The sequence below is a fragment of the Myxococcales bacterium genome (assembly GCA_016703425.1).
Classification (GTDB): Bacteria; Myxococcota_A; Polyangia; order Polyangiales; family Polyangiaceae; genus JADJCA01.
This window is the reverse complement of the sequence record JADJCA010000029.1, coordinates 630,423-688,093: the sequence shown is the minus strand read 5'-3', so window position 1 is coordinate 688,093 and position 57,671 is coordinate 630,423. Positions and strand designations below refer to the sequence as shown.

The 57,671-nt window shown below is 68.7% G+C and carries 45 protein-coding genes (2 of these 45 cut by a window edge); 14 read left to right on the top strand and 31 right to left on the bottom strand.

The genetic code is table 11. From position 1 onward, the window contains the following. A protein-coding gene (locus IPG50_36385; GenBank protein ID MBK6697624.1) for a hypothetical protein crosses the window boundary here: on the top strand, nucleotides 1-983 show its 3' portion. The gene continues 142 nt to the left of window position 1, outside the view; the window shows 983 of its 1,125 coding nt (coding positions 143-1,125); its start codon lies beyond the left edge, outside the window; its stop codon occupies nucleotides 981-983. 19 nt (nucleotides 984-1,002) lie between these two features. Here the strand turns inward: IPG50_36385 and IPG50_36380 are convergent, their stop codons facing one another. Both IPG50_36380 and IPG50_36375 read right to left on the bottom strand, forming a co-directional pair. Further along, nucleotides 1,003-1,722: a carbon-nitrogen hydrolase family protein gene (locus IPG50_36380; GenBank protein ID MBK6697623.1), complete on the bottom strand. Its 720-nt coding sequence runs from the start codon at nucleotides 1,720-1,722 to the stop codon at nucleotides 1,003-1,005. Next, nucleotides 1,719-2,582, bottom strand: a complete 864-nt coding sequence (locus IPG50_36375) for an alpha/beta hydrolase (GenBank protein MBK6697622.1) — start codon at nucleotides 2,580-2,582, stop codon at nucleotides 1,719-1,721. Before IPG50_36375 ends, IPG50_36380 begins: the two co-directional genes overlap by 4 nt. A 486-nt stretch (nucleotides 2,583-3,068) precedes the next feature. Between IPG50_36375 and IPG50_36370 the strand changes: the two genes are divergently transcribed. Next, nucleotides 3,069-5,363 carry an NADP-dependent malic enzyme gene (locus tag IPG50_36370; GenBank protein ID MBK6697621.1) on the top strand — a complete coding sequence of 765 codons (2,295 nt, stop codon included), beginning with the start codon at nucleotides 3,069-3,071 and terminating at the stop codon, nucleotides 5,361-5,363. Here IPG50_36370 and IPG50_36365 read toward each other — a convergent pair. Then, nucleotides 5,341-6,321 carry a transposase gene (locus IPG50_36365; GenBank protein MBK6697620.1) on the bottom strand — a complete coding sequence of 327 codons (981 nt, stop codon included), beginning with the start codon at nucleotides 6,319-6,321 and terminating at the stop codon, nucleotides 5,341-5,343. The genes IPG50_36370 and IPG50_36365 overlap by 23 nt on opposite strands. Nucleotides 6,322-6,550: 229 nt before the next feature. On the opposite strand from IPG50_36365, the gene IPG50_36360 reads away from it, so the two are divergent. After that, complete coding sequence (locus IPG50_36360; GenBank protein ID MBK6697619.1) at nucleotides 6,551-7,450, top strand: LysR family transcriptional regulator; 900 nt, start codon at nucleotides 6,551-6,553, stop codon at nucleotides 7,448-7,450. A 324-nt stretch (nucleotides 7,451-7,774) separates the two neighbouring features. Beyond that, the gene (locus IPG50_36355) at nucleotides 7,775-9,079 is read left to right on the top strand and encodes a peptidylglycine alpha-amidating monooxygenase (GenBank protein MBK6697618.1); all 1,305 of its coding nucleotides are present in this window, start codon (nucleotides 7,775-7,777) and stop codon (nucleotides 9,077-9,079) included. Between the two features lie 87 nt (nucleotides 9,080-9,166). Here the strand turns inward: IPG50_36355 and IPG50_36350 are convergent, their stop codons facing one another. The 3 genes from IPG50_36350 to IPG50_36340 form a co-directional block, all read right to left on the bottom strand. Then, nucleotides 9,167-10,459 (bottom strand): hypothetical protein, encoded by a 1,293-nt coding sequence (locus IPG50_36350; protein MBK6697617.1) that lies wholly within the window; start codon nucleotides 10,457-10,459, stop codon nucleotides 9,167-9,169. 90 nt (nucleotides 10,460-10,549) lie between these two features. Next, entirely contained in the window at nucleotides 10,550-15,346 is a 4,797-nt protein-coding gene (locus IPG50_36345) for a protein kinase (GenBank protein ID MBK6697616.1), read from the bottom strand. 18 nt (nucleotides 15,347-15,364) lie between these two features. After that, nucleotides 15,365-16,228: a hypothetical protein gene (locus IPG50_36340; protein MBK6697615.1), complete on the bottom strand. Its 864-nt coding sequence runs from the start codon at nucleotides 16,226-16,228 to the stop codon at nucleotides 15,365-15,367. 401 nt (nucleotides 16,229-16,629) lie between these two features. On the opposite strand from IPG50_36340, the gene IPG50_36335 reads away from it, so the two are divergent. Further along, nucleotides 16,630-17,802 carry a class I SAM-dependent methyltransferase gene (locus tag IPG50_36335; GenBank protein MBK6697614.1) on the top strand — a complete coding sequence of 391 codons (1,173 nt, stop codon included), beginning with the start codon at nucleotides 16,630-16,632 and terminating at the stop codon, nucleotides 17,800-17,802. A 286-nt stretch (nucleotides 17,803-18,088) separates the two neighbouring features. Here IPG50_36335 and IPG50_36330 read toward each other — a convergent pair whose 3' ends face one another. Continuing rightward, the gene (locus IPG50_36330; GenBank protein MBK6697613.1) at nucleotides 18,089-18,700 is read right to left on the bottom strand and encodes a transglycosylase SLT domain-containing protein; all 612 of its coding nucleotides are present in this window, start codon (nucleotides 18,698-18,700) and stop codon (nucleotides 18,089-18,091) included. Nucleotides 18,701-18,956: 256 nt separating this feature from the next. On the opposite strand from IPG50_36330, the gene IPG50_36325 reads away from it, so the two are divergent. Next, nucleotides 18,957-19,961 carry a phosphatidylinositol transfer protein gene (locus IPG50_36325; protein MBK6697612.1) on the top strand — a complete coding sequence of 335 codons (1,005 nt, stop codon included), beginning with the start codon at nucleotides 18,957-18,959 and terminating at the stop codon, nucleotides 19,959-19,961. Between the two features lie 45 nt (nucleotides 19,962-20,006). Here IPG50_36325 and IPG50_36320 read toward each other — a convergent pair whose 3' ends face one another. Beyond that, the gene (locus tag IPG50_36320) at nucleotides 20,007-21,446 is read right to left on the bottom strand and encodes a DUF2330 domain-containing protein (protein MBK6697611.1); all 1,440 of its coding nucleotides are present in this window, start codon (nucleotides 21,444-21,446) and stop codon (nucleotides 20,007-20,009) included. Nucleotides 21,447-21,663: 217 nt separating this feature from the next. On the opposite strand from IPG50_36320, the gene IPG50_36315 reads away from it, so the two are divergent. Beyond that, a complete protein-coding gene (locus IPG50_36315) occupies nucleotides 21,664-22,710 on the top strand; it encodes a hypothetical protein (GenBank protein ID MBK6697610.1) in 1,047 nt (348 codons plus the stop codon). Between the two features lie 7 nt (nucleotides 22,711-22,717). Here IPG50_36315 and IPG50_36310 read toward each other — a convergent pair whose 3' ends face one another. From IPG50_36310 to IPG50_36300, 3 genes are all read right to left on the bottom strand, one after another. Continuing rightward, nucleotides 22,718-26,740 (bottom strand): protein kinase, encoded by a 4,023-nt coding sequence (locus IPG50_36310; GenBank protein ID MBK6697609.1) that lies wholly within the window; start codon nucleotides 26,738-26,740, stop codon nucleotides 22,718-22,720. 176 nt (nucleotides 26,741-26,916) lie between these two features. Beyond that, complete coding sequence (locus IPG50_36305; protein ID MBK6697608.1) at nucleotides 26,917-27,633, bottom strand: hypothetical protein; 717 nt, start codon at nucleotides 27,631-27,633, stop codon at nucleotides 26,917-26,919. Between the two features lie 232 nt (nucleotides 27,634-27,865). Next, the gene (locus tag IPG50_36300) at nucleotides 27,866-28,222 is read right to left on the bottom strand and encodes an RNA-binding protein (protein ID MBK6697607.1); all 357 of its coding nucleotides are present in this window, start codon (nucleotides 28,220-28,222) and stop codon (nucleotides 27,866-27,868) included. A 494-nt stretch (nucleotides 28,223-28,716) separates the two neighbouring features. On the opposite strand from IPG50_36300, the gene IPG50_36295 reads away from it, so the two are divergent. The 3 genes from IPG50_36295 (at nucleotide 28,717) to IPG50_36285 (ending at nucleotide 31,047) form a co-directional block, all read left to right on the top strand. Next, entirely contained in the window at nucleotides 28,717-28,911 is a 195-nt protein-coding gene (locus IPG50_36295; protein ID MBK6697606.1) for a hypothetical protein, read from the top strand. 122 nt (nucleotides 28,912-29,033) lie between these two features. Beyond that, on the top strand, nucleotides 29,034-29,855 hold the full coding sequence (locus IPG50_36290) for a hypothetical protein (protein MBK6697605.1): 822 nt from the start codon (nucleotides 29,034-29,036) through the stop codon (nucleotides 29,853-29,855). Nucleotides 29,856-29,964: 109 nt separating this feature from the next. Beyond that, nucleotides 29,965-31,047: a hypothetical protein gene (locus IPG50_36285; GenBank protein ID MBK6697604.1), complete on the top strand. Its 1,083-nt coding sequence runs from the start codon at nucleotides 29,965-29,967 to the stop codon at nucleotides 31,045-31,047. Between the two features lie 56 nt (nucleotides 31,048-31,103). Here IPG50_36285 and IPG50_36280 read toward each other — a convergent pair whose 3' ends face one another. The 8 genes from IPG50_36280 to IPG50_36245 all read right to left on the bottom strand — a co-directional run bounded on the left by IPG50_36280 (nucleotide 31,104) and on the right by IPG50_36245 (nucleotide 41,676). Next, on the bottom strand, nucleotides 31,104-31,913 hold the full coding sequence (locus IPG50_36280; GenBank protein ID MBK6697603.1) for a hypothetical protein: 810 nt from the start codon (nucleotides 31,911-31,913) through the stop codon (nucleotides 31,104-31,106). Beyond that, nucleotides 31,882-32,973, bottom strand: a complete 1,092-nt coding sequence (locus IPG50_36275; protein MBK6697602.1) for a hypothetical protein — start codon at nucleotides 32,971-32,973, stop codon at nucleotides 31,882-31,884. Before IPG50_36275 ends, IPG50_36280 begins: the two co-directional genes overlap by 32 nt. A 187-nt stretch (nucleotides 32,974-33,160) precedes the next feature. Further along, nucleotides 33,161-35,443, bottom strand: coding sequence for a CehA/McbA family metallohydrolase (locus IPG50_36270; protein ID MBK6697601.1), 2,283 nt, complete (start codon nucleotides 35,441-35,443; stop codon nucleotides 33,161-33,163). Nucleotides 35,444-35,571: 128 nt separating this feature from the next. Continuing rightward, complete coding sequence (locus IPG50_36265) at nucleotides 35,572-37,008, bottom strand: PQQ-binding-like beta-propeller repeat protein (protein ID MBK6697600.1); 1,437 nt, start codon at nucleotides 37,006-37,008, stop codon at nucleotides 35,572-35,574. 68 nt (nucleotides 37,009-37,076) lie between these two features. Continuing rightward, entirely contained in the window at nucleotides 37,077-37,553 is a 477-nt protein-coding gene (gene tsaE / locus IPG50_36260) for a tRNA (adenosine(37)-N6)-threonylcarbamoyltransferase complex ATPase subunit type 1 TsaE (protein ID MBK6697599.1), read from the bottom strand. Beyond that, nucleotides 37,538-38,593, bottom strand: coding sequence for a hypothetical protein (locus IPG50_36255; GenBank protein MBK6697598.1), 1,056 nt, complete (start codon nucleotides 38,591-38,593; stop codon nucleotides 37,538-37,540). Before IPG50_36255 ends, tsaE begins: the two co-directional genes overlap by 16 nt. A gap of 60 nt (nucleotides 38,594-38,653) precedes the next feature. Further along, on the bottom strand, nucleotides 38,654-39,445 hold the full coding sequence (locus IPG50_36250; GenBank protein MBK6697597.1) for a hypothetical protein: 792 nt from the start codon (nucleotides 39,443-39,445) through the stop codon (nucleotides 38,654-38,656). Further along, nucleotides 39,442-41,676: a TonB-dependent receptor plug domain-containing protein gene (locus IPG50_36245; GenBank protein ID MBK6697596.1), complete on the bottom strand. Its 2,235-nt coding sequence runs from the start codon at nucleotides 41,674-41,676 to the stop codon at nucleotides 39,442-39,444. The genes IPG50_36250 and IPG50_36245 overlap by 4 nt, the downstream gene beginning before the upstream one ends. Before the next feature lie 161 nt (nucleotides 41,677-41,837). On the opposite strand from IPG50_36245, the gene IPG50_36240 reads away from it, so the two are divergent. Together IPG50_36240 and IPG50_36235 are read left to right on the top strand one after the other, a co-directional pair. After that, entirely contained in the window at nucleotides 41,838-42,941 is a 1,104-nt protein-coding gene (locus IPG50_36240) for a hypothetical protein (GenBank protein MBK6697595.1), read from the top strand. Between the two features lie 143 nt (nucleotides 42,942-43,084). Continuing rightward, nucleotides 43,085-43,594: a sigma-70 family RNA polymerase sigma factor gene (locus IPG50_36235; GenBank protein MBK6697594.1), complete on the top strand. Its 510-nt coding sequence runs from the start codon at nucleotides 43,085-43,087 to the stop codon at nucleotides 43,592-43,594. A 549-nt stretch (nucleotides 43,595-44,143) separates the two neighbouring features. On the opposite strand, the gene IPG50_36230 is transcribed toward IPG50_36235, so the two are convergent. Continuing rightward, complete coding sequence (locus tag IPG50_36230; GenBank protein MBK6697593.1) at nucleotides 44,144-44,296, bottom strand: hypothetical protein; 153 nt, start codon at nucleotides 44,294-44,296, stop codon at nucleotides 44,144-44,146. Nucleotides 44,297-44,435: 139 nt separating this feature from the next. Between IPG50_36230 and IPG50_36225 the strand changes: the two genes are divergently transcribed. After that, the gene (locus IPG50_36225; GenBank protein MBK6697592.1) at nucleotides 44,436-45,317 is read left to right on the top strand and encodes a hypothetical protein; all 882 of its coding nucleotides are present in this window, start codon (nucleotides 44,436-44,438) and stop codon (nucleotides 45,315-45,317) included. Between the two features lie 22 nt (nucleotides 45,318-45,339). Here IPG50_36225 and IPG50_36220 read toward each other — a convergent pair whose 3' ends face one another. Next, nucleotides 45,340-46,401, bottom strand: coding sequence for an alpha/beta fold hydrolase (locus IPG50_36220; GenBank protein ID MBK6697591.1), 1,062 nt, complete (start codon nucleotides 46,399-46,401; stop codon nucleotides 45,340-45,342). A gap of 90 nt (nucleotides 46,402-46,491) precedes the next feature. On the opposite strand from IPG50_36220, the gene IPG50_36215 reads away from it, so the two are divergent. Continuing rightward, the gene (locus IPG50_36215) at nucleotides 46,492-47,193 is read left to right on the top strand and encodes a crotonase/enoyl-CoA hydratase family protein (protein ID MBK6697590.1); all 702 of its coding nucleotides are present in this window, start codon (nucleotides 46,492-46,494) and stop codon (nucleotides 47,191-47,193) included. 27 nt (nucleotides 47,194-47,220) lie between these two features. On the opposite strand, the gene IPG50_36210 is transcribed toward IPG50_36215, so the two are convergent. The 10 genes from IPG50_36210 to IPG50_36165 all read right to left on the bottom strand — a co-directional run. Continuing rightward, the gene (locus IPG50_36210) at nucleotides 47,221-47,865 is read right to left on the bottom strand and encodes a hypothetical protein (GenBank protein MBK6697589.1); all 645 of its coding nucleotides are present in this window, start codon (nucleotides 47,863-47,865) and stop codon (nucleotides 47,221-47,223) included. A gap of 12 nt (nucleotides 47,866-47,877) precedes the next feature. After that, nucleotides 47,878-49,383 carry a metallophosphoesterase gene (locus IPG50_36205; GenBank protein MBK6697588.1) on the bottom strand — a complete coding sequence of 502 codons (1,506 nt, stop codon included), beginning with the start codon at nucleotides 49,381-49,383 and terminating at the stop codon, nucleotides 47,878-47,880. A 205-nt stretch (nucleotides 49,384-49,588) separates the two neighbouring features. After that, nucleotides 49,589-50,668, bottom strand: a complete 1,080-nt coding sequence (locus IPG50_36200) for a hypothetical protein (GenBank protein ID MBK6697587.1) — start codon at nucleotides 50,666-50,668, stop codon at nucleotides 49,589-49,591. Nucleotides 50,669-50,711: 43 nt separating this feature from the next. Further along, complete coding sequence (locus IPG50_36195; GenBank protein ID MBK6697586.1) at nucleotides 50,712-51,407, bottom strand: hypothetical protein; 696 nt, start codon at nucleotides 51,405-51,407, stop codon at nucleotides 50,712-50,714. A 306-nt stretch (nucleotides 51,408-51,713) separates the two neighbouring features. Then, the gene (locus IPG50_36190) at nucleotides 51,714-52,847 is read right to left on the bottom strand and encodes a trypsin-like serine protease (protein ID MBK6697585.1); all 1,134 of its coding nucleotides are present in this window, start codon (nucleotides 52,845-52,847) and stop codon (nucleotides 51,714-51,716) included. Between the two features lie 221 nt (nucleotides 52,848-53,068). Then, complete coding sequence (locus IPG50_36185; GenBank protein ID MBK6697584.1) at nucleotides 53,069-54,403, bottom strand: sigma 54-dependent Fis family transcriptional regulator; 1,335 nt, start codon at nucleotides 54,401-54,403, stop codon at nucleotides 53,069-53,071. Nucleotides 54,404-54,455: 52 nt separating this feature from the next. Then, nucleotides 54,456-55,349, bottom strand: coding sequence for a hypothetical protein (locus IPG50_36180; GenBank protein ID MBK6697583.1), 894 nt, complete (start codon nucleotides 55,347-55,349; stop codon nucleotides 54,456-54,458). Beyond that, nucleotides 55,349-56,308 carry a hypothetical protein gene (locus IPG50_36175; protein MBK6697582.1) on the bottom strand — a complete coding sequence of 320 codons (960 nt, stop codon included), beginning with the start codon at nucleotides 56,306-56,308 and terminating at the stop codon, nucleotides 55,349-55,351. The genes IPG50_36180 and IPG50_36175 overlap by 1 nt, the downstream gene beginning before the upstream one ends. Continuing rightward, entirely contained in the window at nucleotides 56,305-57,570 is a 1,266-nt protein-coding gene (locus tag IPG50_36170; GenBank protein MBK6697581.1) for a serine/threonine protein kinase, read from the bottom strand. The genes IPG50_36175 and IPG50_36170 overlap by 4 nt, the downstream gene beginning before the upstream one ends. A gap of 58 nt (nucleotides 57,571-57,628) precedes the next feature. Next, on the bottom strand, nucleotides 57,629-57,671 hold the 3' end of the coding sequence (locus IPG50_36165; protein ID MBK6697580.1) for a hypothetical protein. Its footprint extends 3,323 nt past the window's final position; only the last 43 of its 3,366 coding nucleotides appear in the window; its start codon lies off the right edge, out of view — the gene reads right to left on this strand; its stop codon occupies nucleotides 57,629-57,631.

Genomic DNA, 57,671 nt, shown 5'->3' with positions numbered 1-57,671 from the left:
GCGGCTACCCCACCGATGAGGGCGGCTCGTATGGCGACTTTGGGGGCGACTTCGGAAGCGGGGAGCTCAACGGGGAGCTCAATGTCGGAGGCGACACGATGAGCCAGTCCGGCGGGGACATGGGTGCGCCCGACGGCTTTCGTTACGACATCGCAACAGGCGACCCCTACGACGCAGACGCAGCCATCGAGGCGATGCTGCCACCCGCGGAATACGACGAGACTCCGATCGAGATCGACGCGACCGACGTTGAGCCCCGCGAACTATCCGCGGAGGAGCAGTTCGCGATCCAGGTCGACCTTCTGCAGCACCATCAAGATCTCGCGAGCCCTGCCCTGCTTAACCAAGGGCAGATCGGCGACTGCTTCGTGGTCTCGACGCTCAACACCATCGCCCACACGCCGGAGGGCATGGCCTACTTGAATTCATTGGTCACGCCGCAAGGCGACGGCGCCTATCACGTCACGCTCTTCGGGGCGGACGGCCAACCAACAACAGTCCTCGTGGCCATGGACCCGAACGGCCCGTATGGCAGCGGCGCGTCGGGCGATCCGACATTGGCGATCCTCGAACGCGCGATCGGAACGATGCACGGACCTTTCGACAGCATGGGCGCCTACGACAGCATCGCAAACGGCGGACGGCCTTATGAGGCGATGAATGACTTGGGTCTCTTCGCTCAACCGCTCGAGGCGAGCGCCGCACTTGGCTACACGCCTGACGGCGTAGACGTTCTTGTCGTCGGCACGAGGCCCGACGCCCCCGGCCTCGCCGACTTCGGCCTCGTAGGCTCCCACGCATACTCCGTCGTCGGGAGCCTTTCCGATCCGTCAACCGGCGAAATGATGCTCATCCTGCAGAACCCTTGGGGTGGCGAGCACCCGTCGCCGATTCCCGCAAGCCAGGTGGATTCGCTCTTCGGGTACGCGTCGCATGGCATGCTTCCGAGCGGTGCGGGCACGGGCGGAACTTCCGGCGGCTGACGCAAGACCGACTTGAATTTCAAGGGAGGCTGGCGTCGACGCGTTGCTCGTCTAGCCCCGCCTTCACTGCCACGGTACCGTCGCGGAGGATCGCGCCGGAGCGCCCCTGCCCTCGGACGGAGACGTCGCCACGTGCCCAGTTTGCGGCGATCACATCGACGGAAAAGCGCCGCGCAAGATCCTGGAGGAGCGGCGTTCGAGTGTCCTCATCGTCGCCGTCAGAGTCTTCCACCCAGGCGGAAGGAAAAATGAGCGCGTCCGCCTCGGCAAGCACACCAGATGCCTCCTTCGCGAGGAAGTGCACGTCGAAACAGGTCGCGAGCGCGATCCGGCGCCCCTCCAGCTCGAAGATGGGGTGAGCGCCTTCGCCCGGAGACGCCCACCTCTCCGGGTACCACGGGTGACGCTTGCGGTAGCGAACCACGAGGTCCCCGAGTCGGTTGAAGACGAGGGTCGTGTTGTAGCAACGCGCGCCATCCCGCTCGACTAAAGGCGCTACGAGGAAAATGCGCTTGTCCGCGGCAAGCGATGCGAGCGACGTCGCGGTCGTGCCGTTCAAAGACTCGGCAAAGGGAGTCAGGTCGAAGTCTCCTCGGGCGGAGACGTAGCCGGTAAGCGCCGCCTCCGGCAAGACGGCAATGTCGGAGCGGGGCCCGGCCAAGAGCTCCCGGGTGCGGGCGAGCCGCCCAGCAACGTTCCCAAAAGACGCCGCCAGCTGGACGATGGCGACGTCGATCACACGGCGCCGACGTGCGCTTTGGTGACCTGGCTTTCTGGGATGAGCCACATGCGGATCAGCATCTCGAGGAGCTCAGGGCCATGGGTAATCGGGAGAAAGTGTGTCGCGGCCGGCACAACATGGACGACGGCTCCGCTCACGTGACCGAGGCGGCTCATGATGCGACTCGCGCAAGCGGTGCTGCGTTCGCCGCCAACAAGCAGGAGTGGCTTCGGCAGGGCCGAGTAGCGCGCGAAGGGTTGCACATCGAGGGCGGCCTCCCGAACCTCGCAGAACGCCTTCTGGGAGCCCTCCAGCTGAAGCTCCTTTTGCCGCGGCGTCAGCAGCGCGAAGGCGCCCTTGCCAGTCCAGTAGTCGTAGAGGCGCGCGGCCCACGCCTCCGTGGCGCCGAAGGCCGGATCGAGCATCTTCCCATCGCCGAAGAGCGACTCGAGTTCCCCCACGCAATCCGCGGGGCGTTCGGCGCGGAGCGGGCCAAAGAGCGCGGGCTCCACGAGCGCGAGTGACCGAACAAGGGCCCTATCCTGGAGCGCTAGCTTGGCTGCGAGAACGGCACCGTAGGAATGGCCGACGAGGTGCACCGGCGCACCGGACGACTCGCGTTCAATGACTTGCTTGAGCAGAGCGAGATCGAAAGAGTCGTCGACGACCTCGCCGTGGCGGACGGCCTGAGAGCGACCGTAACCAAGGAGATCGACCATGACCGAGCGGACGCGCGCCTCGAGGGCTCGGGCGAAGGGCATCCACATGGCCCCCGAAAAGCCGGAGCCATGAATGAAGAGGACCACGTCCCCGCGCCCTGCGGCTTCGTAGGTGAACGACTTCCCCATCACTTGGAGCTTCGCGATCGAAGTTTCCATCTTGTGCCAAGCCGCCCTTTTTCAGCGTGGATCGGATGCGCTCGGCGCGCCCGGGCGGGCCGCCACCGAAATCGCGAAGCGCCGGATCAGAGCACGCCGATGGGGCGGCGAGGAGCGGAATGAACAGCATGGCAACTGGCCACAGCTGCCTACATGGCAACGCGCGCGAGTGCCCAACGGGCAAGATGTTGCCGGCGGCGCCCGCTAACGAGTTGAAATGCTGACGGAGCCGGGCGGCACGCGCGCTGCATTACGGGACGGTATGGACCACCCCGGCTTCCGATCCGAAGAAGTCCGGCAACCGGAGGCACGATACGCGAGCCTCCTCGGTGCCGGCAGCATCGAGGTTGAGTGGGGCCCCGCACCCGAAGCGACGCGCGAGTCGACGCCCCCAAGCGAGCAAGGCGCGGGCTGAGCCGCAGGGTTCCTAGCCTTGGCCAATGTCGGAGCAAGCCGCCGACCGCCAGTTGCGGTAAGGCTGCGCACATGAGCTCGGTCCGGAAACAAGACGCGCTCGATTACCACGCGCAAGGTCGCCCTGGAAAAATCGAAGTCGTCCCTACGAAGCCCTCTGCCACGCAACGCGATCTCTCGCTGGCGTACTCACCGGGCGTCGCGGAGCCATGTCGAGCCATCGCTGAACAGCCGCATCTCGTGGATGTGTACACGGCACGAAAGAACCTCGTTGGCGTGATCACCAACGGTACGGCGGTGCTGGGGCTTGGGAATATCGGTCCCTACGCGGCGAAGCCGGTGATGGAGGGCAAGGCGATGCTCTTCAAACGCTTCGCCGACATTGACGTCTTCGACATCGAAGTTGCGGAGACGGACCCTGCCAAGTTCATTGAAACGGTCGTCCGCCTCGAACCGACATTCGGGGCCATCAACCTCGAGGACATTCGCGCACCAGACTGCTTCGCCATCGAGGAAGAACTCCGCCGACGCATGCGGATCCCTGTTTTCCACGACGACCAACATGGCACGGCCATCATTGTCGGGGCGGGCCTCCTGAATGCATGCGAGTTGGTTCGGAAGAGCCTTTCCGACGTAAAGGTGGCCTGGCTTGGCGCCGGTGCGGCCGCCGTTCGTTGCATGGAGCTCCTCGTCTCGCTTGGGGCGAGGCGCGAAAACATCGTGATGTTCGACAAGGTCGGCGTCGTCACTGTCGGGCGCACCGAGGAGATGGACCCCTACAAGGGAGCGTTCGCGACGAACGAACCGCTCCGCTCGCTCGCGGACGTGATTCGCGGCCGCGACGTCCTGGTGGGACTCTCAACGGGCAACATCGTCACGTCAGAAATGCTGACGACCATGAACCCCAACCCCATCATCTTCGCGCTCGCAAACCCGGACCCGGAGATCGCCTACGAAGCGGCGCGCGCGGCGCGGCCCGACGCCATTCTCGCCACCGGCCGCAGCGACTACCCGAACCAGGTCAACAACGTCCTTGGTTATCCCTACGTATTTCGGGGAGCCCTCGACGTCGGAGCCACAACGATCAACGAAGAGATGAAGCTCGCCGCGGTGCGCGCCCTCGCGGCCCTCGCTCGAGAGGGTGTGCCCGACCGCGTGATGGAGGCGTATGGCCTGAAGTCCCTTCGCTTCGGTCGCAACTACATCATCCCAAAGCCGTTCGATGAACGCGTCCTTTCGTGGGTGTCGCCGGCCGTGGCCGCGGCAGCCATCGCGACGGGCGTGGCGCGGCAGCCAGTCGATATCGGGGCGTACAAGGACCTCCTCACGACGCGCCTGTCTCCGCATCGGGGGACGCTGCAGCGTATCGTCGCCATCGCGCGGAGCGCGCCTCCGCGTCTCGTCTTTCCAGAGGGCGAGCACGAGAAGATCATCCGCGCGGCGACCATCGTCCTCGACGACCTCATCGGTCGACCAATCTTGTTGGGCAACCCGGAGGTCATCCAAGAGCGCGCCCGCGAACTCGATGTCGACCTCTCCGGCATTGAGATTGTTCTTCCTCACAAGTCTCCGGTCCTCGAAGACTACGTGGACACGTATTGGGAGCTCCGACGGCGCAAGGGGCTCACGCGCTACGACGCCCAAAAAGCCGTCAGTCGCGAGCGGCGCGTGTTTGGAATGTTGATGGTTCACCGGGGCGATGCGGACGGCTGCGTTTCGGGGCTCACATCGAGCTATCCGGACACCATTCGGCCTGCGCTTCGCATCGTCGGCCTCGCCCCCGGCTACCGTCGGGCTAGCGGCATGTACATGCTGCTCAAGGGATCGAACGTCCTCTTTTGTGGCGACGCAACCGTGAACGTCGAACCCGACGCTGAGACGCTCGCGGAAATCGCGATTCAGTCCGCCGACGCCGTGCGCGACATGGGCATCGAGCCGCGCATCGCGGTGCTCTCGTACGGAAATTTCGGCAGTGCAGCAGGGCGCGAACCGTCGACTGGCGCGCGCGCGGCGGCCCTCGTCAAGGGCCGTCGACCGGACTTGATGATCGATGGCGAGATGCAGGCCGATGTAGCGCTCCAGCCGCATCTGCGCGAGGACTGGTCGTTCTCTCAGCTCGAGGGCGCGGCGAACGTCTTGATCTTCCCGAACCTCTCCGCGGGCAACATCGCGTACAAGCTGCTGGCGTCGTTCGGCGGCGCCGAAGCCATCGGCCCGATCCTGCTCGGCATGCGCAAGCCCGTCACCGTTCTTCAGCAGAACTCGAGCGTCGATTCCATCGTGACGATGGCCGCTATCACGGCCGCCAGCTGCGTAAGGCACGCACGCGCCGACGCGCCGCCCATTAGCCAGTCGTTCCTGCCGTGAGGAGGACCGTCGGTGTGGGCAGGCAGCCAAGCGCGGCGGCGGCGACGGAGCTTGAGCTTCGCTGCGAGGCGTCGGTTGGCGCGCTCGGCTGTTCAAGCGGCGATGGAGGGAGCAACTCCTTGCACCAGCGCCAGGTACCGCGCGGAAACGCGTAGCGTTGCCCCGCCCTTAGGGCGGCTAGCGCTTTCCGATAGAGTTCGCGGAAGGCGCTGAGTTCCCTCCACGCTTCCTCCGCCCGGCTTCGATTTCCCCCCGTGGCGAAGGTCGGTTCGCTTTGCCCAGTGGGTTCGGCGCTCGTTGCGCGCTCCGAGAAGGGGACAGAGAGCAGCTGCGCGACGGCGCCGACCGTGTACCCGGCCTCGCGTGCGAGTGAGCGCGCGCGAGCAATGGCCGCGTCGACTGCCGCCCGCAGGACCGCGGGGGCGCGCTCCGCGTAGGCTTCCTTGAGCTCACGAGGCATCGTGATCGGCAAGCGTGCTCGCGCGGGCCATTTGCGATTCTTCGGGTCGAAGTAGACTCTTGGGCGTTCCACTTCGACAACGTGGAGACCGATGTCGTCCGCCGAGACTGTGACCCCGGGCCACTTGCCCGGATGCTTGACCAGGCCTGCCTCTACGCAATTCGCGAGCGTGTAACCGATTTGCTTGAGCAGCGCATCGACCCCCAGGAGCTCAACATAGTTGGCTGGGGCACGCTGAAACACCTCCTCGGGCCACCCGCGATGTTGCTTGAGCGCGTTTGCGAGCAGGCGGTTTCGCTCGCGGAGAAAGGCGGGCAGCTCGCCGCGCGTATCCGTGAGTACCTCGTGAATGTGGGTCGACAGGACCTGGACCGCGTGGAGTTCGATCCCAAACTTCTCGGCCACGACGGCCGTGGCATACCAATAGAGGCGTTGGCTCGTTCCGTCCTCATCGGGACGAAACAGAAAGTGGCGGCGCGTAGCGCGACGGGTGATCATCCACGAACGACCTGGCAGTATGCGTCGGGGCTGCGTCATGAGGCGCGCATCGCAGGAACTGCGCCGGCGCCCACGCGTGAGATCTTCACGCCTTGGAGAACCTCGCGACTGTCCATGGCCATACTGGGCCGGCCGCCGGACACCGAGCATGCCTCAACGAGCGCGCCTCAATGTCGGTCGCCCTCCAAACGATTCAACGCGAGCGCCCCAAACGCGTACGCTGCCGTCAATGTCGGAGCCGTTCGGATTGCGCTTGGGCGACCTCCAAACATTTCTGCATATCGCGTCGAGCGGCAGCGTTTCCGCGGCGGCGCGACAACTTCAGGTAACGGTCTCGCAGGTGAGCAAGAGCCTTGCGCGTCTGGAGCAGCGCATAGGGAAGACCCTTGTCGCAAGGTCGGCGCGTGGCATCGCTCTGACGGAGGACGGCAAGCGCCTCCTCCCTCGCATTCAAGCCGTCGCTTTCGAGCTCCGGGCGCTCACGGCCACCGAAGCCCAGGAGGGACGTCTCACGGTCACGATCGTGGCCCCTTCCTTTCTCGTTGAATCCGTGGTGCCGATGCTGATCGCGCGCGTGCGCGACGCGCGGTATCGCATCCGCACGGCCAGCCCTGCGGAGATTCGCGGCGAGCTCGGCGAGCGGCGCTTCGACGTGGCTCTCTTGCCAGGGGAAGACCGTGCACCAGCAGGGTGGATTGGCGAAACGGTTGGGGAAGTCAGAAATGGTCTGTTTGGATCGCCCGAACTGGTGGCCAAGCTGGGGCGCATGCCGGTCGTGGAGAGCCGGATTCGCCAACTCACGTTCGTCCAACCCCTCCGTACCGATCCGCTCGTGGTGCGCCCCACCACCGACGGGTGCCCGCTGCCCGTGGAGGACCGGCTCCTCGGGGACGAGGTGCAGACATTTCCCGTAGCCGCCGAGCTTGCCGCCCACGGCGACCAAGTTGTCTTCGGCCCTACCCTCGCAGCGCGCCACCTGCTTCGTGCGGGCTTGCTCGAGGAAATCGATGTGCGCGGCTGGGCATCGACGACGCCGGTGCAATTGTTCGTAAGCGACGCGATGCCGTCGAGTTTCTGCAAGAAGGTGCTGACCGCGACGCGAGCCGTCCTCATCGATGCGGTGCCCTAGGTCGACCCGAGTCCTTGCGGCGCACAGCGACCGGCGTGCGGCGTCCGACATTGCCCCTCTCCGACAACATTGCCCCTCTCCGACATTGACCCCTTCCACGTTCCCATCGGCGTGGCGTCCGACATTGACCCTAGGCAGGCGTCCACCGCGTTTGGTTGGTGGATAGCGCCTAGGCTCGGGGCCAGGTCAATGTCGGTCGCCTGCAAGCGAGAGCGAGCGCTTCTTTCTTTTTCCGGCGACAGGGGTGGTCTGGGCTACAACCATGCGAGCCGCCTCGCGTGTTTGCGTCGCGCGGCCTGAGGGCGAACGGGAGTGCCGATCATCATGCAGCGAGCGAGCAGCGGCGCCCTTGCCCTTTGCCTCTTCGGGGGCCTTGCGGCCTGTTATTCCGACGCTCTCACGCCAACGAACCCCATCGACGGCGGCGTTGCCCCCGCCGCCGCATCGCCCCTTCCGTGCGACGTCGACAAGGTGCTAGCCGAGCGGTGCCGCTCCTGCCACGGTGCGAAGCCCGCCTTCGGCGCGCCGATGCCCCTTGTGACCTTCGACGATCTCCGAGCACCGTCGAAGAGCGCGCCTGAGCGGTCCGTCTACGAGCTCGTCAAACAACGCATTCACGATGACGCGCGCCCCATGCCGCAGGCGCCCAACGCGCGCCTCAATCCCGACGAGACCGCGACCCTCGATGGATGGATCGTCCGTGGAGCGCCGCGCGGCGAGGGCACCTGCACCCAAGGTTCAACGACGCCCCCGCCGGCGCCGAACCTGGTGCCGACGCTCTCGTGCCCGACGCCGGGCGCGACGCTTTCGCCGGGCACGCCCTTCAGCATGCCGGCCGGCGTGACTGACCTCTACGCCTACTACGGCGTTAGCGTGAACGTCGGCGCGAAGCGCCACATCACCGCCATTGCACCTGTGGTGCAGAATACAAATATCGTTCACCACATCCTGCTCTTGCAGGTGGACGCGCCTGTCTCACCGACGCCCACGACCGTCGCGCCGGCGGGCAAGATGCGCCTGCTCTTCGCCTGGGCCCCTGGCGGAAAAGCCCTCGACCTCCCGCCCAACGTAGGCTTCCCCGAAGAGGGCACCGCCCACTACGTCGTTCAGATCCACTACAACAACCTCGCGGGCCTCCCGAACCAGACCGACGCGAGCGGCTTCTCCACGTGCACCGGCGCACCGCGCGAGCACGAGGCCGACGTCATGGCCTTCGGCACCGAAGCTTTCTCACTTCCGCCGCGCACGAAGACCGCCAAGCGATGCACCGTCGAGGTCCCGGCCGACTACGCCGGCTTGACCCTCTTTTCTGCCATGCCTCACCAGCACCAGCTGGGAACGAGCATCTCGACGACGCTGCGTCGCGGCACGCAAGCCATCGACCTTGGCACCCGATCGCCCTGGAACTTCCAGAACCAGGAATGGTCACCCATCGCGGCGGTCACGCAGACGGGCGACAAGATCGAGACGCGCTGCGAATGGGTCAACGGCGGAACGGAAGCCGTCAGCTATGGCGAAAAGACGCTCGACGAGATGTGCTACTCGTTCACGCTCTATTACCCGCGACGCACCGCGCCCGACTGGTCGTGGGACGTTCCCGCGAAGGCGACGACGTGCGTCGACGAGTGATCGCTCGGTGTGCCGACCGCTGCGAGCGGTGCCCCGCGCGTCCGCCGCACGACCGGTAGCCCGTCGCCGCCGAGCCGACGGCCGCCGTCAGTAGCGCGCGAGAACCACGTACTCGTTTTCGTTGCGACCAAGCTTGTTCGTCCACTCGACCTGCGTGCGGCCCGTAAGCCGCATGCAATCTTTGGTGATGACGTGCGGCCCCGAAAGCCCGCCGCTGCCCTTCTTGCCGCTGTAGTTCCCGCCCGAGAGCTGCAGGCTGTCGCCGTAGTCGGGCACGCGGAGGCCGCCGTTGAAGCACGGCACGGCGGTGCACTTTCCGACGTCGGCCCCGTAGGCGCCCTTCGTTGCGTTGAACGGGAGCTCAATGTCGACGCCCAGCGTTCCCGTGCGAAAACTGGTGCGAAGGCGAATGCGGTCCGAGTCCTTGTTGCCTTGCCTGAGGAACATGCCGACGTACGCGTCGTCGGGAGGAACAGCGAAGGATGCCATCGAGTCGAGATGCCCGTAGAGATCGCTTTGACTGCGATGACGATAGGCAATGGCGTTCGTCGACGCCCAAGCGGTGCACCCCGTCGCGTTGCCGCATGAACGCGTCCTTGCCACGACCGTCAGTGCGTCGGTCAGCTTCGTTTTGACGGTCGCCGGCGCAAACTTCGTGAGCGCCTCCGCCGCGGTCCATTGCGGCCCCTGGCAGCTCGCAGGGTCGAAAGGGTCCGCGACCGGCGGCGGTGGTGGTGGTGGTGGCGGCGCCGCCGCCGCGGTGGTTCGCAGGTAGACGTCCGTAACGAGCGCCACCGAGACCACGTCGTAGGCGCCGAGGCGAAGGCGGAACGTCTGGTTTTTGGGAAGGATCGACGAGATGTCGACCTCGGCGTAACTCCAGCCCTGACCGTTCCCACCCCAGGCGGGCATCGGCGCGAGCGCGCTGGGCGGCACGCCATCGACAGCGACCGGCGCCGTCGGGTTGAGAACCGCCGTCGTCAACACGGCGCCGTTCTCCGCGAGCACCTCGACGAGCAGGAAGTCGTCGATGCGAATCGGCGCCGTGCCTTGCGCGTTCCCCGTAAGGACGACGCGGCCCTCACCCGAATAGCGGAGCTTCCGCGACGTCGCGCCGGAGAAGAGCGCGGCGGGAAACTCAGACTCGCCTTGCCAAGCGACGGTGACGTCATCCCGCACATCATTTCGCGAGACGCTCGACTCCGACTTGGCGCTGAGCACCTTGAAGGCTTGAGGGCAGGAGTTCCCGAGCTCGCAGGGCGTCTGAAGCTCCGACTCAACGGTGCTGCCGAGCTCGTCCTCTTCCGGCACCGAGGAGCAACCCGCGAAAAGCGCGAGTCCGGACGCGATGAAACACGAGGCAAAGTACGAACGACGCATGGGCCGGCCCTTTCCAAGGCGCGAGGCACCGAGAGGGCGCCCGCAACACAGAGAGGAGCGACACCGGCTCGTGTAACGAAAAATCGTCGCTCAGGGCAACGAGGGCTGGCAGCGCGATGGGAGGGCTCTTTCGACGCCGCGGCGGGCGAGGTCGCGAAGCAAAGCGCATCGCTCCATGAAGGACCATGAGAGATCGACCTCCAAGTGCGAGCCAAGCTCTGAGCGACCCTCGAGGCGCTGACCCCGCACCGCGAGCTCAATGACGGGACCGTGCATGCGCCGGGCGTCAAGGAGACCGGCGGCGCGATGCCACACGCGAACCTCGCCACTCTCGTGGCCCAAAACGACGAGGGGACCAGCCGTGGCGAGGGCCGTCACCGAGCTCGCCGGCGCAGTCGGTGCAACCTCAAAGGACTCCCCCTTCGCCGACGTGAAGACCACGGCGCCGAGGGTGGTCGCGGTCGCCTCCCACGACGGCTCCGTCGCGCTCGCCGGCACCGTCATCGCGTGCAACAGAGCCGCGGGGCCGCGGCCCCAGCGGGCGCGCCCGTCACGTGAGAAAGCGCGCACCGTTCCGTCTTCTCCCCCCGTCACGATGAACGCGCCCGAGGCGTCGGTGGCGACCGCCGAGACGCCGCTCGGGTGAGCCCGAAACCGCGTGACCTCACCGCTCGCGAGAACCACGCGGGTGAGCATGCCGTCGGGCGACGTCGCCAAGAGCTCCGCGCCATCGCCTGAAAACACGAGCTCGTCGAGTCGTCCCGGGAGGCGCCCGAAGGTGCGCGCGGTCGACCCGGCGGGATTCATCGCCTCATCGGCAAAGACGCGAACGTCACCGTTGGCGAGCACGGTGGCGATCTCACCGCGGGGGCCGACGGCAAGCCCTCGCGTCGCGCCGTCCGCTCGATGGTGAGTCAAAAGCCTCCCGCTCGGCGCCCAAACGCGCACACCTCCGAGGCCCGCCGTAACGAGATCCCTTCCGTTCGGCATGAAGCGCACGGCGCCGCTGGAATCGCCCGTCGAGAAGGCGCCGATGAGGGCGCTGGTTTGGAGGGCCCAAAGCCTGACTTGCCCGTCCTTGCTCATGGTCGCGACGCGATCGGTCCCCCCAAAGACGACGCTGTAGACGGTCCCTCCGTTGGCGTTCAAGACGGCCCGCTCGGTGCCAGCGCGAACATCCCAGATCCGCACCGTCTGATCTTCGCTCGTCGACGCGAGGAGGCGACCGTCGTCGCTGAAGCGCACGTCCCACACGCGCGCGCCGTGCCCCACAAGGACGCGCTCTTGCCTCCCCGTCGCCGCGTCCCATAGGCGCACCGTGCGGTCGTTTCCGCCGGACGCGACGGCGCGGCCGTCGGGGCTGACGGCGACCGCGTCCACGAAGCTGCCGTGCCCCGGCGCGTCCGCCTCGAACGCACGGGCCAGATTCCAGGACCGCACGACGCGATCGCCCGTCGTGGCGACGAGGCGCCTTGGTCCACCGAAGCGCACGTCCCATACGGCGGCGTGTTGGTCCTTGCTCGTCTCTCCTCCTTCCGTGGACCAAAAGCGAAGCGCGTGATCGTGGCCGCCGCTCACAAGGCGACCATCGCCCGGGTCAAAGGCGAGGGCGTGCACAATGGAGCGATGCGTCGCCGCCTCATCACGCACCGCCCCGGTGGCAATGTCGAACGTGCGGACCGTTCCAACCGCGTCGCCCGAGGCGAGCGCGCTCTCGTTCTCTGACAACGCGAGGCTCTGGATGCCCGCGCGTCCCTTGTAGAGCACGCGCGCGAGGTCGCCTTGCGGAAGGCTCCACTCGCGCACCATTCCGTCGTTGTCGCCCGACCATAAGCGTCGACCGTCGGCGGCGAGCGCGAGCGCGTTGACCGTGGCGGCGCTGCCGCGAAGGACCGCGACGCTGCGCTTCGTGGCCGCGTCGAAGACGTGGATGCCGCCCCCGCGACCGGCGCCGGCGACGACGCCGCCACGTCGCGCGTAGGCCGCGGCGTAGAATCCCTCACCACCTTCAGCGAGGCGGGCCACGAGCTCACCGGACATCCTCCACACGAGCAGTCGTCCGTCCATCGCGCCCGTCACGAGCTCATCGCCCGACGGCGAGAAGCGAACGACCACGACCGTGTCGTCGTGACCGACGAGCCGCTTGCCCAGCGCTCCCGTGGCCGCGTCGAGCAGTTGCACATCCCGCCCCGTGCCGGCCGCCACCACGGCGCCGCTCGGCGACACGTCCGACGACAACGTTGGACCGGGAAGGCTCCTTGACCACTCAAGCGGATGGTCGAAGACGCGACGGGCGAGCGTGCGTGTCCGCGGATCGTCTGCGAGCCCTAGCGACGCATGGACCTTGTTTCGTGCGTCGGCGACGGCGCCCCGCTCAAAGGCGGCGCCGGCCGCTTCGCGAAGCGCGTCGGCTTCATTCCGCTCCGCGCGTAAACGCTCGCCGATGGCCTCGTCGCGTCGCGCATCGGCGAGGTGGCGCTCGCGGCGGAAGGCAGAGGCCCCCAGCAGGGCAAGGAGCAGTGCCGTCGACAGCACGGCGACCGCGAGCATCCACAAGCGGCGCGCGCGCTCGTGGTGGCGCCGCTCGAGGGCCTCGCCCGCGGCGAGAAATCGCGCCACGACGGGAGCAACGCTGCCGGACAACGACGCGGCGCGCTGCGCCTCCGCGAGCCCGCGCCCCCGCCAAAGGGAATCCTGGGGCGAGCCGCGACGCTCCCACGCGACGGCGGCGGCTTCCGCGTCGGTGAGAATCGCGTGCCCCTCGCGATCCGAATCAAGCCACCGCCGCAGCCGAGGCCACGACGCCACGAGCGACTCGTGAGCCACCTCGATCTCAGGCTCGGCGCCGTCGGCGAGACGCAACGCCACGAGGCGCGCCGAGACGAGCCGCTCGAGCACGCGGGAGGCGTCGGGCAACCCTGCGAGCGCGCGACCGCGGGTCACGATACGACGCGCGCCCTCACTCGAAAGGAGCCGCAAGAAGAGCTGCCGTGCGACGTTCGCCCCGTCCTCGCCAAGCTCGACCATGATCTCATCGGCGTACTGCGTGAGCGCACCACCGACGCCGCCGATGCGCTCGTAGGTCGGCTCGCCGAGCGTCGACCGTTCTCGATCGCGAGACTCCCAGAGCTGATCGGCGGCGAACTGCAAGAGCGACAGCGCGGCAACTTCGCCGGCGACGGCCTGGACCATTTGACGAGGCAAGCCCGGTGGCTCCCATCGGTACCCGAGGGCAGCGATCGGTCCCGTCAAGGACTCCAAGAGCGCCTGCTCGCCGGGTGCTGCCAAGACAAAGAGCCCCGAGAGGGGCTCCCGCGAGCACGCAGCCAAGCGCGATAGAAAATCCTCTCGCAGCGAGGCTACGACCCGCACGCGTGCCCCGGCGACAGTCGCGGCACCGAGGACGGCGCGAGCGAACCCGTCGGCCTCTTCACGCGGCACATCGGCGCCGAAGGCCTCCTCGAGTTGATCGACGAAGAGGACGACGTCCCTGTCGTCACGGCGGGCCAAGGCGCTGAGATGGCCCGCAAGCGTCGCGCCCGTGAGCGGCGCATCCTCGGCCACGTCGAGACCAATCTCCACGAGCGCGCGACGAAGCGCGGCGCGCGGTTCACGCCCCGGGAGTATCTCCACGACCGAGTGGGGGCGACGCGCCGAGAGCCGCGGAAGGAGTCCCGCGCGCACGAGGGAGCTCTTGCCAGCCCCCGAGGCGCCCAACACCAAGAGGAGCGGCTCTCGCGCGAGGCGCTGCAGCGCCGCTGCGACCTCCACATCGCGACCGAAGAAGAGCGGGGCGTCGCGCGCCGTGAAGGGCCTTAGCCCCGGAAACGGCGTCGCCGTCTCCGCGTCCTCCTCAGCCGCGAGGAGGCGCTCGAACTCTCCAAGCAGATCTGCGGCGGTCGGGCGCTCCGCGGCGTCGCGGGCGAGGCAGCGCAAGACCACGTTGCCGAGGCGTCGAGGCAAGAGCGGTGACGGCGTGAGCGCGGGCGGCGGCCCACCATGAAGGACGGCGCGGCGGAGGTCGCCCGTCGTTGGGCCGGCGAACGGCCGCTCGCCCGTCAGGAGTTCAAAGAGAATGACGCCCAGCGCCCAAACGTCCGACGCCGGCGTCGCCGCGTCACCTTGCCACTGCTCCGGCGCCATGTACGCCGGCGTCCCTCGCGGCTCTTCCTTCATGTCGCCGCCGCCGGGGCGACACGTGCGCGCGAGGCCAAAGTCCACCACGAGGAGGCGACCGGCCTTGGTGAGCAGCACGTTGTTCGGCTTGAGGTCCGAGTGGACGACGCCGGCGCCGTGGGCCTCGGTGAGCGCGCTCACGATGCCGCACGACAAGGCAACGACCTCGCGCCACGGGACGCGCTCCAGCGCCATCTTGGTGCGAAGCGTGATGCCGTCGACGTATTCGAGGGCGAGGTAGGCGTAGCCGCGCGTCTCGCCGGCGCCGAACACCGTCACGATGTTCGGGTGCTGGAAGCGAGCCGTGGTCTTCGCCTCGTGGAGAAACGCGGCTCGGGCCCGTTCCGAGCCGAGCGGCTCGCGAAGCACCTTGAGCGCGACGTGCCGGCCCAGAAACGTATCGCGTGCACGATACACATAGGCCATCCCGCCACCGCCGACGAGGGACTCGACCTCGTAGTGGTCAACGACATCGCCAGCGGAAATGGGCGGTGCCAGGGTCGCCAAGCCAAGTGGGGCCCCCGCGCTCGACTTCGAGCGCAGCAGCCGACTCTCGCTATGCGAGCCGCCTTCGCCCTCGCGCAAGAGTGACGCCACGGTGCAGCGGCACACGTCGCAGTCGTCGAGGTGCTCTTCGAGCCCCCTCGCGACCGACGCATCGAGGCGGCGTTCCACCAGCTCGAGGAGGACGTCGGCCGCCGGGCAACCCATGGGAAAGAGGTCCGCGCGTCAGCCTTCGAGCGCGAGTGCCGAGAGGCTCACGTCGAGGCGACTCTGAATGAGCCGGAGCACGCTCTCGCTCTCGCCGCCCGCGAGGCCCAACTCGCGCGCCAGGATGCCGCGCGTCTCTTTGGCGAGCGCCTCCCGGGCGTCAGCCAGCCAGCGCGCGATGCTCACACGATGCACTCCGTAGAGGGCGCCCAGCCGGTCCGCCGGGAGGCCGTCGACGTAGGTGTAGCGTAGGAGGTTTCGCTGGCGAATCGGGAGCGCGGCGAGGGCCTTTCGGAAGGCGGCGCGAAAGCGCTCCGCGTAGAGTCCCTTCATGTACTCGAGCTCGGCGTCGCCGCCGGCGCCGAACTGCGACTCGAGCGAGTCGTCGGACACATAACGAGCCCGCTGCTTGCCCTCGAGGTGCGCCTCTCGAATCACGCTCACGTGGAGCCACGCGCCGAGGGCGCCGCGGCCCGAATAGGTGGCGATGCCGGCGGGGCGCCCCTCGATTCCGAAGAGCATCTTCTCCCAGATCCGCGCGGCGACGTCGTCGGCCACGTCGCCTCCCACGCGAACGACACCGAGGGCGCGCACGACGGTGCCCTCGTGCTCTCGCCTGAGCGCTTCGGTGGCCCGCCTCGCACCGCTGGCTGCCGCGCTCGCGAGGAAGAAGTCGTCACTCCGAAGGGCAGGAACGTACGACGCCCACTCGACGTCGCGGGGCGCGGTGCGTTCGAGCTGGCGGAGGACCACCTCCCGCGCCGACTCGGGGCTGCCGTCGATGAGCTCCCAGCGTTGCCGCGCCGCGAGCGCGAGCGCGTCGACGACCGCGCGCAAGGCGAGCGCGTTCCTTGGGAAGAGCGGCGTTTGGGGGAGGTTCATCGGGGGCGTCGGAAGTGACTACGCACGCGCCGGGCATTTTCCCCCCGGGGCGCTCACCGTACAGCTAGCGCGGGCCCATCTCGTCGCAAGCAAGCCGCAGGTTTCGCCCCTTTGAGGACCATCATTTGCGTCGCAACCTCGAGGGCGTTTTTTGCTCGAGCCCGTGACGGGACGGCGCTGAGCCGCCGAGGCATCGACCGCAAACGACCCTCATCCGCCGGCTTCCGCGGAGCGCCTCCACCTTTGCGCGCGCACCTGTTCCATGTTCAGTTCGCCGCGGCCCAAGGAAGTCCCGCGGGCGGACGCGCGAGGAAGCCAACATGAAGACGATCTCGGACTACGTGACCTTCCACGACCAAGCGATGGCAGAGAAGTACGCGGGGGGTCGGACGAAGGTCCCCATGTCCGATCTCTTCGAGGCCTACTTCGACGGCCGCGTCGACCTCAAGGTCGAGATGAACGAGTTCCTCGACGCGCGCAGCGACCTCGTCAGCTACGACATCACGGCCGATCACGTGAAGTTCTTCGTGACGCGCATGATCCCCGAGGTCGCCATCCACTCGAAGGCGCAAGACGAGCGCATCGTTCGTGAGCACTACGACCGCGGCAACGACTTCTTCGGCGCGTTTCTCGGCGAGCGCATGGTCTACACCTGCGGCATCTTCGAGAAGGGTCCCGGCAAGGAGACGCTCGAAGAGGTCCAGGACAACAAGATGGACCTCGTCTGCCGGAAGCTCATGCTCCAAAAAGGCGAGTCGCTCCTCGACATCGGCTGCGGCTGGGGCACCCTCGCGCGGTACGCGGCCAAGTATTACGGCACCGACTCGACGGGAATCACCATCGCAGAGAAGCAGACGGCCTTCGGCAACGAGCGCATGAAGGCCTGGGGCGTCGACGACCACGCCCGCGTCCTCTGCCTCGACTACCGCGACATCCCGCGCCGCCCCTACGACAAGATCGTCAGCCTGGAGATGGTCGAGCACGTCGGCATCAAGAACTTCCAGAAGTTCTGCGATCAGGCCTACGACATGCTCTCCGACAACGGGCTCTTCCTCCTCCAGTGGACGGGCCTCCGGCGCGGCGGCGGCCAAGGGGTGCCGGTCATCGGCCTACGCCCCGAAGACCTCATCTGGGGTCTCTTCATGAACAAGTACATCTTCTCCGGTGCCGACGCCTCGCTCCCCTTGAGCGACGTATGCAAGGGCCTCGAGAAGGCCGGCTTCGAGATTCACTCAGCCGAGAACATCACCATCCACTACGCCCACACCATCGACCTCTGGCACAAGAACTGGCTCCAGAACCGCGAGCAAGTCTTGAAGACCTACGGCGAGCGCTGGTTCCGCGTTTGGAACTTCTTCCTCGGCTGGTCGGTCCGCATCGGCACCCAAGGCAACGCCGCGTGCTTCCAGGTGGTGGCCGCGAAGAACCTCGACAAGTTCGACCGCGATCGCTTCATCGGCCGCGCCCACGCCGGCGACGAGCGTCCCCTCGTGACCGAGCCCCGCGCTCGCCGCGAGAAGGCGAACGGGCCGGCCGCGCCGGAGACGCGCACGAAGCCCGTCGCCGAGGCCTGAGTTCCCCGCACCGAAGGGCGCAGCGGCCGTGTCCCGAAGGACGCGGCCGCAGTGCTTTGTGTTGTCTGTGATGGCGGCGGCGATCAGGCGCTCGGTCGAGCGCCTGATGGCCCCACGCTGGCGTCACGGCAGTTGGTACACCGCCACGCACGTCCCATAGGGACCCGTGGTCTCGTTGGCCGGGTACCAGTACCCCTCGTGGCACTGGTAGTAGCTCTGATCGGAGGCCGCCTGCACGCAGGACGCCTCTTCGACGCGGCGATTGACCGTGGGCGAATAACATCCGTCACCGGCGCTCGGCGGGCTGGGCGTCGGACTCGGTGTCGGGGGTGGGTGTCGGCTCCGCCTGTCCGTCCGTGTCCGTAGGCTCACCTCCGACGGGTGTCGGCTCGGTCCCCGGACGCGGCACTGCGATTCCCCCGCTCGCTGGCGCAGGATACCGATCGCATTCACGGCGATGAGCGCGGTAGCCGTACCAAGCGTTCATGCCCTGCATGCGGAAGATCGCGGCGGCGCAACGCGTGTTCGTCTCCGCGTTGAAGAGAGACTCGGCGTTGCTGCGCGACGGGCAACCGTTGGTGCCACCAAGGTGCACGCTGTTGACTTGAAACAAGCCCCGATCGATGGAGCCGCCGCTGTTCTGGTTGGAGGCGCGCTCGTAGAAGCGCGACTCGTATTTGGCGGTGCAGACCATGCGCCCCACGTGCGACTCGGGAAAGCCGGCGCTCCGCACGAGCGACGCGACTTCGCTCTCTGAAATCACGCGGCCGTCGTAGCGTGACCGCAACTCTCCTTCGGCGCTTCCGCCGGCTTCATCGCTTGCTTCGTCGAGTGCCTCGTTGGAGCAGCCGGCCAGTACGCCAACCAACACCATGCCAACGGCTCGGGTTCGATTCACCACTCGTCACCTCGCAAAAAGGACCAGCGCTTAACTCCGGTAACCTCCCCAGACGGGACAGATGTAGCAAAGTGTAGGCCACGGGCTGGGACGCGAAAGTGCGCGGGAAACTCCCGGAACGGGACGCGCGCGCCCGCCGTGGCGGTGTCTCCACGTGGATTCGGGAGGATCCAATGCGCGCTCCCGACACCTTGGTCCGTGAAATTTCGCGCTCGCCCGTTTCGTAGGATTCGCGTGGTCCCGATAGGCTCCTTGGATGCGGTTCCTCGCGGCTGGGTTGATGGGTTCGGTGGTCTTCTTTGGCGCGACCCGAGGGCGCGCCGCTCCGGCGTCGGCCGCCGTTTGCGCCCCGGTCCCCGCATGCGCCACGCAAGCGCTCGAGCCAGGCCCACGTCGCGAGGCCTCGCACACTCGCTCGCGGCTCGTCATGGGGCTCGGCTCGCCGCGGCACCGAGCGCGCGATCTCTTTCAGAAGGTCGGCGAGCCGCAAACGCTGACGGCCAAGTTCACCTACGGCAAGGTCCACAAGGATCTCGAAGACGAAGAGGTCGACGTCTGGGTCTTGCGCCACTGCAGCGGGAGCTGGGAGCGCCTCGGCACCACGCGCACCGGCGCGGAGAATCGCGGCGGCGGGAACGGTTCCGCGGAGGGGCGCGTCACCTTCGCGGTGCCCCAAGGACGAGAGCTCGCCGCGGGGCTCCATCGCGTGCGCTTCGTCGTCGCCCCCGATGGCAGCAGCGTCGACGCGCTCGCGGAGATCTTGCCAAAGGACGCTCGCTTCTTCGTCTCGGACATCGACGGCACGCTCACGATCGCCGAAAACGCCGAGGTCAGAAATGTCCTCGACGGCATCACCGGCTCCGTCAACGTCGACGCGCCGCGGGCACTCTCCATGCTCGCCGCCAAGGGCTACCGGCCGCTCTACCTCTCAGCGCGACCCGAGTGGCTCACCGAGCGCACCCACGCCTTCCTCGCGTTTCACGGATTTCCGATGGGCGCCGTGCGGGTGACCGCCATGAACGGCGCCACGGGCGACAAGGCCGCCGCCTTCAAGAGCGACGTTCTCGCAGCACTCGCGTCGCAGGGGCTCGTGCCCTCGTTCGGATTCGGCAATCAGCCCTCTGACACGACAGCCTACGAGAGCGCGAAGATCCCCGTGGCCGGTCGCTTCTTCCTGCGCGTGACCGACGCGCACGGAGGACGGCGCTTCGAGAGCTACGCGGAGCTCTTGCCTGCCCTCGGGCGTGTGCCCTGCCTGTAGCAAGGCACGTCGGTCACGCGGCGCGACGAAGCGTTGGCGCAGTCTTCATGAGCTCCGTCGCGCGCTGCGGCGCGCGCCCGCCACGACGAGACCGACGGCGGCGAGGGCCCAGAAGCCGAGCCGCGAGTCACCGTCGCCGGTGCCGAACGGCTGGAAGCTGCACCCGCCGCCACTGCAGAAGGCGCCGGAGGTTCCACACTGATCCTCCGCTTGCGCCTTGGCCTTCGAACGCGGCGCGACGCCGATGTACTTGCAGCCCTCGTAAACGGGGCACGTGGGCTCGCCCTCTTCCTTCGTGAGTTGACGGAACGTGGCGACGACCGATTGATCGCTCGACGCTTGAAGGACCAAGTCCGTCGCGAGCGAAGCCCTGGGAAGATCGGACCGCATGCGGGTCACGCGCGCCAGCGTCTTCTTCTGGAAGAGCGCCGCCATGTCTTCCGCTTCGACCTCTTGCGCCGTCTTGGTGATGGCACCACTCTGGTCGGTCACGGCGTCGTAGAACGGATCCTTGTTGGGGACACCGAACGTTGGCCCCCCGCGACCTCCGAAGGAGCGCTGCTGCGCGATGAGGTTCGGCACGAGCGAGGTCGAATAGTCGGCGGAGCTCTCGGTCTCCCAAGCGGCGCCGCCGAGCGCGTCGACCTTGGCCTTGCGCACGAGGTCGTAGTCGCTGCGGCTCTCGGCCCACTTCCACGTGATGTCCGACGCAGGGATCACGAACGACGGGAACGTCTGGGGCTCCCAGCGGCCATCGCCGACGACCCAGAGCGTCACGCCCACGCTCGCGCCGCTGCCAGCGGCGACCATGCGCAGCGGAAGAGAAGGCACCGCGCCCTTCGTGGTCACGCGCACCGGGCGCATCGACGTGATGCCCTGCCCCGGCACGAGCTTCAGCGCCAGAAAGTCGAACTGCTCCGTGACGTAGCTCTCAATGAGCGGCTTGATGTCGTCGGGGATGTTGTACCCGTGCCCCTTGAGCCAGTCGCCGAGAGCGCCCGGAGACTTCGCCGAGAGCTGCACCGTCTCGTAAGGGCCGACCGTTTCCTCCTTGAGCACGGTGACGCCGTTGTCGAGAGACGCGCCACCCGACGCCTGCGGCGCCCCAGCCTTCGCGGAGCTCTCGTTGTAACAAACCGGGGGCGTGGGGCAGTTGCGCGGTGGCGGTAGGATGCTCGTCGTCGTGGTCTGGTCGAGCGCCTGAAAGACAATGTCGGCGCTAAGGCCAACCTTCGCTTCCCCGCGAATGGGAAGGACCCACGCGAACGAGTCCGGGCTCCCGCTGTATTGAATCTGGTCGTAGAGGGTCGTCTCGCTCGTGGAGACGCTGAGGATCATCCGGTGGTAGGCCACCACCGTGTTCGCGATGGGGGGCGCGAAGCAGCCGCCGCATGCTTCCGCGGTCTTCGGGGACGCAAAGGCGAGGGCGCCCGCCGAAAGAGCCATGGCCAAGGTCAGCGGACGAGCAAGAGCAGACATACGCATGGGCGCCCCTCGAGCACGGGTCATGCCGCTGTCGTTGCAGCCGAATTTGCGGCCTTCTTGGGCCCGTCCGCGCGCCACGACAGACGACGCCGTCAGGGCCCGCTGGGATATGGCGCACCCTGACACAGGCCCAGGCGACGGGCCGTTTGATCGCCGCGGCGCCGGACGGATGTGGTCCAATCGGCACCTTATGGGTCGGATGGTCTGCCGAAGAACCGTGCGCATCCACTACCCCGTTCGCGAGGGCGAGCGCCTGGGCCTCCGCACCGATCAGGACTGGGACTACGACGTGCCGCCCACGCGGGTCTTTGAAGGGGGCCGAACCGTCGAGTTCGAACTGACGGCGCGGCGCCCCTTCGCCTACTTCCGCGTGTACCTCGAGACCCGCGAGGAGACCCTGTGGATGCCCGGCGCCAATCGCCTGGTGTTGCTCGACGTGCCCGTGCCCGCCGAGGTCCACCCCTTCTTCCGGTCGTCACCCGACGGCTGTTTCGAAGAGCCCATCACCATCCAGTCCACCGAGCTCGGTCGCGAGCTGTCGCTTCGCGTGTACCTCCCGCCCGGCTACGTGGAAGCAGAGCGGCGCCGCTTTCCTGTAGTTTACATGCAAGACGGCAAGAACCTGTTCTTCCCAGAGGAAGCGTTCTTGGGTCGCGAGTGGCATGTCGATGACACCGTGGCCAAACTCGATTCCATGAGCGTCGCCGACCCGGTCATCGTCGTCGGCATCCACGCCGGCGATCGCAAGGCCGAATACACCAAGCCCGGCTACGTCAAGTATGCGCGCGCCCTCGCCGACGAGGTGAAGCCGCTCATCGACGACCGCTACCGCACGCGCCCGCGCCCCATCGACACGGCGGTGATGGGCTCGTCCCTCGGAGGCGTCGTCTCATTCTTCATGGCGTGGGAGCACCCTCACGTTTTCGGCTACGCCGCGTGCATGTCGAGCACGTTCACGTTCAAAGACGATCTGCTCGAGCGCGTGCTCACGGAGCCGAAACGCGACGTGACGTTCTACTTGGACAGCGGCTGGCCCCAGGACAACTACGAGGTCACGCTCGCCATGAACGCCGCCCTCTTGTCGCGGGGGTACGAGCAGGGCCGTGACCTCATCCACATCGCCTACCCCCAGGCGCAACACGACGAAGTGCACTGGGGCCAGCGGTTCCACGTCCCGCTCCAGCTTTGGCGAAGCACGGCGCGCGCTCGCGACGTGGCGGCCCTCGCGCGACGCGAGCCCGCGGTGCGGGCCTCTGAGCGCTAGACCGCCGCTACTCAGGCGGGATCGACGGGCGCGGGAGCGATGCGAGCGCCGCGGCGGAGTCGTCGGCCAAGAGCCGATTGCCCGACGCCCGCGCTTCATCGAGCGCAAGCTCGAACTCGCCGCGCGCCCGCTCGATCTCGCCCCGACGCCGAAGCAGCGTCCCCAGCAAGACGCGCCCGTTCAGCGAGTCCCACGTGAAGTCGTGATCCTCGGCGTATTCGATGGCCGTTTGAAGGCGTTCCTCGGCGCGCGGATCACCGGCGATGCCGTCGAGGAACGCGACGTACATGCGATCGTGGTGGACGAGCCGGTCGAAGCCGCCCTCCTGCGACAGATCGAGCGACTGACGGATGGCGCCGTAAGCGCGCGGGTAGTCGTCGAGACGAATCAAGAAGTCGCCGAGGTTGTGCAGGTTGACGGCCACCTCGTACATGAGGCCCAGCGAGCGGGCCTTGTCGATGGCCTGCTCGGCGCGCGCCGCCGCAGACCTAAAGTCGCGACCGAAGTAGTCGACGAGCGCCGCAAACTTGTAGCGTTCGCAGGACGCCGCCTCGTCGTCGGGCAAGAGCGCCGTGGCCCGGTCGATGGCCGAGAGCGCCGCGGCGCGATCGCCGAGCGCCGCGTGAGCTTGCGCGCGGAAGAGCAGCACCTTGTGCTCCTCTGGCCGGTCGCCCTCGCCGGTGACGATGCGCTCGAGGCGCTCGAGCATGGCGAGGACGCGGTGGAAGTCGCCTTGCCGCGCCGCGAGCTCGGCGTAGGCGAGGAGAACCTTCTTTGCGAGCTTCTCGTCGCCCTCAGCGGCGCGTTCTGCTTCGCCGAAGTGAAAGACGGCGCGGTCGAAGTCGTGAAGCGCAGCCAAGAGCACGCCGGCGCCGACGCGCGCTTGCACGCGGGTCGTGGTGTCTTCGCCCTGATCGACACGCCAAAGCACACGCTCGCAGAGGGCCGCCGCGTCGGGGCACGAGCGCGAGAGGCGCACCGCTTGAATGAGCGCGTCGAACCAGCGGGCGATCTCGCGCGGATCGCGCTTCTCGATGTCACAGAGCTCGATGGCGCGGGCGAGGTCTTTCGCCGCCGCCTCGATCTGCTTGGCGCGCAGCCGCTCTTCGCCGCTGCGAGCGAAGTAGTCGGCGGCCCTTTGGCTTGAGCCCGCTTGGTAGAGGTGCGCCGCGATGCGCGCCGCTTGCTCGCCCGTCGGCTCGCCCGAGAGCAGCGACTCGAGCGCCGCCGCCGCCGCGGCGTGCATGTCGCGCGAGGCCTCGAGCGTCAGCGCGTCCATGACGACCTCGCGCAAGATCGGCGACGTAAAACGCAACGCCGAAGGCCCCGTGTGCACGAGGAGGTCCTTTTCGCGGAGCTCGCCTAACGAGCCCTCGACCGTGGACATGGGTCGCCCCAGCATCTTCGCGAGCGCCGTTGCCTCGACCGGCTCGCCGAGCGCAGCGGCCGCCTGCAAGACGGCCCTTTGCATCGGTTCGAGGCTCGCCACGCGCGACGCGACGAGGCCGCGGAGCGTCTTGGGCAACGCGATCTCCTGCCCGACGAGGCGCATCTGCGTAATGCGGCGCGACTCGATGGTGAGCGCTCGCGACTCGATGAGCGCCTTCAGCAGCTCTTCGATGAACTGAGGATGGCCGCCGGCGCGGTCGCGCACGAAGCGGGCGAGGTCCTCGGGCACCACCTCGACGACAAGGCGCGCGGCGATGAGCGCTTGCGCGTCTTCGTCGCGAAGGTCGGTGAGATCGAGGACGTTGTGACGACCGACCATCTCGAGGGCGTGGGAGAAGCCGGCGCGCGAGGCGAAGGCAAAGACGAGCCGCGACTTCGAGAGGCGCGCGTAGGCGGCTTCGAGCACCGCAAAGCTGTCTTCGTCGAGGCAGTGGGCGTCGTCCCACGCGAAGATGTGTGGTTTGTCTTCCGAGAGGCTCGCGAGCATCCGGCCGAAGGCGTGCTTGAGGGCGGCCTTGGCGTGGGGATTGGCCGCTGGTACCGGCGCACCGAGCGTATTGAGCACGGCGGCGACGTCCTCGTCTTGCAGGCCCAACGCGCGAAGACGCGGCTGAACCGCGAGGACCCGCTCCGGCGGATCACCTTCCACCACGCCGCAGAGAACCTGCAACATGCACGCGATGCCCGTGAGCGGGTACGCGCGACCGTGCGGAGGGCAGGTCGCCAAGTAGAAGCCGATGTTGTAGCCGCCCTTCTGGAGCCGGCGGTCGACCTCGTGAAGCAGCCGCGTCTTGCCGACGCCGTGATCGCCGCGGAGCGTAAAGACGCTCGCTTGACGCTTCGTCGCCGCGGCGAGCACCTCGGCGAGCGCGCGGAGCTCGTCTTTGCGGCCAACGAAGCGACCGAAGGTGTCCTTCGGGTCGCGGACGTCGTGGACGACGGCGCCGGTCAACCCGGTGCGCGAGGTGACGCCTTCGCTGAGGGGCAAGATCTCGAAGAGACCGCGCACTTGACGCATGGCGGTCGTCGACACGGCGCAGCGACCCGCTTGCGAAAACGCATAGTCGCGCGCCGTGGCGAGGAGGCTCTTCAGCCGCTCGTCATCGGTGGGCTCACCGTCCTTGCCAAGGTGGATGCGCGCCGCGTGAAGGCCGACGCTCGCGCGCCGCCGACCGCCGCGCGGCTCGGAGGCGGGGTCGAGATCGCCGATGCCCGCCAGCGACGCCGCCGACGCAGGCGCCGCGGGAATGCCCGACCCCTCGAGCGCGCGCAAGGTCACGAGAGCACACCGCGTCGCCACCTCGGTGTCGCGACCGTCGGGCTCGGCGACGCCGAAGATGGCCGATACCGCATCGTCGGTCTGCGCAACGACGCGGCCACCGTAGCGGCCAATGATGGCGCTGGCGCGCTCCGCGGCCCACAAGGGGTCGCGATCCGGTAGCGCGAGCACGAAGCCCGTGACCTCGCGCCGCTCGCCCATCTCGGCGGCCCGCTCGAGGTCGATGGAGCGAGCCTCCAGGGCCGGCTGCTGGCTCCGCTGGTTAGGGACCTCGACAGGGGTCTTCTCGTTGTTGTCGTCGCGATCGCCCTCGAGGAGGCGATCGGGGTTCATGACGGTCTGGGGCGGGAGGCTGCCGCGGAAGCGTTGCAGGAACGTCGCCAGCTCATGGGCGCCGTAGCGGCTCCCCTCGCGATACAGGAACGCGAGCATGGCTTCGACCATGCGGCCGGCGTCGGGGTAGCGATCCTCCGGCGCCTTCTTCATGGCGAAGGTCACGACGTCGCTCAGGTCCTTGGGGATCTCCTGGCGCAAGAGCTCGAGCGGCGGATACTCGCTGGCTTGCACGCGCCGCAAGGTCTCGAAGGTCGTCGGCGCGCTGAAGGGGTTCACGCCGGCGATGCACTCGTAGAGGAGCACCCCGAGCGAGAAGAGATCGCTGCGCGCGTCGACGTTGTCGCCCTTGGCTTGCTCGGGGCTCATGTAGCCGAACTTGCCTTGGAGCTTCCGCGCGCGCGTGTCGTAGGTCGACGATGGTTCGATGACGCCGCGCGCCTTGGCGATGCCGAAGTCGGTGACTTTGACCTCGCCCTCGAACGACAGGAGCACGTTCTGTGGAGACACGTCGCGGTGCACGATGCCGAGGGGGCGGAGCTGCTCGTCGCGGCGGCGATGGGCGTGGTCGAGGCCCTTGGCCACCTCGGATGCAATGTACACGCACATGTCGAGGGGCAAGACGACGTTCATGCGCCGGCAGCGGGCGATGAGCGTCGCCAGATCGAAGCCGTGCACGTACTCCATGGCCATGAAGTAGGCGGGCGCCTCGTCGAGCTCGCCGGCGGGCGCGAGGCCGAGGTCGAAGACCTGCACGATGTTCGCGTGCGAGAGGCGCACCGCGAGCTTCGCCTCGTGGATGAACATCTCCACGAACTCCGGGCTCTGCGCCAGCTCCGGAAGGATGCGCTTGATGACGAGGACCTTCTCGAAGCCCTCCACGCCAAAGCTCTTAGCCTTGAAGACCTCGGCCATTCCTCCTTGGCCAAGGCGTTCCAGGAGCTTGTAACGGCCGAGCGTCGAGCTCATGGCGGCCGTGAAGCTACCACGTGCAGGTCACAGCGGGAGCTTTTGGCAGTGAATCGACAAGGCCAGGAATTTTCCTGACTTTTGGCGCCTCTGTCGTTGCGGTGACGGCACCAAAGCGCGGCTCTTTGGGTCGAGCGACTCGAACGCCGGGGCGTCAGGCCCCCGTTCGTTCCCCGTTAGTTCCCCACGCCGCCGCACGTACCGAAGCCCGGCGGGAGGCGCCAGTCGTTGATGTTGTCAGAGCTGCATGGGTCGGCCGCCGGGCAACCGACCGCGGGGTTCGCGGGGTCGCACAAGACTGCCGTGTCGCCGGGCGCGCCATCGCACGCCGCTTGCGTCATGCACGACGAGCCGGTCGTGTTGTTGTTCTGCGTGATGCAGCAGACCTCGTTCGCTGCGCAGTTCGCGTTGCTGGTGCACTTGAGCGTGGTCGGGCGGCCGCCACCGCCACCGCTGCCCGGCCCCGCGTCAGGTACTGGGCAGGCGGCTCCCGTCACGCATGAAAACTGAAAGCTCGCGCCGCCCTGGGCGCGCGTCGAGCAGCAAACTTGCGAGGGAATCGCGCAGCTCGCCGTGCCGCAGGTGAGCGACGACGTGTTTCCGCCTGGCCCGGCGTCGGCGACGACGCCCGCATCGAGCGGCCCGGGCGTGCCGGGGTTGGTGACCACGGCGCCGTCGGGCAGCGTCGTCGTGCCGGTCCCGGAGTCGCTCGCGGTGCCCGTCGGCGACGTGCCGGTTCCCGTGACCGCACCGTCGGCGGAGCCGTCGGGCGCACCTTCGAAGACGTCGGGGTTCGCCGTCGTGCCGCAAGCGAGGAGCAGCGCGGGCAGCAAGCCCAGCAGAGCCGTGACGCGGGTGACGGGGACGGAGCGCGACAAGCGAAGACGAATCACGGGATACCTCCTCGAGGGGGTCAGGTTGACGGCGACGAACCTTTGTCCTCCGACAATGCGCAAATCAGGCGCCGAGGGACAAATTCAGTGGTCCGACGTCCGCCTTGCGCGCACGTGGCAAGGCGCGCGACCGCCGAACAAAATGAAAAACGCGCGGAAGGACATGCCTTCCGCGCGCTTCTCGTGTCACTGGCGCCCGGTCCGGACCGGAGCCGAGGGGCCAGCGTGCTGATCAGTAGCCGCGGTGACCACCGCCGCCACGACGATCGCCGCGGTCGCCGCCGCGGAAACCGCCGCCGCCACCACCGCCGCCGCCGCCACCACCACCGCCACCGCGGTTGGTGCGCTCCTCGGCCTCGTTCACGCGAAGCGGACGGCCGTCGAGGAGGGCGCCGTTCATCTCCTGCATCGCCTTGATCGCCTCAGCCGCGGTCGCCATGGTGACGAACGCGAAGCCGCGCGAACGGCCGGTCTCGCGGTCCGTCACGACGTGGACGTCGGTGACCTCGCCAATGGCGGAGAAGGACGCGCGAACGGATTCGGCGGTGGAGTCGAACGAAAGGTTGCCTACGTAGAGCCTGTTACCCATGGTGTCTTGTTCTCTCGGTCTAAAAACGGCTTCTTGTGCTTCGAAGTAACCAGCCGTCCAACGTGCCGTGCGATCGGAGGAGGTTCGCGAAAGAATTTTCGCGGCCTTGAAAAACGAACTCCCTAGTGACCGAACCGCGATCGACAGATCGAGAGAGCAATCGTGACGGGAAGTGTTCTCGTGAGCGGCGTCACCTTAGCGCGGCTCTCTGGTTTCGCAAAGACCATCGAACACCTTTGGTGACGTGGGGAAAAATTTACGCAACACCATGATATTGCACATGTGTACCCGGGCGCGTCGCCGCCAGGCCGTCTCCGACATTGACCGGCACGGCCTCCGGGCACGGCCTCCGACATTGGCGGGTGCGGCCTCCGACATTGAAGCCCGTCCGGGGACAGTTTGGCCTGCGGCGGCCAACGCCGTCGGCATCCGAAGCCGTTTTTCAGATGATTCGCGGCTTTTCGCAGTGGCACACGCGCTGCTTGGAGGACGGCATGCCCACGTCAACCAAAGGTGCTGCGATGATCCCGTCTACCGAACTCTCCAACGCGGAACTCAGCGAAGTGCAGGGTGGCCGCCTCGAAACGTGCATCCCGATGCCGTTGCCGGAGCCCTTCCCCCTCCCGTGGCCCGGCGACGGCTTCCCCGAGCCGCCGTTCCCGCCCCCCTACCCCACCGACTTGGTCTGAGCGGACCCCCTGCGCTCGACGCTGCCCACGTCGAGAGGCTGTCGCGAGTGAGACCAAGGTACTGATAACGCGCATGTTTTTCACGCGACCGAGCACGGTCCGACCGGTAGGCTGATGGTCCTTTGCAGCGCAGACGTCGGCTCGCCTGTCTCCCCCTGCTGGCGCTGCTGCCGGCGTTCGGATGTCAGGCGCTGCTCGACATGCGCGAGGAAACGGCGTTGACGGCCGGCGACGGTGGCGCGAGCCCGAACGGCGGAGGCGCTCCTTCGGATGGGGCGACCACGCTCGCCGACGCTCCGGCCGACGCAGCCCTCTTAAGCGACGCGAGCGCCCCCGTCGTCAATTGCAGCGCGCCGAATTCTGTCTGCTTCGATTTCGCAGACGCCGCCGCGCCCCCTGCCGTGGTGCATGCGAACGGAGGCTGCGAGTTGGCGTTCGCGCTGGACGCTGGCGTGATGCGCGTGCGGACAACCGCGTTCGACGCGAGCTCGGGAACGAAGTGCAACGCCAACCTCAGCGTCCCGTTCACCGGGTCCGAGGTCGCTTGCACCCTCGATCTGACGACGACGCAAGTCGCGGCCTCCGACACGGACATCGTCATCGTGCGGGACAACAGCACGAAGGCGACCTCGGGGTTGGGCGCGTCTTCGGGCAGTGGCTTTCAGCTCTTCGAGCAGACGGCCTCGGGCGGTGCCTCGACGTCCTCGGGCACCGGCCCCGCAATCGAGGGTGGCAAGACCTATCGTGTGGCGTTCCACTGGAAGCGCGCAGCCGGGTCGGTATCCGCCACGGCGATGATCGAAGCCCAGCCCCTGACGTACAACCTGCCGGCCGCTGCGGCCTCAAAGCTGACCGGAGCCGATACGCTCACGTTCGGCCCCGTCGATTCCGTTGGCGGTGGCTGGGACTTCTCGCTCGACAACATTCGATGCTCGATGAAGTGAGACTCGCAGTGCGGCAACAGGCCGGGCCGCGCGCCCTTGGCCGCTTTGGGTAATCGAGCCCTGGCAAAGAGGCCGGGCGTTTTCGCGCCCATCAGGGATAATCCGCCCGATGAACGCCTCCCAATCGATTTTTGTCGCGCCGCTCCTCGGCCTCCTCTGGGCCACGAACGCCGTGGGAGCTTGCGGCGGCAGCGACGGCGCGACGATCAACGCGGACGGCGCGGACGCATCGACCGGCACGGGACAGCCAAGTCCCGACGGCGCCGTCGCATCAAGCGGCGACGGCGCCGCAACCGCCACCGACGCGACCACGCCGTCGCCTCCGCCGATCGCTTGCGCCGGTGGCGGCTCGTGCGTTCCGCCAGCGCCCGGCGGCTGGACCGGGCCCGTCGTCGTCGCCGAAGCGTCGGGCGCAGCGCCGGCTTGCCCGACGGCCATGCCGCAGAAGGCGTTCGAGCACCACAGGAACATCGTTGCACAGGCTGCACCATGCACGTGTTCCTGCGATCTGAAAGGCGAGAAGTGCGTCGGCAACGCCTCGTTCTCGTCGTATGGCAGCGTTGATTGCTCCGTGAATTCGTGCGGTGGCTCGGAGCCCATCACCGTCGGCGAGTGCTCGCCGTTCATCACGGTGAATTGTGGCGCAGGCCCCGACAAGACCGTGGGGTGGAAGACATCCACGAACCTAACGGCGCAAGGGCGATGCGACGCGGCCCTGGATCCGACGCCGCCTCCAGCGGCGACGTGGGAGAAGACCGTCGTCGGCTGCGGAAGTCTCTCGCTTTCTCAAGGCACGTGCGCGGCGGGCAACGTCTGCGCGCCCGGCGGCGACGCACCCTTCGGCACGCGACACTGCATCTTCGCGACTGGCGATCAAGCGTGCCCCGCGGGCCCGTACACGACGAAGTCGCTTGTCTACGACGCCTTCGATGACACGCGAAGCTGCGGCGCCTGCTCGTGCACCGGGCCCACCGGCTTGTCGTGCGCCAGCAGCATCGCCTTCTATTCGGGCGCTGGCTGCACGAGCCTCAAGGGTTCGAGCACGCTGCCGGGCTGCGTCGCAAAGCCGATCACGAGCGGCTACTTCCGCGTCAGCGCCAACGCCGTCGGGGGCACGTGCACACCGAGCGCGCCGGCCCCGACGGGCGCCGCGACGCCGAAGAGTCCGACGACCGTCTGCTGCATTCCCTGAGGCGGCCCCGAACCGCATGCGACGCTCCATCGCGCAGAGTTCGGGACACAACCTGACTACGGTCGGGCGGCGTCCCCTTCCGGAGCCCTACCCCATGTGGCGCTGGAGAACAGGGCGTCCATTTGGTCGACGGGAACGGCGGTTGGGTGATCGACGCCCCACGGATTGGACAGCACCGCCATGAGTCCACCGGTAACGGGATCGGTGTACGTGGTTGCAACGGAGTACTGATGGTTCGGCGTGAGCCCGTACTCGGCCAGCGCGGCGGCGTAGGCTGGATTGTCGTCGACGGGGGCCGTGGCCACCGCCGCAACGACCGCGCTACCTTTGCTCTCCGCGAACGAGGTCACCACATCGCTCGGGAGAGCGTCGACCACATTCTCGAGGCCGAGCGCCTGCATGGCCGCCGTGGGCGGGCTGCCGATCGCGATTGGGCCCAAGGGGTCCAACTCCAGCGCCGTCGTCTGAACGGCACCGATGGCGCGCTCGATGGCCGCGAGCGCGATGCTGCCGGTCGCCCCCACCAAGCCTGGGCGCGCCCCTTCCATGGCGACCTGCACCGTCACGGGGTTGCCGTACGGGTCGCGCAGGCTCACGCCATAGATGCCGGGCGCAAGCTCCGTGACGAGCGAGTCGAGGAAGGCTAGCCCCTCCGGGGTCTGCGCGAGGGCGTTGATGGCGGAGACCACTGTGCAGTCGCCGATCGGGCCTTGCTCCAAGGCGGGGCTCGCGAGGTCCCGGTAGTTCGCAGCGATGTCGGCTTGGACGTCCGGATCTGGCTCGGCCGGCGCCACCCCCGTCGTGTCGATCGAGGGCGCCGTCGAAGGCGTTGCCTCAGGCGCCGCGATGCCGAGGTTCGCGTCCACCGTCGGTGGGCTCGCGAGATCTTGATAGTTCGCCGCGATGTCGGCCTGCACCGCCGGGTCGGCCTCCGCCGGTGCCACTCCCCGTCGTATCGATCGAAGGCGCCGTCGAAGGCGTTGCCTCAGGCGCCGCGATGCCGAGGTTCGCGTCCACCGTCGGTGGGCTCGCGAGATCTTGATAGTTCGCCGCGATGTCGGCCTGCACCGCCGGGTCGGCCTCCGCCGGTGCCACTCCCGTTGTATCGATCGAAGGCGCCGTCGAAGGCGTTGCCTCAGGCGCCGCGATGCCGAGGTTTGCTGCGGCTGCCGCCGCCGCATTCGCTTCCGCTTGCGCCGCCTCCGCGGCTGCCGCCGCCGCCGCATTCGCTTCCGCTTGCGCCGCCTCCGCTGCGGCCGCCGCCGCCGCGTTCGCTTCCGCTTGCGCCGCCTCCGCTGCGGCTGCCGCCGCCGCGTTCGCTTCCGCTTGCGCCGCCTCCGCGGCTGCCGCCGCCGCCGCATTCGCTTCCGCTTGCGCCGCCTCCGCTGCGGCCGCCGCCGCCGCGTTCGCTTCCGCTTGCGCCGCCTCCGCTGCGGCTGCCGCCGCCGCATTCGCTTCCGCTTGCGCCGCCTCCGCTGCGGCTGCCGCCGCCGCATTCGCTTCCGCTTGCGCCGCCTCCGCTGCGGCCGCCGCCGCCGCGTTCGCTTCCGCTTGCGCCGCCTCCGCGGCGGCCGCCGCCGCCGCATTCGCTTCCGCTTGCGCCGCCTCCGCTGCGGCCGCCGCCGCCGCATTCGCTTCCGCTTGCGCCGCCTCCGCGGCATTCGCTTCCGCCTGAGCGGTCGCATCCGTCGCATCCGTCGCATCCGTCGCATCCGTCGTGGCGTTGCTCGCGCACGAGCCGCAGCCACAACCGCAGTTGCCGCAGCTGCCACCATCGCCGTCGCCGTCCCCATCGCCGCCGGTGACCAACCCAAGCAGCGGGTCGTCGTCGTCCAACGCTTCGAGCAGCGTCTCGGCCACCCCTTCGTCGGCCAAGAGTTGGAGCGTCTCATCCTTCCACGTCGGCGGATTGCTTCTTCGCGTCATGGTGCCCTCTGCCGAAGGCGAAGCAGCTCACGTGCCGCACGCGACGACGGGCGAACGCTGCCGCACGAACGGCGAACACCTCAATTGTCGTTGCAAACTCGCCTTCGCTTGCGCCCCCACGCGGCAGTCGCACGCCGGATACATGATGAGCCCTTGCCGCTACGGGCAGGCCGTGAGGCCACGAGCGCTATCGCTTCAGCCAGACCGGGTTCGTAAACGCCATCGGCACGACGGGCATGAAGGCCAAGACGTCGTCCATCTTTCGCTGCCCGCGCGCGAAGGCCATGACCCACTTGGCGCCGTCGGGCACGGCAAGCTCCCCGCGGTAGCGCAACGTCCTCGCTTGCGCGTCGGGGAGCGTGCCGTCCTCGCGGCCCGTGCGGCCCGGGCGCCGCTCCACATCGACGCGCGACGCAACGACGCCATCGGCCACGAGGAAGATTTCGGCGACGTCGAGCCACGGCGCCGCGTAAACGCTCACGCCGGCCACGAGACGCTTTCCCTGCACCCGGTGCTCGTCGCCCGGCTTCGTCCCCGCGCTCTCGCCCTCGCCGCGAACCTCCAAGTCGACGATCGGTCCGCTCGTGACGGTGGCGCGGCCGCGCTTGAGCGCCTCCACGACGCGCGAGGGTTCGATGGTGGCGTCGTCGACGCGCACCATCGTCCGCGGGTAGCCGGCCCATTGGTACTGAATGCGGTGGGCGTCACTCGAGCCCGTCGCGACGATGCGCCTGCCGGTGTTCAAGAGCGCGTAGTAGTCGGCCAAGACCGCGTCGACGCGCGCCGGGTGCTCGAGGTCGTAGCCGCTATAGACCTCGAGGGCGTCGAAGTCAGTCTTTACGCGTGAGTAGGTGTTCTTGTCCTTCGGATCGAAGCCGGCGACGGCGAAGTAGCCGATGTCGTTCGGGAGCCTCGGGTGGTTCACTTGCAGGACGCGTTTCGGATCTTTGCGCACCGCCGCGAAGAGCGCCGCCGGTGACGTCTTCCGATAAGGCGGCACGCCGGCGGCCGGATCCCACGGGAAGACGCCGAAGTGACCGAAGCGCGGCGTGTAGGTCGTAACCTCGACGCCCGGCACCCACGCGAGCGATGACGAGAGCTCGAGCACGCGGAGCGCCGGCCCGTAATCGCCCACGAGGTTGTGCTCCGTCGGCACGGCGAAGTCGACCCCCGCCGAGACGAGCGAGAGCACGCGATCTTCCACCTGCACCGGCGTGTCGAAGCTGGGTCGTGCGTGAACGTGCAGATCGCAGCCAACTTGACCGGTCGTGGGTACGACGTGGCGTAGCTCGAGGTCGACGACGACGCGACCGCCGGATTCAACGGTCACGTCGACGCTGTCGATGCTCCACTCGATGCCCTTCGTGGCCGAGACGCGATAGCGCCCGCTCGAGAGCGGCGTCTTCACCTCGCCCGTCAAAAGATCCATGAGCGGCCCCGCACCGGACGCGCGGTAGTCGGGTCCGAAGTTCGGATCGAGCGTGCCGTCGATGCCGCGGACGGCCACGCGGGCCACGAGCGGCCGCAGCTGATCGGGATCACGCACTCGAACGACGAGCTCGCCGACGGGCGCGACGTCGAGGCGCAAGTCCCAGGCGGCACCGGGCTCGAAGAACACCGGCGGGCTCGCGACGGCACCTTCGCCGAGGGCTGCGTACCAGCGGTTCACGTCTTTGGGCACGTCGACGGAGAAACGTCCGCCGGGTCCCGTTGGGACGCGCACACGCGGATGCCCGTCGGCGCCGAGGCCCAAGACGCGTGTTGTCGCGTCGGCGCCGGAGACAACTCCGCGCACGGTGGCGACGGGACGACCGAGCGCCGTCCACAAAGCACCATAGAGGTCCTGAGCCGCAGGAGAGACCGCGACCAGCAGGCCGCGCGAGGCTTTCCCCTCGGGAGCAAAGGCGTCAACGCTGCGCGGAGCCCCAACGTGGCCCGCGGCCGAGAGCGTGATCGCCAAGGCGCCGTCGGCCGACGCAAAGGCCGCTCGCCCTCCGAGGACCAGCAGAGCTCCCTTCGCTTCGCCGACCTCGGCGAGCTCACCGACGTCGGAGAGGAAGACCTCCCGCCCGTCTGTCGTCAAGGAGAAGCCGAGCGCCACCTCGCGGGCCGCGGCGTCGAAGTCGATGCGCAGCGTGTTTTGGAGCCCCGACCGCGCTGGCGAAATCCGCAACGCACCGGAGCCGCGCCCGCCATCCCACGAAAGCGTGGCCACGAGCGCGTCGCCTTCACGACGCGCCGCCATGAACCGGGGCTTTACGACCGCGCCGAGGACCCGGAGCCGCAAGGCAAACGACGTAGCGTCCGCGAGCGTGACGCGCGCGTCGTCGAGGCCGAGGGTCACGTCGACTCCGGAGACGACCGCGTGCACGCGTCCCGGCGGTCTTTGGTCCAAGAAGAAGACGAGGCCCATCAGCGCCAGCACGGCCACGACCGAGAGCGCCGCGGCGCGCCGTCCGAGCGGTCTCACGCGACGTCCTCCACCGAGTGGCGAGCGGCCCCCACCGTCGGGATGTCGAGGCGCGCCATCGCACGCGAGTATAAGGAGGACGAGCCCGCTCGGGCGGGTCTATCGCCAGGGTCGCTTCGAAGGACGCCCTAGGGAACCCCGCAAGAGCAGACTTGCGCGAGCGCCACGTCGACCGTACCGGCAAGGGACGTCGCGGTCGACGCGCCGGCCGCGTACCGAGCACACTTCGGGTCGGTGTCACCCACGTCGGCCAGCGCCTGGACGACGAGCTTGCCGCGGCCGCGAGCTTGGAGCGTGTAGCGGCCATCGGCGCCGGACGTGGTCTCTGCACCAAACGCCGCCACGCGAGCGCCCGAGATCGGCTTTCCCCCGAGCGTGACCGTGCCTTGGGCGAAGACGCTCTCGAGGGGAACGTCCGCCGTGGTGTAGACATCCGGCTTGGGGCCGACGTAGAGCCAGATGCCCGCTCGAGTGTCCTTCGCCAGGAGCGAATCACAGGTGCCGAACCCCTGCTCCCAGCGCAGTGCACCGGACGCACGGTCGAGCCCCCGGACGACGCCGTCGCTGGTGCAGAAGAGCACCTCGTCGCGCGCGAGCGTGAGCGGCCCGGTGCCGAAGGACGCGTCGAGTTGCGTCCACTCGAGCGACTCCCAGAGGAGCTTCGCCGTGGCGACCTCGATGGCCACGACGCGCTCTCGCACCGCGCGCGTATGCTCGAGCTCGCCGGTCTTGACCTTGGCGTAGAGGACTCCCGCTGCGAGCGCGACGGAGCTCCGAAGGCCGGTCGTCACGGAGCCGATGGGCGTCCCAGACTTCGCGTCGAGCGCGACGAAGGATTTGCCGTCATGAACGAGGAGCTTGTCTTCGTGACCGCTCAGCTCAATGGCGCCAACCTTCCGCTTCCAGCGTGAGGCCCCGCGCCGGGCGTCGAACGCCTCAAGGTTGCTGGACTGCTGCAGGTACACGGCGTCGCCGGCGACCCATGCGGGGTCGTAAGACAAGTCGTGGCTGGTCCGCCCCCAGAGCTTCTTACCGGATTTCGCGTCGAGGACGAGGACCACGGCGGCGGGCTTCGTGGTCGGGGAGTCGGCTTGCACAACGAGGACATCTTGATTTCCCGTCGCACGGAGGACACTGCCTTTGGGGAAGTCGACGTCGGCGAGCCACCGCGTCGCGAGCGTCCGCGTATCGAGGGCCTCGACGGACTTCGCGCCCTCCCAGGGATGAAGGAGGAGCAGCTCGCTCGTCGCGTCGCCATCCACGTAGGTCGCGCGCATGCCCGAGGGCAGGTCACGGGAGGCGACGACGGTCCCCTCGGCCTCGAGCACCTCGAGCTTCTTTGCCGCGCGCACGAGCCCCGAAGCGCTCGCGTGGAGCCGCCCCTCGCCGAAGGCGCGCTTCGCCCAGCCATGCCGAGCCTCGGGCGCATTCGCCGGCGCCGACGCAGGCGGTGGCACCGCTACACGGCTCGCCGGAGGCGGCGCGCTAGGCGCGACCCCGGCGAGAGGGGCGCTTGCGCCACACCCAACGGTCAAGAGAACCAGCGTGCCGAAGCGCGTTCGCATGCAACGGTACGATAACGCCGCCGGACCGCGCCGCATTCGCGGCCGGGAATCGTCCCGGACCGCTCGTCTCATCGGGCTCCTTCGAGGCGCTCCGCAAGGGGGCCCGCGAGCGCCGCTTCGCGCGAGACGTCACTGGCGGCGCGGAGCTCGATGCGAAGGGCCGGTGAACCAAGGAGCGCAGTGAGATCGTCGCCCCATTCGACGAGGGTGATCGCGTCACCCTCGCGCATGCGCTCGCGCAGTCCCAAGCGGATCACCTCTACCTCGAAGCGCGCCATGTCCTCGCGAAGGCGATAGAGGTCGGCGTGCAGAAGCGTCATGCCATCTTTGATGTCGTACTCGGTGAGCAGCGTGAACGTGGGGCTGGTAACGCGAACGCGCGACGAGACGCCGAGAGCGCGTGCGATGGCGCGAGCCAGGAACGTCTTGCCAGCGCCGAGGCCGCCGGAGAGCAACACGAAGTCGCCCGGAGTGAGAACGCGCGCGATGGCCTTGCCCAAACGAACCGTGTCACGACGACTCTTGAGGATCAAAAACGCACCCACGCACGCGCTCCGCCGCCAACGAGCAGGAGGCCTCCGGTCCCACCGGCCGCGTAGGCCACGTCGCCGTGCGCTTCGACGGAGAGCTGCGACGTCACGGCGTAACCGACGGTGGGCGCGGCAACGGCAAGGAACCGCGCCTTCTTGTCACCACCGATGGGCACGAAGGCCCCCAGCATGAGCTCCGGTCCGACGTAGAGCTTGCCGAGCGGCGCGAACGCGTAGCGTGCCCCGACGGTCGCAAAGAACGACCGAGGTGCGATGACGCCGCCGCCGACGTCGGCGCGGAGCTCGAGGCCTTGCACCGACGGAAGCGCGTAGCCAAAGCTCCCTGAGACCGCGAGTGTGGTGGCGGAACCCCGCGCATTCGCCGGTCGGTCCGCGGCCGCGAGCACCGAAGGACCGAGCCCCACACCAAAGGGATGCCCGTCGGCATACGGAGTCGGCGGCGCAGCCGGCTCGGGAGGTGGTGGCGGAGGCGGCGGCGGCGGCGGCGGCGCAGGAGGTGGCGGCGGTGGTGCGGGCGGCGGCGGCTCGGGCGGGACCTCGTTCTGCCAGGGGATGGTGGCGTTCTGAATGCCCTCGGGCCGAAGCAAGAGGGCGAGCATCTCCCTCGACTTGGCGAGATGTTCCGATGGCAACATGTTGCGAGCGAGCGACTCGACGCGGCCCGTGCCCACCTGACAGACCTCGATCTCGATGCGGCGAAAGTAGGCGCGCGAATCGACGCGCCCGCCAACGGTCCAAGTGACCCCGGCAGCGCGCCCGGCGGCAACGTACTCGTCGCGCGTGTCGGCGACGCCGTCTTGAACCGCACGCTCGGCGCTTTGCGCTTCGGCGGCGCTCGACGGCGCGTGGCCCGTCTCTCGCACCGCTTGTTCAATGTGGGCGCGCACAAGGTCGAGCTCCGCCTTCGTGAGGCCGCTGCCAGCCAAGGGCAGGACCGTCACGCGATCGGCGAGGGCCCGAGGCGCGATGAGAAAGAGCGCGGCGGCGGTTAGCGTGCCCGCAAGAGACGGACCGGGAGAGAGGGGCCGCAACATCGCGGCGGGAAGTATAGGCGACGGCGACGCGACGCGCCGGAAGAAGCCATCGCGCGGCCGCTACCGCTCAAAGGGGATCGCGCCGGGCGAACGCAAGACGTCGTAGCCCGACACGCAAGAGAGCGGCTCGCCGTCGAAGCGCACCTCGAACAGGTCGGTCATGATCAGCGGCCGCTCTCCGTCTCGAAACTCGGCGTCCGAGAGGTGCCCGTCGTTGTCTTGATCGAGCGAAAGAAGGGCGTCGCCCCCGAGGGCCAAGAGCGGCGCCTCCGTGTGAACGACGACGTCGACGTTGTGCTCGGTCTCCGGCTCGAGAGAGAGCGCTCCCGGCTTGAAGTCGGGCACCGCGCGACCACAGGCCGTGAACTCGCTGAAGCTGCCCCGCCAGTCGAAGGTCAGAACGCGCCCCGCGGTTTCGATCGTGCCGAGCATGCGAAACCCCGTCAGGTTGGCGCGCGTGTACCGATCGACACGTTGCCCTTCGAGGGCGGCTCGATCCGAATCAACGACGCCTGGGCCCGACGGCTGGTCATAGAACGTGGACCCGTAGGCGCTCACGTAGCTCTCGCCGAGGCCGCGCGCGTCGGGTGCGGCGAAGGGCGCTTCGTCGAGGTTGCGCAAGCTGCCCTCTCCCCGACGCCCCGATCCGGCGAGATCAACGCTCGTCACTCCGAGCACGGCGACGCGCCGCTGGAACCGAACGCGCAGGCCCTGGCCATCCTCGAACTCGGGCTTGCCCGAAGGGCCGAGCGAGCCCCGAATCGTGGAGTGCAGAATGCTCTTCTTGGGCGGCTCGGGAAGGCAGGCGGACGCCCCCAAGGCGAGCCCCAAGCCAACGGCGAACGCTCTCATAACTCCCCCTCCACACCGAGGCTGGGGACCGTGATGGGTCCGATTTCTTGACCGTTGACGTCTTCCTTGTGGAGCGTCGCGTTCAAGACCTCGAGCACGACGGCGACGCTGGCGCGTTTGCCGAAGACCCACTTCTTCTCGAGGCGCGCGTCGATGCGGTAAAAGGCGCTGTTGCGACGCTCGTCCACGGCACCTTCGACGTTGGCGATGGCGTCGCTGGGGCGCGTCGAGAAGAGCCGCGGGTTACCCGAGTAGGTCACGAACTTTGCACCGAAGCGCCACCGCGCGCCGAGGTCGACGGCACCCGCCACGTTGAACACGTGGGGCCGATCGTAGGCGCCGGTGCGGACCACGCCGCTCTCGCGCTGCGTCGAGCGCGAGAGCGTGTACGAGAGGAGGGCCGCGAATCGCTTGGTGAGCGGACGACGCACGAAGACCTCGGCGCCGTAGGCGTCGCCCGTCGCGCGGCGAACGAAGGCGCGCTGATCGTCCGTGTCGAAGCGCGCCGCGCTCGTCAAGAAGTCCGTCAGGTTGAGCGTGGCCGTCCGGAAGACGGTCATCGACCCTGTGAACTCGAGCGGCAGATCGGCCTCGACGCCGGCGCTCGTCTGCATCGCGCGCTGCAGGCCTCCTTGCAGCGAGCCGATGGTCAACCCGGGAATCGGCGCCACGAACGACGGCGGCTGGTGCGCGACGCCGTGCGCTTGGAGCAAACGCACGCGCTTCGAGAGCGCGAGCTTCGTGGCGATGCGCGGATCGATCCCCGCGGCGGCGACGCCGCCCGAGTTGTAAAGATCGGCGCGCAGGCCAGGGACGACCTCGAAGGCGCGCGTCGGCTTGTAAACGACGTCGACCCAGGCGCCCGTCGTTAGATCGGTGCGGCTCGGGAACGCCGCCGCCGTCGCCGCCGAGTCGGCCGAATCTTCGCCGAGCAGCTCGGTGTCGTAGCGCTCGCGCGTCATGTCGACGCCGCCGCGCAAGAGGACCGCCTGCCGCATGGGCTTCGACCATTCGACGCGCGTCGCCACGGTGCGATTGCGCGCCACGCGGTCCTCGCCAAGCAGCGTGCGATCGAGCCCGAGCGTCACGGCGCTTCGCAAGCGCCCGCCCCCTTCGAGCTTTCGATCCCACCGCAGGTCGCCGCGATAGAACTCCGAACCGAAGGCGACGTCCAGGACGCCGCTCCGCTTCTGACCGATGAGATCGTAGGCGCCGAAGCTCACGAGCGAGACCGTATCGATGGGGCTCACGTCGTAGGTGGCGCGGAGTTGGAAGTCGCGGTAGTCGAGGACCGCTTCGGGCGCGAAGAGCGTGATGAGCGCCGCCGTGTACGAATAGCGCCCGCCAACGAGGAGCGTGCCACGGTCGCCTGCGAAGCCCGTTTCGGCGAGCGCGCCCGCGTCGACGAGTCGGACGTTCCATTCGGCGTGCGCGTCGGTTCGCGGGCGTGCGAGCTCCGCGGCGACGGTGCCGCCGGCGAAGCGACCGTAACGGGCCGGGTAGCCGCCACCGTAGAGATCCACGCGCTCGACGATGCCGGGATGGACCACCGAGGGGCCAAGGCCCACGTGGTAGAGGTACGGCACGCGAATGCCGTCGAGGAAGTAGCCCACATTGCCTGGCGGAGCGCCGCGCACGTAGAAAAACGGCAGACCGGAGATGATGGGCGTGACGCCCGGCATGACCTCGAGGGCCCGAAAGGGATCGCCAAAGGTCCCCGGAAGCTCGCGCACCTCGCTGCGCGTGAGCGTCGCCGTGAGGCCCGCTTCACGCCGGAGGCCGGTGATGCGCACTTCTTCGGTGTCCGACGGTTCGACGGTGACGGCGGGACGCGTCGTGCGCGACGGCGCGCTCGGGGACGCGTCAGGGGGAGACGCAGGCTCCGCCGCGGGCGCGTGAAATCGCACGAGGACGCGCACCTTGGCTGCGATCGGCGTCGCACCTCGCTTCGCGGGCTCGTAGACGAAACGCATGGTCGAGGCGGCGGCGGCGCTGGCAAAGGGCTCGTCGCCGCGCTCGACGTCGGCGCGCAAGACCTTGCCGGTCGCCTCGACGACGAGGACGACGACGACCTCGGCGTCGCCCTTGCCACCGGCCGGATAGGGCGGCTCGGCGCCACGTTGCAGCCGAGGGGGCGTGACCGATGCCGGCGCCGTCTGCGACGCCGCTTGCGGGCCGTTGTCCGCGCGCGCGAAGGGCGACGACGTTGCGGCGACGAGCAGCGCCAGCATGGTGGCGCAAGGCAACCGTCGGCGCAGCGGAAGGGCTCGTTTGAACAATCGCTGCGCCACGGAGAGGGCGCCAGGCTACCCGATCTGCGCTCCGCGCTCCGCGCCCCCGCGAGTCGTCGCGATCCGCCGAGAACGTGCTAGGCAAGCGAAGCGTCGGGCACATGGCCAACCTTCGTCCCTCACGACTCTCGCCCGCGCGGCTCCGCCAACTCCGCCTGGCGCTCCCGCTGGGGCTCGCGACCGGGTTGGCGCTCGTCTCCGCGTCGGTGCGCGCACAGGAGAAGCCCGCGCCGCGGACGTCGTCGCTCTCGTGGATTCGCCTCGCCGGCGCCGACGCGTGCGTCTCGACGCAGGAGCTCGCCCGCGACGTGGAAAAGCGCCTCGGTCGGGCGGTCTTCGTTTCGCCAGCGCAGGCCGACGTGTCCGTCGAAGGGCACATCGAGGCCGATTCACCCGCGGCGGGATTCCGCGCGACCATCACCTTGCGTGACGCGACGGGCGCGCTCCGCGGCACGCGCGAGCTAAAGCGCAAAGACGTCTCTTGCACCGAGATGCGCGAGCCGCTTGCGCTGATCATCGCGGTCATGATCGACCCCGACGCCGCGCTGCGCGACAAGGGCAAGCAAGAGGAGAAGCCCGCGCCCGTCGTCGACGTCACCCCTCACGTGACCGGGAAAGACGCCACGCCAAGAGCGCAGGAGCCGGCCTCGCCACCGCCGCCGACAGCCGCGCCCCCTTGGCACTTCGACGGTGGCGCCTCGCTCGCCGGAAGCGTCGGGCTCTTGCCCAACGTTGGCGTTGGGCTCTCCGCGGGCGGGCTCCTCGAGCCGCCGGGCTTCGTCCCGCTGCAAGCGTTCGGTGCCGCGTGGTTCGACAACGACGCCCCCGCCGACGGCGGCAGCGGCGTCGGGACGTTCTCGCTCCTCTCGGCCGGTGTTGGCATCTGCCCGCTGCGCGCTCGGGGCGAGCGTCTCTTCGCGTACGCTTGCGTGAACGGCCACGGGGGATTGCTTACGAGCCGTGGCGCAGGGTTCGATCAGGTGCGCCCCGACGAACGCAAAGTCACCGTCTCGGGCGCCGCGGAAGGTCGAGTCCACCTCCGCGTAGCCGGCCCTCTCGCCGTGCGCGCCGGAGTCTCCGCGCTCGTGCCCTTTTGGCGAGACACCTTCGTCTTCCGAAGGGCCGATGGCACGACCGCGCCGCTCTTTCGGCCAGCAGCGATTGCGGGCATCGCCGACGTCGGGCTTGGGGTGATTTTTCCATAGTGAAGCGCCGCGTCGCGGCCGCGTTGAAGCAATCTGGCCGCCCGTGAACCGGAGCGTTCATAATTCGCACCGTGTCCGGCCACTCCATCCATGGCGCGCTCCCACCGGGGGGCGGCGCGGGGCCTGCACCTTCCTTCGAAGCCATGGACACGACGACGCTTTTTCGCGAGCACGGCCCCTTCGTCTGGCGCGTGCTCCGGCGCCTCGGGGTGTCCGAGAACGACACGGCCGACGCGTGCCAAGAGGTCTTCGTGGTGGTTCACAAGAAGCTGGCGGAATTCGAGCGACGGTCCTCGGTGCGCACGTGGCTCTACGGCATTGCCGTTCGCGTGGCGTCCGATCACCGGCGCCGCGTGCGACGGCGACGCGAGCTGGTCACGGACGTTCCACCGGAGCTTCTGACCGATGAGAGCCCCGACGACACGGCCATGATGCGCGAGGCGCGCGCTCTGCTTGATGGGATCTTGGACACCCTCGACGACGACAAGCGGGCCGTGTTCGTGCTCTACGAGATTGAGCAGCTCGCCATGAACGACGTCGCCACCGCCATCGGCTGTCCGCTTCAGACCGCCTATTCGCGACTTCACGCGGCGCGCGACTTGGTGCAATCGTCGATCCGCAAGATTCGTCAAGACGCCGCGGTGCCCTCATGATGCCCCCCACCGATCCGGAACGCTTGGCGACGCTGGCGCAAGATCCGCTGCTCAAGAAGCTCCTTCGCGCCGCGGAGCACGACGTCGCCAGCGAGGCGCAGCTGGCGGAGGTCCTCGCGAAGTTGGGGCCCGCGCTCGACGCGGCTGGCGGCGGCAGCGCGGCCGCATCCACCGTCGCGGCGAAGACGACATTTGGCGGCGCGAAGTGGCTCGCCGTTGTCGGACTCGGCGTTGCCACGCTCGCGCCGATCGCGTGGGTGGCCTCGCGTTCAAGAGAAGGGCCGGCGACAGCCGCGGCGCCGACCTCGACCTCGACCTCGACCTCGACCTCGACCCCGACCCCGACCCCGACCCCGACCCCGACCCCGACCCCGACCCCGACCCGCGGTGCTCCCTCGCCAGCCGAGCGTTTCGACGACGCGCGTCGCCTCACCTTCGGCCAGCGCACCTCGCGCCGACGTGGCGCCGACCCAGCCGCTCGAGCCCGAGGTGCGCGTGCTCCAGCGCGCTCAGGACGCGCTGGGTCGCGAGCCCGCGCGAGCCCTCGCGCTATGCGACGAGCTCGCGCGCCGCGGCGATGGAGCCCTCCTGGATCAAGAGCGCGAGGTCATCGCCATCGACGCCCTCAAACGCCTTGGCCGTATGAGCGACGCGCGGGCGCGCGCGAAACGCTTCCGGGCGGCGCACCCGACGTCGAGCCATCTCGGCCGCCTCGAGGTCTTGGTCGGTAGGGACTTTTAAGCCAACGGGGCTCGACCTTTCATAAATCGTTGGCGCAGGGGCCACCCACGGACCAGCACGCCATCGGCACGCCTTGCCGAGCGCGCCCTCGAGGCCAGCCATGCACGACAAGCTCTTCTTCTTCGGTGCTCTCTTCAGCCTAGTCGCTTGCAGCGGAAACACGGTGGAGGTGGGCGGTTACTCCCAGAGCGACGCCGGCCCTTCGCAAGCCACGACTGATGCGGCCACCACAGCGCCGAACGGCGCCAAGATCGAGATTCACCTCCGAGCGTCGACGGCCAAGGTGCCCCATGCCGATGCACTGTCGGGCCAAACGCCCAGCGACCAGAAGATCGGCATCCGCTCGCTCGCGCTCCTGACGGACCCGAGCGCGCCGCCGCTCGTCGTCTTCGATCACGGCGAGAGCGCCGTGGAGGCTGGCCTCAACGACAAGGATGACACCGTCGTCGCCACGGTCCTCGCATCGAGCCTCCGCGCCGGCACCTACACCTTGGCTCGCGTGGGCATCTCTCACGTTCGCTATCGCGTGGCCGCCACCATGCACACGTTGGGGCAGTCGGTGGCCGGCACGTTCAACAACCTTCAGGTCCTGAGCGACGGTTCGCTCATCGATGGCGCCACGCAAAACAAGGGTCACTACCGCTTCACGTTCGAGGTTGGCGGCAAGGCCCTCGCGACGCAGCCCGGCGAAGGCGGACCGCTGCCGGAAGTGCCGAGTGGTGGTGGCATCTCCATGAGCAGCTCGGGCCCTGAGACGGCGTACGTGTTTCCGATCAACCTCCCCGTCGACCCGACCATCGGCACCGACGTAAAGATGCTCTTCGACATCAACACGAACGAAAACTTCCGCTGGCAAGACGAGCCGGCGGCGGGCCACCAGCCGAAGGTCTTCGACGTGACGCCCACGACCTTCGAGCCGGTGAAGAGCTTCGGCGCGAACTCGTTCCAGCTCACCGCAGACTTCAGCGCGTCGTCCCCCTGAAGGCCTCGCTGCGCGCGCCGTTTCAGCGCTCGTTTTGATCGCGGCGCGCCAAGTCGAAGGCCACGGTCCGGTAGAAGCGCACGTGATCCCAACCGGTCCAGCGATCGAGCCCCTCGAGCTTCGGTTGCCCGATCTCGCCGTAGTGGTTCGCGGGCACACATCCCTTGAACTCGCCGAGCTTCGCGCTCTCGACCGTCGACATGCCGTCGTTCGGGCGAAGCTCGAGGCCGTGCGCCACGAAGGGCGCCACGGGAACGAGCCGGAGGTCCATCTTGTCGCTGCGGTTCTTGAACGAGACGAGCTTTCCTTCGCACGCCTTCTTGTCTTCGTCGCGCAGCCACCCACCCACCACGCCGCTGACGCCGGCGTAAGACTGGACGTAGACGCGCGGATCCATCGGGTTGTCGCGCTCGAAGTCCGCCGCGTTCTTCTCGGCGAGCCCTGAGAGCGCACCTCTCACGTCGGCGTCGTTGGCCAGCTCGTCTGTGGTGAAGGTTCGCGCGAAGAGCGCCGCAAGCGCGTCGACGGCACCGTCGGCCACCGGCGGAATGAGACCGAGCACCGCATCGGCGATGGCCGTGCCGTGATGCGGCGAGGCGATCGTCGTCAGCGTCTTGATGCGGTCGCCGTAGTGGAGAGTTCCGATCAGCACGCGTGCGTCGAGCCCTCCCATGGAGTGCGCGATGAGGTGGACGCCGCTCGCGTCACAGCCCGCCGTGTTCTTGCATTGCGCAAGGGCACGGTCGACGTCTTTGGCGAGGTAGTCGGCGCGCGTTCGCGGCGACGCAAAGGGAGGGACCTCGGCTTTGACGACGACGGGGTGCTCTTTCGCCAGGGCCTCGGCGACGCCGTAATACGACCACGCGTTCGTCGTCGAGGCGTTGAAGCCGTGCGCGAGGACGATGGCGCGTTTCGCGGCGGGGCCGCTCGGCGCAGGCAAAAGCGGAGTCGCGTCGCGGGTGAGGTCGAGCTCGTCGGCCGTCTCGTTCTGGTTCTCGTCCGATCCACCTGTGGCTCCGCAGGCGACGACGGCGAGCGCCAGGAGCGAAAAGAAGCCGCGACCAGAACCAATGAGTCGACGCATGAAGCCTCCGACTGCAAGGGCGGCGCCAGGATCGATTGCCGCCGCGCGGTAGATATTCACGTCGCCGCGAGACTCGCATAGCGTGGAGCCGTGTCCCAACCGCTCACGTACACCCTCGAAGACGGCGTCGCCCTTCTCGCGATGGACGACGGCAAAGCCAACGCTCTCTCGGAGACGATGATCGCGTCTCTGGAGTCCCACCTGTCGCGCGCCGAAAAGGAAGCCAAGGCGGTGCTCCTGCTCGGTCGCGCCGACCGCTTCAGCGCGGGCTTCGACCTCCGCGCGATGATGGCGAGTGCCGATTCGGCCAAGGCGCTGCTTCGTTTGGGGGCCGACCTGCTCATGCACATGTACGGCCTCTCGGTGCCGCTCGTGATCGGATGCACCGGCCACGCGCTCGCGGGCGGCGCGCTCATGCTGCTCACCGGCGACGCCCGCATCGGCGCGAGCGGCGCCTTCCGCATCGGATTGAACGAGGTCGCCATCGGACTTCCGGTGCCGATTCTGGGACTCACGCTGGCGGAAGATCGCCTGTCGCCGAAGGCGCTCACGCGCGCGACGCTGCTGGCGCAGATCTACGGCCCCGACGACGCCAAGACCGTCGGGTACCTCGACGAGGTCGTCGCTCCCGGCGATGTCCTCGAGCGCAGCAAGGCGGAGGCGAAGGCCTTGGTGGGACTGTCGCAAGCGGCCTTCCACGGAACCAAGCTCCGCCTCCGGCAGCGGAGCATCGATCGCGTGCGCGCGACGCTCGAGGCGGATCTCGGAAGCATCGGCGCCGTCGGCACCTGACGGCGAAAGGGCGCTCCGGGCGCCGCCCTAAAGCACGACGCCAGCGAGCGCGCCGGTAGCGGTGACGGAGGCCGCGACGACGAGCGGGATCGAGAGGTTGTCGTCGACGCGCACGGAGCCGAGCTCGGTCACGGCGCCGGCGACGGCGCCGCCGGCGGCCAGCATCAGTCGCGCCGGGAGCGGCACGGCCCCGGCGAGCGACAACCAAGCGAAGGCCACCGCGAACGCGACGACGAGGAAGGTAAGCGCGCCCTCGAGGGAGCGGCCGCTGGCGAAACGCACGCGTCCGAAGCGACGCCCCATCATGCCGGCCGCCGGGTCGGCGATGGCCAAGACGAGCACGCCGATCTCCGCCGCCACGAGCGGCGCGAAGAGCGCCAAGGCCAAGAGCGCCGTCGCGTACCACGTCGATGAGTTGACACGGTGACGCTCGTGAGCGTGCGCCACCGGGCCGAAGAGCCGCATCAAGCGCTCGTTGATGGCTTCGCTACGGCGCCGCGACGTTTCCATGGCCCACGCGGCGACGAAGATGGCCCCCGCGGCGCCGACGAGCCACCGTCGCGAGGGAACCGAGCGAATGGCCGCGAGCGCGACGACGCCCGAAAGCACATGGAAGAGGCTCCTCGCGACGTTGGTCGGCCGCAGGCTCTCTCGATCGCTCACCGCCATCACGACGCTCTCGTACTACGAGGGCGTGACGTCTGCGAGCGTGGACGAAGGCACGGGCTCCGGCACCTCGGGCACCGGCTCGGGACCCGCCGCCGACCAGGTGCGGAAGTGCCCTTCGACGCCGCCCGCGGTCACGTGAATCACCAAGTGGGTCCGCGGCGCGCGCTCCGTGTCATCCTCGACCTCGGACCACGAGCCCACGTTGATGTAGGTCGTCTCGCCGGAGCGCGCCACGGAGGGCGCGTGCGTGTGCCCCATGACGACGAAGGCCGCGGGAAAGAGCCGCGCGAGGTGCCCCGCGCGCTCGGTCATTCGCTCGCCCGCGTCGACCTGACGGTGGCGCGCGAGGAGTCGATCGGCGACGAGCCACAGCGCGAGCGTGCTGAGCGCCGCGCCGCCTCTCCAGAGCGGCGCCATGGTGCCGAGCAAGGCCGCGGCGAGCGTTAGCCCCGCGGCCACCACGGCGAGACCGATTCGATCGAGCAAGAGGCTCGCGAGGATGCCGCGAACGGAAGACGTGACGGGCGCGACCTGAAGCGCGAGCACCGCGCGCAGGCGCTCGGCGCCCAGGCGGCTCACGGCGGCGAGGCGCTCGACGCGGCGCTCGTGCTCGCTGCGGATGCTGCGAGCGGCGCTCGAGAGCGCGGCGCGGCGAACGGCGAAGAGCTCGCGCAGCGCTCGCCCCACGCGCGCCACCAGGGCGAACATGCCGCGCACACCGAGCGCCGCTCCAAACGACAGGTAGTGCACGATGCCCGCGTGCTCGTGCCCCGTTTCGCGCAGGCCTCGCGTCGGCCGAACGACGAAGCGCAGGAGCACGTCGCAAAAGCCGCGGGCCATGCGGCGCGGGTCGACGGGATAGAGCGGCGCCATGACGTAGGGCGTCGAGCAAAACGCGTCGTACTGGTGTCCGTGCTCGATGAAGACGACGCCCTCACGCCAGAAGAACCACGGGTTGAACTCGATGCGCGCATCGAAGGCGGCAGCGTCGAAGCCCTCGCCGTAACCCTCGGCGTGCACGCGAAGCGCCTCGCGGAAGGAATCTTTCACTTCATCCCAATGAAACTCGGCGTCGTGGTTGCCGTGAACGAGCGTGAGGGCGTGACCGTCGGCCACGAAGACGGCGAGGGCGCGAAAGACGTCGGCGTGCCTGAGGGCAACGCGGCGGAGCTTCTGCCGCGCGTGCTCGGCCGAGCTGCCGAGGCCGTGCTCCATCTCTTCGTCGTTCAGGCTCGCGTCGCTGGCTTCGTCTTTCGCATCGTCGGGTCCCACGGTCATGCCGATGAAGTCGATGAAGTCACCGGCGATGACGATGCGCCATCGGTCACCGGCGGGAGGCACGCCGCGGTAGTGCTCGAGGAGCGCCACGAGATCGCCGTCGACCGCTTGAGTCCGGTGGAGCACGTGACCGTGACGGTCGTCGAGATCGGAACCCAGGTGCACGTCGGAGAAGACGAGGAGGCTCTCACTTTGGGCGCCGTCGGGCGTGGTCAGGAGCGGGGACGGGGACGGGTCAGACACGACCCTAAAGCGTGACAGTTGCACGGGACTTCGCCGTCATCGTTTCGTCAGGAGCGGGGGGGCGGCCCGTCGGCGGCGAGGGGAAGGCGCGTTCACGCCTCGCTTGCCTTCAGTCGAGAACCGCGGCGATTCCCAGGGGATTTCCGGGCAGGACGGCCCGAACGTCGAACGCGTGCGACGGAACGTGCGGATCGCCCGCCTTCCCCTACTGGCGCACGGCGCGCATGACCGCGCCCGAGCCACGATTCACCCAGTAGACGCCGCGGTCGTCGGCGGCGATAGCGAGGGGTTCGGCCTGCGCCCCCGCCACCAACTCGACAGCACCACCGGCCTTCGCGACAGCGCGCACCGTGCCCTCGACGAGGTTCGTGAAGTAAAGCCTCACGCTGTCTTGCGCCAAGTGCGTGAGTCCCGTCGGCTCCGTCGCGAGAACGATGGCCGGCTCCGCCGGAGGCGCGACGCGACTCTTCTTGGCCACGCGGCCGTCGACCTCGATCCAGTAAACGAACTCCGCGTCGGCGACGAGATCCCGCGGGGCGCTTGTGGCCGCAGCAAAGTCGACGCCGCCATCGGCGCCTGCGGCCGATTTCGGCACACGAACGATCTTCTTGTCCGTCGAGCTCGCCAGATACACGTCTTCGGGCCGCGACGTCGCGGCAACAATCTTGGGGAGCGCGAACGCCAACGTCACGTTGCCACCGCCGAGGAGCGGGTGCGAGAAGAGCGTTGAACCGGCGGTAGCCTCGAGGACGAATGAGAAATCGAGCGCGTCGTTGGCGAGCGCCGTCATGACTCCGCACTGTGCGCCGATGACGCCCGTGAACGTTCCGCCGTCAAACGTCGGGGCTTTCCACGCCGTGGCCGGAGCGCCGCACCCGGAGGCCTCGTTGGCGACGAGGTAGAGCGACTGCGAGTCGGCGCCGAGATCGCGCATCGTAAGCGCCGCACCGTTCACCCCCGTCTTCGGAGTGCTGAGCGTCTCCACGACGCGTGACTCACGCCCAACGCGTTGCACCGTCTCCGTCTGGCCCAGCACGAAGACGTGCGTCGCGTTCATCGCCAAGAGGCGCGGCGACGGGTCAACGGTGGCCAACTGCTCGACGGCGAAGCTCGTTCCGCCGTCGGCGGCATCCAAGTTCGTCGCGCCGTCGGAAGTGGCGTCGCTGCCCGCGGCCGTACCGCCGTCGTCGGTCCGAAGGGCAAAGTCCTCGATGGGCCAAAACAACGTGCACGCGGCGATCGCCGGCGCGCAGAGGATGGCGAGCGCGAACGTCCGACGGCTCAAAAGGCGCCTCCAACGCGAGCGCCTGAGGGCGTCCACGCGACGGTCACCGCGCCGCTCCCGCGGCCAACGCCAAGACGTGCACCACCACGGCGGCCACACCGGCGGCGGCGCCAACGCCGAAGGCCACGCCGGAGATCAACGAGGCGCTGCGAGCGCCGTCGAGTTGTTCGAGGCCGCGCGCGGTGCAGGTCGCGCTGTCGCATTCGCGGAGGCCGTCGTTGCGCTGTGAAAGAAAGCTCGCGCCGAAGCCCGCTCCGACTGCGAGCCCGACGACGGCAACGCCGCCCAAGACGAAGGTGGCCGGGGCGATCGCCGGAGGAGGAGGAGGCTCGGCCGCGCGAGGCGGCGGCGGCGGTGGCGCCTCCGGCTCCAGCGGATCGAGCGCAGGGACCACCACGTCCGCGATCGCGCCGGGCGTAGCGAGGAGGGAGAGCTTCCAGGGCTTACGCCCCGGCGCGCCGAGCTCGACTGTGTGACTGCCCGGATCGACGGGCAAGGCGACGTTGGCGCTGGCGAGGCCGAGCTTCTTGCCGTCGAGGAGCAGCTCGGCGCCCGGTGGCGGCGGCAGCCCTTCGAGCACGATGCGCAGCCGCGCGAGCCGCGGCTCGAGCGCCCGCGCTCGTTCGCTCGCGAGACGCTGCCTCTCCGGCTCCTTTGAGCGCGCGGCCATCGCCGCCGCTTGTTCGTATTCGGCCCACGCGCTCGCGACGCGCCCCGTCTGTTCGTGGCACGTGGCCAAGTGAGGAGCGTGCCCAACTTGGGTTCGAGCCGCTGGCTCTCGGCGAACTTCTCGCACGCGCCGGCGAGCTGGCCGCCTTCGATGAGCGCCTTGCCTTCGCGAAAGAGGCTCGCAGCGAGCGCCTGCTCGTCGGCTTCGGCAGCCCTGCGCGGGCGCCGCCACGAGCCACAGGGCGCACAAGAGCGCGAGGTCCCTTCGCGTCATTCGCCGCAGGGTATCACCGCAGCGAAGCCGTTCGCGAACCTTGCGCGCACGCGCGCCCGCAAAACCGAACGCAGAGACCGCACGCCAGCGGACGGGCGTTCCTCAGCGCGCGAGCGTCAAGCCGTACGCCTGCGGGCTCGCGCTCGGCGAAGCGACGTGGACCAAGTACCGACTTTTCGACGTCGCGGTGTTCGCGACGCGCTTCCCGCTCGTCTTCAGGGTCTTCCATGTCCCGTCGGAGAGCTCTTTGAAGACCGTCACGCGCGCGTCGCCGGGGCCGCTCAGGTCCACCGAATAGGTGACGCCGGCCGCTCCCACCGAGAACTCAAACCAATCGGCATCGCCTGCCGTCAGCGTCGCGCACGTCTCGCCGTCGGCGAGCGGCTCGGCGCTGGCGCGCACGTCGTTGGGCTCGCGTTCGCGGGCCGTGCACGTCGGAGTCGGCGTCGGCGTGGGCGTCGGGGCAGGACTGGCTCCGCTCGCACTCCCCGCGGACGCGCCGCTCCCGCCGTGGGCTGCGATCTTGGCCATGAGCCAGTCGTAAACGAGGTCGACGCGCGCGAGCACCTGCGAGCCGGGCGACGAGCCCGAGTTGACGGCGGCGATCTCGTGCTCCGGCGCGTCGGTCACCAAACACGGCCCGCCCGAGTCGCCAGACTCGATGACGTCGTCGCTGTCGTACGCATACGGGTAGCCGACCCACGCGCCGCTCCTAATGACGCGGGGCGGCCCCACGTAGAGGTTGGAATACGAGGTCGTGCCGTCTTTGATGCGCCCGATGTTCACGAGCGTCGAACCGGCTGGTCTTGGCGCCGCCGACAGCCGCGGATAGCTCGACAGCGTGATGGGCGTATCGAGGACCACAACCGCGACGTCGTGTTTCGTCGGATCGACGAACGGTGACTCGTCGGCGTAGTCGTAGACTTCCGCTTCCGAAGACAGCGCCACCTGGCCGCCGGCCCCCGCGTAGGGGGCGCGCACGCGAAAGCGCGTCTGGCCCACGACGCAATGGCCCGCCGTCAACACGACCTTCGGCGCGATGAGGGCGCCGGAGCAAAGGCTCGCGGGCATGTCGATGAGCACCGCTTCGGGAAAGCCCGACGCGAGCGAGCCGCCGACGATCGGCTCGCGGAGGCTCGCGCCCTCGAAGGCTTCCTCGCCGTCGTTGCCGTTCGCGTCGCCGCACGCGGCACAAACAAAAAGCCACGCCCCGCAGGCCATGCTCGCCTTGCGCATGAAGACTCCTCTCGCGTGAGGCGCGCCGCGAGCTCCCGCGGGCAACCGAGGCGGCGCACCCAACGCACCGCCCGCGAATCTTTTCCCCCAAGGGCGCGCGCCGGGTCAACGAATCGGATCGAGAAAAGCCCCTTTTGGTAGGTGCATCTCGCACGATTCGACGACGCGAGCGGAAAACCTCACTGGCAATGGCACGCGGCTCCGACCCGCGACGGCTCGACTCAGCGCTCGTGACGGCGGCGGAGGCGGCGCACGTAGCTCTCGTCGATGCCGGCGCGCTGCGCCAACGTCTGCGTGCTCGACCCGAACTCTTTGATGAGCGCCGTCAGGTAGTCGCGCTCGAACCGATCCATCCACTCGTCGCGGAGGTGCTTGTAAGGCACAGCTAGATCGAAGCTCGAGGACGTCTGCGCGGGCGAGGCCGGGGCCGGCGCTGCCGGCGCCTCCGCTGGGGCCACAAGATCGCCGCGAAGCACCGACAGCGCCCCTTCCGCACCGAGAGCGCGCACGCGCTCGGCGAAGGCGTAGAGTTCGCGGGCGTTGCCGAGCCACGGTTGGGCCGTGGCCGCGGCGACCACGGCGGCATCGGGTTCGGCGCCGAGGAAGTGCGCGAGCAAGAGCGGGATGTCGTCGCGCCGCGTGCGGAGCGGCGGAACATAGGCCGGCAGCGCCAACAGACGGAAATAGAGATCTTCGCGGAAGGCTTCCGTCGAGACCATCGCGGAGAGATCACGGTGCGTCGCCGCGATGAAGCGGACGTCGACCTTGCGAGGCTCGGTCTCGCCAACGCGCCTCACCTCCCCCGACTCGAGCGCGCGCAGCAGCTTCGCCTGCATCGCGAGAGGAAGCTCGCCCAGCTCATCCAAGAACAGCGTGCCGCCGGAGGCCGCCTCGAAAGCTCCCTCGCGCGCGCCGGCAGCCGCGGCGAAACCGGCCGCGTGGCCGAAGAGCTCGCTCTCGAGGAGCGACTCGGAGAGCGCGGCGCAATCGACGACGAGAAAGGGGCCCTTTTGCCGGTCCGATGCGTCGTGGATGGCGCGCGCCACAAGCTCCTTGCCGGTGCCCGTCTCGCCTTGCACGAGAACCGGCGCCTGGCTGCGAGCGTATTGGGCGAGCCGCACGAACAGCTCGCGCATCACCTGCGAACAGGCGATGAGCTGCCCGAAGTGGTCGACGGGCCAGAGCGGCACGTTCTCGGAGCGGCCCGCGTAGTCGACCTCAAAGGCTGTCCCGCCACACTCGAAGGTGGCGTGATCGGCGAGGAGCGCCGACTCGACGCGCACCTCGCGGATGAACGTGCCGTTCTTGCTGCCGAGGTCGCGAATCCAGACGCCGTTGGCGCGCACCTCGAGCTCGGCGTGAAGCCGCGAGACGCTGCGATCGGCGACGACCACCGCGAGGTGCGGCGAAGAGCCGAGGAGCGTCCGCGGCGCGAGCAGCGCCTCGTGGGCGCCCGTCTCGTCGCGCCAACGGAGCCGCGGCTGCGAGCGCTTGGTGGAAAGATCGTATTGGACCCGCGGGCGGTCCTCGGTTCGTTGATCGCGTCCCGTCGCCATGGCCGGAGTATCGCACGAGGGCTCACGATCTCGAGCGCCGACGGGGTGAAGTTTACCCGTCGCGTTCGAAGATCGTCGCCGCGACGTTGTTGATGCGGATGGCGAAGTTGCCGGTTCGCGGCGACGTCCCCAAAAAGACCACGGGCCGGTCCCACCCGGACTTGGCCAAGTCCGCCGGCAGGGCGACGCAAACGGAGGAGACCGACAACACGGCGCCGACGTCGCCGGCGCCGTCGGGGCACGTGGTCACGCCGAGTCCGATGGCGCGCGCGCGCGGCCCCACGTAGACCTTCCACGTCGTCCAGATGGAGGTTCCGACGAGTCGCGGCACCTCGGCCCCAGTGATCAGCGCCGGCATCGTCGCGTGACGATCGCCAAAGACGTCGGTCGACAACGCCGCATAGAACGCGTCGTTCGTCAGCGCGATGCCAATGCCACCAAAGGTCGTGACCGGCTCCGGGCCGAGGCGCACGAAGAGGCCCGCGGTGCCCGCGGTCCCCGCGTCGACGGCGGTCGATTGGTCGAACAGCGCGACACGCTCGAGGAGAAGGTCGAACGACAAGAGCACGCCGTCGTAGCTCGCCGGCGTCGTCAGCGTCATCTGGTGCAAGAGCCCCACCGTCGACGAGGTCTTCCCCGCGTCGATTTCGAGCGAGAGCGAGTTCGGCGAATCGCGCCCCGGCGGCGATTGGCCTATGCGGACCCCTCCGATGGCGATGGGGTTGCTGCTGCCACCGGGCCCTTGCCACTTGGCGCCAACGCCAGCGTCGCCCTCGAAGTCGTCGCTAAAGGAGCAGCCCTCGCAGCGAGGCACCGGAGCGGCTGAGTCCGCCGACGCGTCGGAGGCCACGCCGCGCACGGGCCGCTCGCGCACGCCCAAGATCTCACCGCAGGCCAAGAGCAGCGTCACCGCCGCGCCCACAGCGGCGCTCCGCGACCAGGTCATTAGAATCGTCCCTCGACGGAGACCCGCGAAGGCGACACGGTGGCGCGAACGCCTTCGGTTGGAGCGAACACCCAGACGGCGACGCCCACCGCGACGAGGCCCGCGCCGGCCAAGGTCACGACCGTGGAGGCCGTCGCGAAGGTCGACGCGTCACGGAGGAGCGTCGCGCCCCGCTCGGTGCAGTCGGCCGGCGAGCACTCGTGGCGATTGGCGTCGTTGTCCTTGCTCATCGCGACGAGGCCCAACGATAACCCCGTCGCCACGGCCACGCCACCGGCTGCCGTGAGCGTGATGGCGAGCGGCCGCGCGTACGTGTCGCGCACGGGCGGCGGCTTCGGCGTCGCCGTCGCTGTCGCCGGCCGGAGCGGGCCCGCAGCCGCGGATTCGGTGACGGACTCTAGCTCCGGCACCACCACGACCGCCGCGGCTCCCTCTTTGCACGACACCGTCGTCGACCACGTTTTTCGATGCGGAGCCTTGGCGACAAGCGTGTGCGGACCGGGATCGACGGGCAGCGCTGCGGCCCACGTCGCGGCCCCGAGCGCGACGCCGTCGCGTTCGACGGTGAGTCCCTGGGCCGATGCCCGCACCTCGACGGTGAGGCGCGCGAGCTTCGGCCCCAAGGCTTCGGCCCGCCCTTTGGCGAAGCGCGCACGCTCCGGTTGCTCGGCGCGAATCGCCATCGCTGCCGCGTCGTTGAACGTGGCCCACGCGCTCGCCGTTCGCCCGATGCGCTCGTAGCAGTCGCCGAGGTTGAGCAGCGTGCCCACGCTCGGGTCGATGCGCTGACTCTCGGCCAGCTTGGGGCACGCGGCGGCGTTATCGCCGCGCGCCATCATTTCGCGCGCCTCGCGAAACAGGACCTCCGCGGTAGCGGCGGCGTCGGTCGGCGGCGCGGCGCTCGCCGGTGTCGCGCCAGCGAGCACCAACACCACGAGCCCCGCACCGACGAGCTTCACTTGCGCAGCTCCAGGTGCACGCGATCGGGCTCACCGGCGCTGGCGTCGACCCCGACGACGCGCGGCGGCTTCCTGACACCACCCGCGAGGCCTCGCGACGACGACGACGGTGCCGTCGTGACCGACGAAAGCACCGGCGGCGTTGAGGCGACGAGCGCCGCGGCGCTCCCTTGGGTGGACGGGACCGCGGCGGTGATGGCCGACGACGGAATCACCTCGATCGCGTTCACGCCCGGTGCCCCCGCGCGCGGACGCGCCTGACTCGAGACCACCAACGCCAGCGCCACGAGCGCGCCGCCGGCAGCGCCCCAAAGGCCACGGCGCGAAGCCGGCCGCTTCGCCTTCTCGTCGCGCATCGCGAGCTCTTCGCCGCCAACGGCGCTCACCCACGCGGCGGTCGCGGTCGTCGCGGCCGGTGTGAGCCCCATCGCGAGTTCGAGAGCGCTGGCCATGTCGCTCGCGGAGCGATAGCGCGCCTCCGGCTCGGCGGCGAGGCTCCTCAAAACCACCTCGTCCAAGGCCGGCGAAATGCCTTCGCGCACCGCGCTCGGCGCCGTAGCCCGAAACATCAAGAGCGCCGCGAGCGCTTCGCCGTCGGTGGCGGCGTTGCTCAGTGGCTTGCCCGTAAGCGCCTCCCACAAGGTCACGCCCATGGCGAACAGATCGGTCTCCCTCACCGCTTGCCCGTGGATCTGCTCCGGCGCCAGGTAACGAACCTTTCCCTTGAGATCACCGGTCTTGGTCCGCTGGCTCCGATGCTCCGCCCGCGCGATGCCGAAGTCGGTGAGCTTCGCGACGCCGTCGGCGCCAACGAGAATGTTCTCGGGCGTGACGTCGCGATGGATGAGCCCCAGCGAGTTGCCCTCCGTATCGGTCGCGGTGTGAGCCGCTTCGAGGCCGCGGAGAGCGCCGACGACAATGGCGCACGCGACCTCGGGAGGCGGCGGAAGGTCGCGCTCGCGGCCGTTCGCCAAGAGCTGCGCCAACGACAAGCCGCGCACGTACTCCATCACGAGAACGAGCTCGCCCTCGGCCCAGAGCACGTCGACGAGCTCGACGACGTTGGGATGGCGAATGCGCCCCAAAAGCCGAGCTTCATCGACGAGCGCCGGCGCGTCCTTCGCGCTTCGCGCCCAACCGCTGTGGACGCGCTTCAGCGCGACCTCACGCCCCGTCTTCTTGTCGTGCGCGAGCCACACCTCGGCCATGCCACCGGCGCCGAGCACGAACAAGGCTTGGTAGCGCCCGCCGAGGACCCGCATTGCGAGGCCATTGTAGTGGTCATTTTTCCCTGGCGCGGGCCCATCTTCCGCCGTCCGGTCAGCCGCCGGCCCCATCTCCCGCTCGGTCGCCCGCGCGCAGC

What these genes read in the sequence shown, in the direction of transcription:
- IPG50_36325 (MBK6697612.1), top strand. Translation starts at nt 18,957, where the DNA reads ATGCGGTTCCTCGCGGCTGGGTTGATGGGTTCGGTGGTCTTCTTTGGC.
- IPG50_36240 (MBK6697595.1), top strand. Translation starts at nt 41,838, where the DNA reads ATGGCCAACCTTCGTCCCTCACGACTCTCGCCCGCGCGGCTCCGCCAA.
- IPG50_36345 (MBK6697616.1), bottom strand. Translation starts at nt 15,346, where the DNA reads ATGGGTTGCCCGGCGGCCGACGTCCTCCTCGAGCTGGTGGAACGCCGC.
- IPG50_36255 (MBK6697598.1), bottom strand. Translation starts at nt 38,593, where the DNA reads ATGTTGCGGCCCCTCTCTCCCGGTCCGTCTCTTGCGGGCACGCTAACC.
- IPG50_36250 (MBK6697597.1), bottom strand. Translation starts at nt 39,445, where the DNA reads ATGAGAGCGTTCGCCGTTGGCTTGGGGCTCGCCTTGGGGGCGTCCGCC.
- IPG50_36285 (MBK6697604.1), top strand. Translation starts at nt 29,965, where the DNA reads ATGAACGCCTCCCAATCGATTTTTGTCGCGCCGCTCCTCGGCCTCCTC.
- IPG50_36335 (MBK6697614.1), top strand. Translation starts at nt 16,630, where the DNA reads ATGTCCGATCTCTTCGAGGCCTACTTCGACGGCCGCGTCGACCTCAAG.
- IPG50_36220 (MBK6697591.1), bottom strand. Translation starts at nt 46,401, where the DNA reads ATGCGTCGACTCATTGGTTCTGGTCGCGGCTTCTTTTCGCTCCTGGCG.
- IPG50_36370 (MBK6697621.1), top strand. Translation starts at nt 3,069, where the DNA reads ATGAGCTCGGTCCGGAAACAAGACGCGCTCGATTACCACGCGCAAGGT.
- IPG50_36350 (MBK6697617.1), bottom strand. Translation starts at nt 10,459, where the DNA reads ATGCGTCGTTCGTACTTTGCCTCGTGTTTCATCGCGTCCGGACTCGCG.
- IPG50_36190 (MBK6697585.1), bottom strand. Translation starts at nt 52,847, where the DNA reads ATGCGCAAGGCGAGCATGGCCTGCGGGGCGTGGCTTTTTGTTTGTGCC.
- IPG50_36320 (MBK6697611.1), bottom strand. Translation starts at nt 21,446, where the DNA reads ATGCGTATGTCTGCTCTTGCTCGTCCGCTGACCTTGGCCATGGCTCTT.
- IPG50_36230 (MBK6697593.1), bottom strand. Translation starts at nt 44,296, where the DNA reads ATGGCTCGACGTCGGGTGCGCCGCCCGGAAGCGTTTCGCGCGCGCCCG.
- IPG50_36180 (MBK6697583.1), bottom strand. Translation starts at nt 55,349, where the DNA reads ATGACCTGGTCGCGGAGCGCCGCTGTGGGCGCGGCGGTGACGCTGCTC.
- IPG50_36170 (MBK6697581.1), bottom strand. Translation starts at nt 57,570, where the DNA reads ATGCGGGTCCTCGGCGGGCGCTACCAAGCCTTGTTCGTGCTCGGCGCC.
- IPG50_36265 (MBK6697600.1), bottom strand. Translation starts at nt 37,008, where the DNA reads ATGCGAACGCGCTTCGGCACGCTGGTTCTCTTGACCGTTGGGTGTGGC.
- IPG50_36295 (MBK6697606.1), top strand. Translation starts at nt 28,717, where the DNA reads ATGCCCACGTCAACCAAAGGTGCTGCGATGATCCCGTCTACCGAACTC.
- IPG50_36225 (MBK6697592.1), top strand. Translation starts at nt 44,436, where the DNA reads ATGCACGACAAGCTCTTCTTCTTCGGTGCTCTCTTCAGCCTAGTCGCT.
- IPG50_36235 (MBK6697594.1), top strand. Translation starts at nt 43,085, where the DNA reads ATGGACACGACGACGCTTTTTCGCGAGCACGGCCCCTTCGTCTGGCGC.
- IPG50_36245 (MBK6697596.1), bottom strand. Translation starts at nt 41,676, where the DNA reads ATGCTGGCGCTGCTCGTCGCCGCAACGTCGTCGCCCTTCGCGCGCGCG.
- IPG50_36300 (MBK6697607.1), bottom strand. Translation starts at nt 28,222, where the DNA reads ATGGGTAACAGGCTCTACGTAGGCAACCTTTCGTTCGACTCCACCGCC.
- IPG50_36310 (MBK6697609.1), bottom strand. Translation starts at nt 26,740, where the DNA reads ATGAGCTCGACGCTCGGCCGTTACAAGCTCCTGGAACGCCTTGGCCAA.
- IPG50_36365 (MBK6697620.1), bottom strand. Translation starts at nt 6,321, where the DNA reads ATGATCACCCGTCGCGCTACGCGCCGCCACTTTCTGTTTCGTCCCGAT.
- IPG50_36375 (MBK6697622.1), bottom strand. Translation starts at nt 2,582, where the DNA reads ATGGAAACTTCGATCGCGAAGCTCCAAGTGATGGGGAAGTCGTTCACC.
- IPG50_36360 (MBK6697619.1), top strand. Translation starts at nt 6,551, where the DNA reads ATGTCGGAGCCGTTCGGATTGCGCTTGGGCGACCTCCAAACATTTCTG.
- IPG50_36185 (MBK6697584.1), bottom strand. Translation starts at nt 54,403, where the DNA reads ATGGCGACGGGACGCGATCAACGAACCGAGGACCGCCCGCGGGTCCAA.
- IPG50_36340 (MBK6697615.1), bottom strand. Translation starts at nt 16,228, where the DNA reads ATGAACCTCCCCCAAACGCCGCTCTTCCCAAGGAACGCGCTCGCCTTG.
- IPG50_36355 (MBK6697618.1), top strand. Translation starts at nt 7,775, where the DNA reads ATGCAGCGAGCGAGCAGCGGCGCCCTTGCCCTTTGCCTCTTCGGGGGC.
- IPG50_36275 (MBK6697602.1), bottom strand. Translation starts at nt 32,973, where the DNA reads ATGACGCGAAGAAGCAATCCGCCGACGTGGAAGGATGAGACGCTCCAA.